General features: G+C 67.4%; 54 protein-coding genes (2 of these 54 cut by a window edge). 23 read left to right on the top strand and 31 right to left on the bottom strand.

The features are described from left to right. Positions 1-918: the 5' portion of a bifunctional riboflavin kinase/FAD synthetase gene (locus tag JL101_RS19505; RefSeq protein WP_203097732.1), read on the bottom strand. 27 nt of this gene lie to the left of the window's left edge; the window shows 918 of its 945 coding nt (coding positions 1-918); the start codon lies at positions 916-918; its stop codon lies beyond the left edge, outside the window. Between the two features lie 130 nt (positions 919-1,048). Next, entirely contained in the window at positions 1,049-1,498 is a 450-nt protein-coding gene (locus JL101_RS19510) for a MaoC family dehydratase (protein ID WP_203097731.1), read from the bottom strand. Between the two features lie 251 nt (positions 1,499-1,749). On the opposite strand from JL101_RS19510, the gene JL101_RS19515 reads away from it, so the two are divergent. Next, entirely contained in the window at positions 1,750-2,553 is an 804-nt protein-coding gene (locus JL101_RS19515) for an SDR family NAD(P)-dependent oxidoreductase (RefSeq protein WP_203097730.1), read from the top strand. A 7-nt stretch (positions 2,554-2,560) separates the two neighbouring features. Here JL101_RS19515 and JL101_RS19520 read toward each other — a convergent pair whose 3' ends face one another. Beyond that, the gene (locus JL101_RS19520) at positions 2,561-3,184 is read right to left on the bottom strand and encodes a LysE family translocator (protein ID WP_203097729.1); all 624 of its coding nucleotides are present in this window, start codon (positions 3,182-3,184) and stop codon (positions 2,561-2,563) included. Positions 3,185-3,354: 170 nt separating this feature from the next. Between JL101_RS19520 and JL101_RS19525 the strand changes: the two genes are divergently transcribed. Further along, on the top strand, positions 3,355-4,389 hold the full coding sequence (locus JL101_RS19525; protein ID WP_203097728.1) for an alpha/beta hydrolase: 1,035 nt from the start codon (positions 3,355-3,357) through the stop codon (positions 4,387-4,389). Here the strand turns inward: JL101_RS19525 and JL101_RS19530 are convergent. Both JL101_RS19530 and pyrC read right to left on the bottom strand, forming a co-directional pair. Continuing rightward, complete coding sequence (locus JL101_RS19530) at positions 4,348-5,061, bottom strand: orotate phosphoribosyltransferase (RefSeq protein ID WP_203097727.1); 714 nt, start codon at positions 5,059-5,061, stop codon at positions 4,348-4,350. The two genes, JL101_RS19525 and JL101_RS19530, sit on opposite strands and share 42 nt — an antisense overlap. Positions 5,062-5,091: 30 nt before the next feature. Beyond that, on the bottom strand, positions 5,092-6,150 hold the full coding sequence (gene pyrC, locus JL101_RS19535; protein WP_203097726.1) for a dihydroorotase: 1,059 nt from the start codon (positions 6,148-6,150) through the stop codon (positions 5,092-5,094). A 178-nt stretch (positions 6,151-6,328) separates the two neighbouring features. Here pyrC and hisS point away from each other — a divergent pair, with 178 nt between their 5' ends. Then, positions 6,329-7,678, top strand: a complete 1,350-nt coding sequence (gene hisS, locus JL101_RS19540; protein ID WP_203097725.1) for a histidine--tRNA ligase — start codon at positions 6,329-6,331, stop codon at positions 7,676-7,678. Between the two features lie 78 nt (positions 7,679-7,756). Here the strand turns inward: hisS and JL101_RS19545 are convergent, their stop codons facing one another. The 3 genes from JL101_RS19545 to JL101_RS19555 are packed head-to-tail and all read right to left on the bottom strand — an operon-like array spanning position 7,757 to position 10,713. Continuing rightward, complete coding sequence (locus tag JL101_RS19545) at positions 7,757-8,437, bottom strand: ABC transporter ATP-binding protein (RefSeq protein WP_203097724.1); 681 nt, start codon at positions 8,435-8,437, stop codon at positions 7,757-7,759. Beyond that, entirely contained in the window at positions 8,434-9,684 is a 1,251-nt protein-coding gene (locus JL101_RS19550) for an ABC transporter permease (protein WP_203097723.1), read from the bottom strand. Before JL101_RS19550 ends, JL101_RS19545 begins: the two co-directional genes overlap by 4 nt. Positions 9,685-9,693: 9 nt before the next feature. Next, positions 9,694-10,713 (bottom strand): efflux RND transporter periplasmic adaptor subunit, encoded by a 1,020-nt coding sequence (locus tag JL101_RS19555; protein ID WP_203097722.1) that lies wholly within the window; start codon positions 10,711-10,713, stop codon positions 9,694-9,696. A gap of 100 nt (positions 10,714-10,813) precedes the next feature. Here JL101_RS19555 and JL101_RS19560 point away from each other — a divergent pair, with 100 nt between their 5' ends. The 3 genes from JL101_RS19560 to thiE all read left to right on the top strand — a co-directional run bounded on the left by JL101_RS19560 (position 10,814) and on the right by thiE (position 12,985). Then, the gene (locus tag JL101_RS19560) at positions 10,814-11,251 is read left to right on the top strand and encodes a hypothetical protein (protein ID WP_203097721.1); all 438 of its coding nucleotides are present in this window, start codon (positions 10,814-10,816) and stop codon (positions 11,249-11,251) included. Between the two features lie 87 nt (positions 11,252-11,338). Beyond that, positions 11,339-12,268: a class I fructose-bisphosphate aldolase gene (locus JL101_RS19565; RefSeq protein ID WP_203097720.1), complete on the top strand. Its 930-nt coding sequence runs from the start codon at positions 11,339-11,341 to the stop codon at positions 12,266-12,268. Between the two features lie 84 nt (positions 12,269-12,352). Further along, positions 12,353-12,985, top strand: a complete 633-nt coding sequence (gene thiE / locus JL101_RS19570) for a thiamine phosphate synthase (protein ID WP_203097719.1) — start codon at positions 12,353-12,355, stop codon at positions 12,983-12,985. A 19-nt stretch (positions 12,986-13,004) separates the two neighbouring features. Here the strand turns inward: thiE and JL101_RS19575 are convergent, their stop codons facing one another. After that, entirely contained in the window at positions 13,005-14,207 is a 1,203-nt protein-coding gene (locus tag JL101_RS19575) for an aspartate transaminase (protein ID WP_203097718.1), read from the bottom strand. 223 nt (positions 14,208-14,430) lie between these two features. Here JL101_RS19575 and JL101_RS19580 point away from each other — a divergent pair, with 223 nt between their 5' ends. The 3 genes from JL101_RS19580 (at position 14,431) to JL101_RS19590 (ending at position 18,132) form a co-directional block, all read left to right on the top strand. Continuing rightward, the gene (locus JL101_RS19580; protein ID WP_203097717.1) at positions 14,431-15,144 is read left to right on the top strand and encodes a hypothetical protein; all 714 of its coding nucleotides are present in this window, start codon (positions 14,431-14,433) and stop codon (positions 15,142-15,144) included. Between the two features lie 80 nt (positions 15,145-15,224). Then, positions 15,225-17,414 (top strand): excinuclease ABC subunit UvrB, encoded by a 2,190-nt coding sequence (gene uvrB / locus JL101_RS19585; RefSeq protein ID WP_456115335.1) that lies wholly within the window; start codon positions 15,225-15,227, stop codon positions 17,412-17,414. Between the two features lie 115 nt (positions 17,415-17,529). Then, positions 17,530-18,132: an ATP-dependent Clp protease proteolytic subunit gene (locus tag JL101_RS19590; protein ID WP_202684682.1), complete on the top strand. Its 603-nt coding sequence runs from the start codon at positions 17,530-17,532 to the stop codon at positions 18,130-18,132. Positions 18,133-18,240: 108 nt separating this feature from the next. Here the strand turns inward: JL101_RS19590 and JL101_RS19595 are convergent, their stop codons facing one another. Continuing rightward, positions 18,241-18,852 carry a LysE family translocator gene (locus JL101_RS19595; protein ID WP_203097716.1) on the bottom strand — a complete coding sequence of 204 codons (612 nt, stop codon included), beginning with the start codon at positions 18,850-18,852 and terminating at the stop codon, positions 18,241-18,243. Positions 18,853-19,117: 265 nt separating this feature from the next. Here JL101_RS19595 and JL101_RS19600 point away from each other — a divergent pair, with 265 nt between their 5' ends. Continuing rightward, on the top strand, positions 19,118-19,627 hold the full coding sequence (locus JL101_RS19600) for a DUF1003 domain-containing protein (protein WP_228434982.1): 510 nt from the start codon (positions 19,118-19,120) through the stop codon (positions 19,625-19,627). A gap of 8 nt (positions 19,628-19,635) precedes the next feature. On the opposite strand, the gene JL101_RS19605 is transcribed toward JL101_RS19600, so the two are convergent. From JL101_RS19605 to JL101_RS19630, 6 genes are all read right to left on the bottom strand, one after another. After that, positions 19,636-19,932 carry a hypothetical protein gene (locus JL101_RS19605; protein WP_203097714.1) on the bottom strand — a complete coding sequence of 99 codons (297 nt, stop codon included), beginning with the start codon at positions 19,930-19,932 and terminating at the stop codon, positions 19,636-19,638. A 99-nt stretch (positions 19,933-20,031) separates the two neighbouring features. Further along, entirely contained in the window at positions 20,032-21,045 is a 1,014-nt protein-coding gene (aguA, locus tag JL101_RS19610) for an agmatine deiminase (RefSeq protein ID WP_203097713.1), read from the bottom strand. A 432-nt stretch (positions 21,046-21,477) separates the two neighbouring features. Next, positions 21,478-22,314: an ABC transporter permease subunit gene (locus JL101_RS19615; RefSeq protein ID WP_203097843.1), complete on the bottom strand. Its 837-nt coding sequence runs from the start codon at positions 22,312-22,314 to the stop codon at positions 21,478-21,480. Next, the gene (locus JL101_RS19620; RefSeq protein WP_228435508.1) at positions 22,314-23,195 is read right to left on the bottom strand and encodes an ABC transporter permease subunit; all 882 of its coding nucleotides are present in this window, start codon (positions 23,193-23,195) and stop codon (positions 22,314-22,316) included. Before JL101_RS19620 ends, JL101_RS19615 begins: the two co-directional genes overlap by 1 nt. A 136-nt stretch (positions 23,196-23,331) precedes the next feature. Next, complete coding sequence (locus JL101_RS19625; RefSeq protein WP_203097711.1) at positions 23,332-24,477, bottom strand: ABC transporter ATP-binding protein; 1,146 nt, start codon at positions 24,475-24,477, stop codon at positions 23,332-23,334. A 95-nt stretch (positions 24,478-24,572) separates the two neighbouring features. Continuing rightward, a complete protein-coding gene (locus JL101_RS19630; RefSeq protein ID WP_203097710.1) occupies positions 24,573-25,673 on the bottom strand; it encodes a polyamine ABC transporter substrate-binding protein in 1,101 nt (366 codons plus the stop codon). Positions 25,674-26,268: 595 nt separating this feature from the next. Here JL101_RS19630 and JL101_RS19635 point away from each other — a divergent pair. Next, entirely contained in the window at positions 26,269-26,748 is a 480-nt protein-coding gene (locus JL101_RS19635; RefSeq protein WP_203097709.1) for a hypothetical protein, read from the top strand. Between the two features lie 55 nt (positions 26,749-26,803). Here the strand turns inward: JL101_RS19635 and JL101_RS19640 are convergent, their stop codons facing one another. Continuing rightward, complete coding sequence (locus JL101_RS19640) at positions 26,804-28,147, bottom strand: glutamine synthetase family protein (RefSeq protein ID WP_203097708.1); 1,344 nt, start codon at positions 28,145-28,147, stop codon at positions 26,804-26,806. A 198-nt stretch (positions 28,148-28,345) separates the two neighbouring features. Between JL101_RS19640 and JL101_RS19645 the strand changes: the two genes are divergently transcribed. The 5 genes from JL101_RS19645 (at position 28,346) to JL101_RS19665 (ending at position 32,978) form a co-directional block, all read left to right on the top strand. Next, positions 28,346-28,657 (top strand): hypothetical protein, encoded by a 312-nt coding sequence (locus JL101_RS19645; protein WP_203097707.1) that lies wholly within the window; start codon positions 28,346-28,348, stop codon positions 28,655-28,657. 154 nt (positions 28,658-28,811) lie between these two features. After that, positions 28,812-29,909: a TRAP transporter substrate-binding protein gene (locus JL101_RS19650; RefSeq protein WP_203097706.1), complete on the top strand. Its 1,098-nt coding sequence runs from the start codon at positions 28,812-28,814 to the stop codon at positions 29,907-29,909. 132 nt (positions 29,910-30,041) lie between these two features. Further along, positions 30,042-30,854 (top strand): phosphatase PAP2 family protein, encoded by an 813-nt coding sequence (locus JL101_RS19655; RefSeq protein ID WP_203097705.1) that lies wholly within the window; start codon positions 30,042-30,044, stop codon positions 30,852-30,854. Continuing rightward, the gene (locus tag JL101_RS19660; RefSeq protein ID WP_203097842.1) at positions 30,854-32,131 is read left to right on the top strand and encodes an NAD(P)/FAD-dependent oxidoreductase; all 1,278 of its coding nucleotides are present in this window, start codon (positions 30,854-30,856) and stop codon (positions 32,129-32,131) included. Before JL101_RS19655 ends, JL101_RS19660 begins: the two co-directional genes overlap by 1 nt. A gap of 115 nt (positions 32,132-32,246) precedes the next feature. Next, positions 32,247-32,978 (top strand): hypothetical protein, encoded by a 732-nt coding sequence (locus tag JL101_RS19665; RefSeq protein ID WP_203097704.1) that lies wholly within the window; start codon positions 32,247-32,249, stop codon positions 32,976-32,978. 15 nt (positions 32,979-32,993) lie between these two features. Here JL101_RS19665 and JL101_RS19670 read toward each other — a convergent pair whose 3' ends face one another. Beyond that, a complete protein-coding gene (locus JL101_RS19670) occupies positions 32,994-34,325 on the bottom strand; it encodes an aspartate aminotransferase family protein (RefSeq protein ID WP_203097703.1) in 1,332 nt (443 codons plus the stop codon). A 195-nt stretch (positions 34,326-34,520) separates the two neighbouring features. On the opposite strand from JL101_RS19670, the gene JL101_RS19675 reads away from it, so the two are divergent. After that, positions 34,521-35,069, top strand: a complete 549-nt coding sequence (locus JL101_RS19675) for a cupin domain-containing protein (RefSeq protein WP_201078295.1) — start codon at positions 34,521-34,523, stop codon at positions 35,067-35,069. On the opposite strand, the gene JL101_RS19680 is transcribed toward JL101_RS19675, so the two are convergent. Next, positions 35,066-36,178, bottom strand: coding sequence for a DUF2336 domain-containing protein (locus JL101_RS19680; RefSeq protein ID WP_203097702.1), 1,113 nt, complete (start codon positions 36,176-36,178; stop codon positions 35,066-35,068). The two genes, JL101_RS19675 and JL101_RS19680, sit on opposite strands and share 4 nt — an antisense overlap. A 295-nt stretch (positions 36,179-36,473) precedes the next feature. Next, positions 36,474-37,223: a DUF6969 family protein gene (locus JL101_RS19685; protein WP_203097701.1), complete on the bottom strand. Its 750-nt coding sequence runs from the start codon at positions 37,221-37,223 to the stop codon at positions 36,474-36,476. Positions 37,224-37,466: 243 nt separating this feature from the next. Here JL101_RS19685 and JL101_RS19690 point away from each other — a divergent pair, with 243 nt between their 5' ends. Then, positions 37,467-38,195 (top strand): DUF2927 domain-containing protein, encoded by a 729-nt coding sequence (locus JL101_RS19690; RefSeq protein WP_228435509.1) that lies wholly within the window; start codon positions 37,467-37,469, stop codon positions 38,193-38,195. 23 nt (positions 38,196-38,218) lie between these two features. Here JL101_RS19690 and JL101_RS19695 read toward each other — a convergent pair whose 3' ends face one another. Genes JL101_RS19695 through JL101_RS19715 form a run of 5 tightly spaced genes read right to left on the bottom strand, consistent with a single transcriptional unit; the run spans position 38,219 to position 42,821 of the window. Further along, the gene (locus JL101_RS19695) at positions 38,219-39,190 is read right to left on the bottom strand and encodes a TAXI family TRAP transporter solute-binding subunit (protein ID WP_203097699.1); all 972 of its coding nucleotides are present in this window, start codon (positions 39,188-39,190) and stop codon (positions 38,219-38,221) included. A 6-nt stretch (positions 39,191-39,196) separates the two neighbouring features. After that, complete coding sequence (locus JL101_RS19700; protein WP_228434984.1) at positions 39,197-39,865, bottom strand: ABC-type transport auxiliary lipoprotein family protein; 669 nt, start codon at positions 39,863-39,865, stop codon at positions 39,197-39,199. A gap of 4 nt (positions 39,866-39,869) precedes the next feature. Beyond that, a complete protein-coding gene (locus JL101_RS19705) occupies positions 39,870-40,877 on the bottom strand; it encodes an MlaD family protein (protein ID WP_203097698.1) in 1,008 nt (335 codons plus the stop codon). A 2-nt stretch (positions 40,878-40,879) separates the two neighbouring features. Next, on the bottom strand, positions 40,880-41,719 hold the full coding sequence (locus JL101_RS19710; RefSeq protein WP_203097697.1) for an ABC transporter ATP-binding protein: 840 nt from the start codon (positions 41,717-41,719) through the stop codon (positions 40,880-40,882). Next, positions 41,679-42,821: an MlaE family ABC transporter permease gene (locus JL101_RS19715; protein ID WP_203097696.1), complete on the bottom strand. Its 1,143-nt coding sequence runs from the start codon at positions 42,819-42,821 to the stop codon at positions 41,679-41,681. Before JL101_RS19715 ends, JL101_RS19710 begins: the two co-directional genes overlap by 41 nt. Before the next feature lie 107 nt (positions 42,822-42,928). Between JL101_RS19715 and JL101_RS19720 the strand changes: the two genes are divergently transcribed. Continuing rightward, a complete protein-coding gene (locus JL101_RS19720; protein WP_203097695.1) occupies positions 42,929-43,444 on the top strand; it encodes an adenine phosphoribosyltransferase in 516 nt (171 codons plus the stop codon). Here the strand turns inward: JL101_RS19720 and JL101_RS19725 are convergent. Together JL101_RS19725 and JL101_RS19730 are read right to left on the bottom strand one after the other, a co-directional pair. After that, complete coding sequence (locus JL101_RS19725; protein WP_203097694.1) at positions 43,432-44,412, bottom strand: Rpn family recombination-promoting nuclease/putative transposase; 981 nt, start codon at positions 44,410-44,412, stop codon at positions 43,432-43,434. The two genes, JL101_RS19720 and JL101_RS19725, sit on opposite strands and share 13 nt — an antisense overlap. 106 nt (positions 44,413-44,518) lie before the next feature. Next, positions 44,519-45,724, bottom strand: a complete 1,206-nt coding sequence (locus tag JL101_RS19730) for an amidase (protein WP_203097693.1) — start codon at positions 45,722-45,724, stop codon at positions 44,519-44,521. A gap of 291 nt (positions 45,725-46,015) precedes the next feature. Between JL101_RS19730 and JL101_RS19735 the strand changes: the two genes are divergently transcribed. The 4 genes from JL101_RS19735 (at position 46,016) to JL101_RS19750 (ending at position 49,539) form a co-directional block, all read left to right on the top strand. Beyond that, the gene (locus JL101_RS19735; RefSeq protein WP_228434986.1) at positions 46,016-46,741 is read left to right on the top strand and encodes a cysteine hydrolase family protein; all 726 of its coding nucleotides are present in this window, start codon (positions 46,016-46,018) and stop codon (positions 46,739-46,741) included. A 58-nt stretch (positions 46,742-46,799) separates the two neighbouring features. Continuing rightward, positions 46,800-48,470 (top strand): CocE/NonD family hydrolase, encoded by a 1,671-nt coding sequence (locus tag JL101_RS19740; RefSeq protein WP_228434987.1) that lies wholly within the window; start codon positions 46,800-46,802, stop codon positions 48,468-48,470. Then, complete coding sequence (locus JL101_RS19745) at positions 48,467-49,057, top strand: NAD(P)H-dependent oxidoreductase (protein ID WP_203097692.1); 591 nt, start codon at positions 48,467-48,469, stop codon at positions 49,055-49,057. The genes JL101_RS19740 and JL101_RS19745 overlap by 4 nt, the downstream gene beginning before the upstream one ends. 107 nt (positions 49,058-49,164) lie before the next feature. Next, positions 49,165-49,539, top strand: a complete 375-nt coding sequence (locus tag JL101_RS19750) for a response regulator (RefSeq protein WP_201078281.1) — start codon at positions 49,165-49,167, stop codon at positions 49,537-49,539. A gap of 6 nt (positions 49,540-49,545) precedes the next feature. On the opposite strand, the gene JL101_RS19755 is transcribed toward JL101_RS19750, so the two are convergent. The 4 genes from JL101_RS19755 to JL101_RS19770 form a co-directional block, all read right to left on the bottom strand. Next, positions 49,546-52,617: an efflux RND transporter permease subunit gene (locus JL101_RS19755; protein ID WP_203097691.1), complete on the bottom strand. Its 3,072-nt coding sequence runs from the start codon at positions 52,615-52,617 to the stop codon at positions 49,546-49,548. A 4-nt stretch (positions 52,618-52,621) separates the two neighbouring features. Beyond that, a complete protein-coding gene (locus tag JL101_RS19760) occupies positions 52,622-53,710 on the bottom strand; it encodes an efflux RND transporter periplasmic adaptor subunit (protein ID WP_203097690.1) in 1,089 nt (362 codons plus the stop codon). Positions 53,711-53,891: 181 nt separating this feature from the next. Next, the gene (locus JL101_RS19765) at positions 53,892-55,226 is read right to left on the bottom strand and encodes a cytosine deaminase (protein WP_203097689.1); all 1,335 of its coding nucleotides are present in this window, start codon (positions 55,224-55,226) and stop codon (positions 53,892-53,894) included. 479 nt (positions 55,227-55,705) lie between these two features. Beyond that, positions 55,706-55,904: the 3' end of a creatininase family protein gene (locus JL101_RS19770; RefSeq protein ID WP_203097688.1), read on the bottom strand. Its footprint extends 608 nt past the window's final position; 199 of the gene's 807 nt are visible here — the last part of the coding sequence; the start codon falls outside the window, past its right edge; the stop codon is at positions 55,706-55,708.

Consider the following 55,904-nt stretch of genomic DNA (forward strand, 5'->3'; position numbering starts at 1 on the left):
CGCGGTTTCCGCGTCGGCCAGGATCTGCTGCTTCAGCGCGTCGAAGTTCTCAAACTTCCGTTCCGGCCGGATGAAATCGATCATCTGCACCCGCAGGTGCCTTCCGTAGAGATCGCCGGCGAAGTCGAACAGGTGGACCTCAAGCAGTTCCTTCAGTCCGTCGACCGTCGGCCGCCGGCCCAGGTTGGCGACGCCGTCCGTCCAGACCGTCTGCGCGCCCTGGTCGATGCCGGCGCGCACGGCATAGACGCCGTAACGGGGGCGCAGATACTCCCCCAGTTCCAGGTTGGCGGTCGGGAAGCCGATGGTGCGGCCCCGCTGGTCGCCATGCTCCACTCGGCCCTCCAGTTCCCACGGGCGGCCCAGGACCGCGGCGGCATCCCGGGGATTGCCCGCGGCCAGGAGGTCGCGCACGCGGGTGGAGGAAAAAACCCCGCCGGTTGCGTCGGCGGCGGGCTTCACTTCGGTCACGCCGAAGCCCGCGGTCCGCGCCGCCTGATAGAGGAAGCCGACGTCCCCGCCGCGCTTGTGGCCGAACACGAAATCATAGCCGGCCACCACGTGGCTGGCGCCCAGTCCGGCGACCAGCACCTCGTCCACGAACTGCTGAGCCGTCTTGTGGGAGAACGCCTGGTCGAAATGGATCACGAACAGCAGGTCGACGCCGAGATCCTCGATGTGGCGGGCCTTGATGCGGAAGGGCGTGAGGCGGAACGGCTCGTCGGCCGGCCGGAACAGACTGCGGGGGTGGGGTTCGAAGGTGAGCACGGCGAGCGGCTTGCCGGTGGCACTGGCAATGTCGGCGGCGGTGCCGATGACGATCCGGTGACCGCTATGGACGCCATCGAAATTGCCCAGCGCCACCACGGCGCCGCGCGCGTCTTCCGGCAGGTCTGTATAGTGTCTGAATAGTCTCATACCGGGCACCCCCTTGCCGCCCGGACCTCGATTAGCTCAAAAAAACAAGGATGTATATAGGCGGCGATCGGCGCGTGGTAAGCGCGCCGATCGTGATGGCCCGAGGTGCCGGGGAAACGGACCCCGTCCGTCACATGCGGGAGGGGACCATCAGCAGGGCGTCGCCGTCGATCACCACGTTGCCGGCCACGGTGCAGACCGTCTTCACCGCCACGCGGCGCTTCTCGGGGAAGACCTCGGTCACGGTGACGCGCGCCTGCACGGTGTCGCCCGGCCGCACCGGCGCCCTGAACTTCAGGTTCTGGCTCAGATAGATGCAGCCCGGACCGGGCAGCTTGGTCCCGAGCACGGTCGAGATCAGGCTGGCGGTCAGCATGCCGTGGGCGATGCGCCCCTGGAACATGGTGGTGGTGGCGAATTCCTGATTGAGATGCACCGGATTGGTGTCGCCCGAAACGCCGGCATAGAGCACGATGTCGGCGTCGGTCACGGTCCGCGCGTATACGGCGGACTGGCCGACGAAGAGGTCCTCGAGAAAAAATCCGGTCAGGCCATCGTTGGCGCTGCGCACGTCATCCATAATCCGACCTCTTCCAATTCCGATTGCACACGGATTGTGCATCAGGAAGCTATTTTACTGCAATGCGGCATAACCGCGCCCATGCCACCATCCCATAAGACTTATGAAGGAGAGGTTAGTTCCCGACGCCTGTTGAATCGTCCCCGTGAGTTTGACTTTCCGGACACCCGAGCAACCGTCTATCGGACCCGCCGGAATTCTCGCTACGGATTCTCGGCACGGGTTTTCGGCACTTCAAAGGATGGTACGGCATGAGTCACGGCTTCGCTCTCATCACCGGCGGCACCACCGGCATCGGCGCCGCCTTCGCAAGGCTGCTTCCGGAAAGCACCAACCTGCTGCTCGTCGCGCGCAACGAGGAGAGGCTCTCCGAACGGCGTGCCGAACTGGAGCGGCCGGGACGCACGGTGGAAACGGTCGCCGCCGACCTGTCCACGCGCGAAGGCCGCGACAGGCTGCTGGACAAGGCGTCCGAATGCGAGATCGACCTGCTGATCAACAATGCCGGGGCCGGCCGCTTCGCCCGAGTCCTGGACAACGACCCGGACGACGAGTTGGCGACGGTGGAACTGAACGTCGTCGCCCCCACCGTGCTGACCCGCGCGCTGCTGCCGGGCATGATCGAGCGCGCCCGGCGCGACCGCCGGCGGTGCGGGCTGATCCTGGTGTCGAGCACGACCGCCTTCCAGCCGATCCCGCTGCTGACGACCTATTCGGCGACCAAGTCCTTCGTGCTGGCCTATGGCGAGGGGTTGAGGGAGGAGACCCGGCGCGACCCGCTGGACCTACTGGTGCTCTGCCCCGGTGCCACCCGGACCGAGTTCAGCGAGCGCTCCGGCTTCGACCTGGGGAGCATCCCCGGCGCCGACGACCCCATGAAGGTCGCGCGCGAGGGGCTGGAGAACCTGGGCCATCGCACTGTCCATGTGGTCGGCGTGGGCACGCGGGCGGCGCTGACGCCTTTCCTGATCCCGCGGCGCATCGCCACCACCGGGGCCGGGGCGATCATGTCCATCCTGGGCAAGGCCAACCGGCTGAAGCCGCGCCAGATGTGACGCCGGATCATCCGGCGCGCAGGGCTTGCCACAGGGTGCTGACGGCGAAGCCGATGAACATCACCCCGGTCGCGCGGATGATCCAGATCTCGCCCGACCGGTACAGGCGGCGCAGCGGCGGCGTTCCCACCAGCCAGATCAGAATGGCATCCGCGACCAGGAATCCCGCGAACACCGCGCCTAGCAGGAGCGGTGCGTTGGCCGCGGTCAGGGACTCCAGGTCCTGGGCCAGCAGCGCAGTGAAGACGGACAGGGTGACCGGATAGCTCTTGGGATTAGTGACCCCGAACATCAGGCCACGGGCCAGGGGCCGCCGGACGGAGGTGGAGACCTGCCCAGAGGCATCGCGCCGGACCAGGACGGCGCGAGTTCCCAGGTAGAGCAGGTATGCCCCGCAGGCCAGCGCCAGTACCTGGAACACGACCGGCGCTATGACCTTGGCGCCGATCAGCGCGGTCAGCGCCAGCATGGCCCACAGGGTATCGCCGACCAGATGCCCGGCCAGGAACCCCGCCCCGGCCCGCCGCCCCTGGGCAGCGCCGATCCCGAGCAGGGCCAGCACGGCCGGGCCGGGCGTCAGGACGACGATGGCTCCCGCCATCGCGGCCGCCAGCAGGATCGAGACTTCCATCGTTCTCCACCTGTCCGTTCAGGGTATCGGTCTTCGAGGGTGGCGGCATCCTGGAGCGGCGGAGGCTAACGGGCAAGTGTCCAAGACGCCCGGCGCCGGTCTTTTTAGCCTGTTGCCTGCACCTGCCGATGATGGCATTCAAGGCGTCTAGTCTTCATCGGAGTTCCCCCGTGCCGGACTTGGCCACATCAGCCGCATCACCTGCCGAACTGGCGGCGGCTGCGCCCGCTCGCCCGGAGCCGCCGCCGGCTATCGGCTCGCTGACGTTGCCCGACGGGGCGGTGGTCCGCCATGCCTGCTGGGAGCCCGATGGAGCCCCCCGGGCGACGCTCCTGATGCTGAACGGCCGGTCGGAGTTCATCGAGAAGTATGACGAGCTGGCACGGGACTGGAACGCCCGCGGGTTCCGCGTCTTCAGCCTGGACTGGCGCGGCCAGGGTCTTTCAACCCGGCCGCTGCCGCCGCCCCGCCAGCAACGGCACTACCTGACCGACTTCGCGACCTTGGAGGAAGACCTGCAGGTCTTCCTGGAACGGGTCGTGGTGCCGCGGCAGGCGGGGCCGCTGGTGCTCTATGCCCACTCCATGGGCGGGCATGTCGCGGCGCGGTACCTTACGTCCGGCTGGCACCATTTCGCCGCCGCCGTGCTGTCGGCGCCCATGGCGGACATCGGCACGCAGGGGATCCCCCGCCCTCTGGTCCGCGCGCTGGCGGCGCTGATGAGCTTCGCCGGGTTCGGCACCGCCTATGCCCTGGGGCAGGGCGACTATGATCCGGACCGGCAGGATTTCGCGACCAATCCCGTCACCCATGACGCGAGGCGCTGGGCGATCCATCACCAGTGGTTCCGCGCCCATCCGGAACTGCGGGTCGGCGGCGTCACCTGGGCCTGGCTGCGCGCGACCTTCCGCTCGGTGGACCTGCTGGCCAGGCCGGAGACGTCGGCGGCCGTCGATTTGCCCATGCTGGTGCTGAGCCCGGTGCAGGACCCGCTGATCCCGCCCGAGGCGCACCAGGACCTGTGCCGGCGCTATCACAAGTGCCGGCTGGTGCGCTACCCCGAGGCCCGGCACGAGATCATGATGGAGACCGACGATCTGCGCGCGCGGGCCTGGGCCGATATCGACGGCTTCCTGGCCGAGGTGCTGCCGGAAGCGCCCGCCCTACGAGGAGGGATACTCGGCGATGCCGCCATGGGCGCCTGACCAGTCCACCGGGTTGTTCAGGAACTTCTCGACCTCGCCCAGGGTGTGCGTGTCGAAATAATTGTTGTCCTTGGCGACCCGCAGCACGTCCCACCAAGTCGCCAGCGCGTGCAGCCGCACGCCCATGTTGGCCATGTTGGTGCGGCTCTGCGGGAAGATGCCGTAGTGGAAGACCACGAAGGTGTCGGATACCCGGGCGCCGGCGTCGCGCAGCGCCTGGACGAAGTTGATCTTGCTCTTGCCGTCGGTGGTCAGGTCCTCGACCAGCAGGGTGCGGGCCCCTTCCACCACGTCACCCTCGATCTGGGCGTTGCGGCCGAAACCCTTGGGCTTCTTCCGGATATACTGCATCGGCAGGGCCAGCCGGTCGGCGATCCAGGCGGCGAACGGGATGCCCGCGGTCTCGCCGCCGGCGACGATGTCGATCGACTCGAACCCGACTTCCCGGGCCAGGGTCGCCGTCGCGAAATCGACCACCGCGTTGCGGGCGCGCGGATAGGAGATGATCTTGCGGCAGTCGATATAGACGGGGCTGGCCCAGCCGGAGGTGAAGATGAACGGCTTGTCGCCGTTGAAATGCACCGCCTTGATCTCGATCAGCATCTTGGCGGTGAGCGTGGCGATGAAGTCCGGATCGTATGACGTGCTGAGCGAGGTGTGAGGCGAGGTCATGGGCGCGGGTCCGTATGAGGAGTTCAGGGATCAGGATTCGGGGACGAGGCGCCAGTCCAGGCGCTCGCCGCTCTGGAAGGGCAGCACGGCGTCGCCGTCGGCGGACAGGACGATGTCCGGGACGGTCTGGCCGGTCCGGTCCAGCGTGATCGTGTCCGGATTGGGATCCAGCCCGTAGAAGCGGGGACCGTTGAGGCTGGCGAACGCCTCGAACCGGTCGAGCGCCCCCTCCTCCGCGAAGACCTGGGCATAGACCTCGACCGCGGTCGGAGCCGTGAAGACGCCGGCGCAGCCGCAGGCGCTTTCCTTGGCGGTGACGGGATGCGGGGCGCTGTCGGTGCCGAGGAAGAACGGCGCCGCCCCCGAGGTGGCGGCGCGGCGCAGGGCCAGCCGGTGGCGCTCGCGCTTGGCGATCGGCAGGCAATAGAGATGCGGGCGAATGCCGCCGGCAAAGATATGGCTTCGGTTGATCACCAGGTGGTGGGCGGTGATGGTGGCGCCCAGCCGGCCGCTGGCGTCGGCGGAGACGAAGTCCGCCGCCTCCTCCGTCGTGATATGCTCGAACACCACCTTCAGCTCCGGATAGCGCTTCAGCAGCGGCGCCAGCACGCGGTCGATGAAGACGGCCTCGCGGTCGAAGATGTCCACGTCCTGGTCGGTCACCTCGCCATGGACCAGCAGCGGCATACCGATGCGCTGCATCCGCTCCAGCACGGCGGAGACCTTGTCCAGGTCGGTCACGCCGTGGGCCGAGTTGGTGGTGGCGTGCGCCGGGTAGAGCTTGACCGCGGTGAAGACGCCTTCCTCGTGGCCGCGGGCGATCTCGTCCGGATCGGCGCCGTCGGTCAGGTAGCAGGTCATCAGCGGCTGGAAGTCCGAGCCCTCCGGAATGGCGTCGCGGATCTCCGCGGCGTAGCGCTTCGCCTGATCCACCGTGGTGACCGGCGGCTTCAGGTTGGGCATGATGATGGCGCGGCCGAACTGCCGGGCGGTGAAGGGCAGCACCGCCTTCAGCATGGCGCCGTCGCGGAGATGCAGGTGCCAGTCGTCGGGACGGCGTATGGTGAGGCTGTTCGGCGTGTCTGACATCGCATGCGGTCCGCTGACGGGGGGATCTTCCGGCGTTCGCCTCAGCGGGTTTTAGAGGCTTTGCGCGCCTGGCTCAACCGGCATGGGCGGTGGTCTGGTTTGCGCGAGCGCACGGAAGCCGCTAGATTGCCGGCCCTGTTGAAGCTCCCCGAAAAACCGGCCCCCGAAGAAAACCGACATGAGCCTGATCCAAGCCAAGACCCCGCCGGGCGTGATGGAACTGCTGCCCAAGGACCAGATCGCTTTCCAGCGATTCCTGGACACCATCCGGCGCGGATACGAGCGCTTCGGCTTCCTGCCGGTGGAAACCCCGGTGTTCGAGACGGTGGACGTGCTGCTGACCAAGACCGGTGGCGAGACCGAGAAGCAGGTCTATTTCGTCCAGTCCACCGGCGCGCGCCAGCAGGGCAAGGACGCCGAGCTGGCGCTGCGCTTCGACCTGACCGTGCCGCTGGCCCGCTATGTGGCCGAGCACGAGCACGACCTGGCCTTCCCGTTCCGCCGGTACCAGATGCAGCGGGTCTATCGCGGAGAGCGGGCCCAGAAGGGGCGGTTCCGCGAATTCTACCAGTGCGACATCGACGTGATCGGCAAGGACAGCTTGCCCGTCGCCTACGACGCCGAGATGCCGGCGGTGATCTACCACGTCTTCCGCGAGCTGAACGTCGGCGGCTTCACCATCAACTTCAACAATCGCAAGATGCTGGCCGGTCTGTTCGAGACCTTCTCGATCGAGGACGGCGAGCGGCGCAAGCTGGCGCTCCGCGAGATCGACAAGCTGGACAAGATCGGCCGGGACAAGGTGATCGAGAGCCTGTCCGGCGAAGGGATCGGGCTGGACCGAGAGCTTGCGACGCGGCTGCTGGACGCCATCGGCCTGACCGGCACCAATGCCGAGATCATGGCGGCCCTGGGCGCCATGGGGGGCAGGAGCGAGCTGTTCGCCCAGGGGCTGGCGGAGCTGGAAGCCGTGCTGGCCGGCCTGAAGGCGCTGAAGGTGCCGGAGGAGTTCTACCGGATCAACCCGGCCATCGCGCGCGGGCTGGACTATTACACCGGCACGGTCTACGAGACCTTCCTGAACGACTTCCCCGGGATCGGCAGCGTCTGCTCGGGCGGGCGCTACGACAATCTGGCCAGCCACTACACCAAGTCGAGGCTGCCGGGCGTCGGCATCTCGATCGGCGCCACCCGGCTGTTCTACCAGCTGAAGGAAGCCGGCGTCATCAAGGGCGACGGCAGCACCAGCGCCGTCCTGGTGACCCAGCTGGACCCGGCGCTGTCCGCCGACTATCTCGCGATCGCCGCCGAGCTGCGCGACGCCGGGATCAACACGGAGGTGCAGTTCGAGGCCTCCAAGATCGCCAAGCAGCTCAAATACGCCGACCGTGCCGGCATCCGCTTCGCCGTCCTGATGGGTACCGACGAGCAGGCGCGCGGCACGGTGACGCTGAAGGACCTGGGCAAGGGCGAGCAGCACGACGTGCCGCGGGCGGAGCTGGCGGAGCGGGTGCGCGGACTGATCTAGGGCCACAGATTACGGCGATGCCCGGAGATGATCCCGGGGGTATCTTCCTCCATAGCGGTTCATCTGTGGCAAACCCCCTTAACCCCGGCCCACCAGCCGCCCGTCCACCAGATTGACCCGCCGGCTGGTCTGCGCTGCCAGTCCCTCGTCGTGGGTTACCGTGATCACCGTCGTCCCCGTCTCCCGCGCCAGCCGGGCGAAGATGTCGAAGACCGTCTGGGCGCTCTTCGTGTCCAGGTTGCCGGTCGGCTCGTCGGCCAGGATCACGCGCGGGCGGTTGGCGAGAGCGCGGGCGATGGCGACCCGCTGGCGCTGCCCGCCGGACAACTGCGACGGCAGCTTTGCCGCCTGATCGCCCAGCCCCAGATCCTCCAGCAAACCTTCGGCACGCTTCCGCAACTCCGCCTCCGGGCTGCCGCCGAGCTTCCGCATGGGGATCATCACGTTGCCCAGCACCGTGAATTCCGGCAGCAGGAAATGGAACTGGAACACGAAGCCCAGCTTGGACAGCCGCAGCGCGGCCAGTTCGGCCGCGCCCGCCTCGGACGTGTCGCGCCCTTCCAGGAGGATCGAGCCGGAGGTCGGCCGGTCGAGCAGGCCCAGCAGGTAGAGCAGCGACGACTTGCCGGAGCCCGAGGGACCGGTGATCGCGACGAACTCCCCCTCCCCGATGCTGAGGTCGATGCCGTCGACCAGCGTCACCGGGACCGTGCCGGGCAGCACACGCCCGACGCCCCTCGCCTCGACCACCGGCTTCATGCGGCACCGCGGATGATGTCCACCGGGTTCGCCCCCGCCGCCCGGCGCGCCGGTATCCAGGCGGCCACTCCCGAAGCCGCCAGGGAGAACAGCCCGCCGATCCAGTAATGGGTCAGCGACCATTCCAGGAAGAAGCGGTCGTTCCGGACCATGCCGCCGACATCGAATCGGATGCTGGCGAGCAGAGATGTCAGCCCGAAGCCGATCAGCCAGCCCAGCACCGCGCCGATCATCCCGATCATCAGCCCCTGCATCAGGAAGGTCCGGCGGATATCGGACTCGGTCAGGCCGATGCTCTTCAGGATCGCGATGTCCCGCGACTTCTCGTACACCACGGTCGAGATGATGTTGAAGATGCCGAAGGCGGCGACCACCATGATGGCGCCGACGGTGGAATACATGATGGCGTTCTGGATCCTGAAGACGCCGAAGACGCCCTCGTTCGCCTCCTGCCAGCTTTCGGCACGGTAGCCGTAGAGCGACTCGATCCGGGCCGCCACCTCGCGGGCGTCGTCCACGCGGTCCAGGCGGATCCGGATCTGGTTGATCACGTTGGCCCTGGATTGCAGGATCTGGGACTTCTTCAGCAGGATATAGGCCTGCCCCTCGTCGAGGTTGACGATGCCGGTACGGAACAGCCCGACCAGCTTGACCCGCAGGATCACCCCGGCCGGCGAGATGGCGTTCAGGCTGTCGCCCATCTTGGCACCCAGCTTGTCCGCCAGCCCCACGCCCATCACGATGCCGTTGGCGGCGCTGGACAGGTCGGCCAGCCGGCCCTCGACCATGTCCTGTTCCAACTGGGTGACGCGCACCTCGCGCTCCGGCACGATGCCGATCAGGCTGGCGCTCTGGTCGGCGCTGCCGTAGCGCAGGATCACCTGCCCGGTCAGCGACGGGGCCACCGACAGGCCCGGCCACTCCGACAGGGCCGCGACGAGGGTGCCGGCCTTGCGGATGCCGCGGATCTCGTTCCGCGGCTTCAGCCCGTGCAGGACCACGGCGCCGTCGGGGAAGGCCGCGGCGACCGGCTGGACCGCCGGCTCCCGGAACTGGTCGCGCACGGTGATGTGGGGCGAGGCGTTGATCACGGTATCGACGAAGTAGCTCTGGAAGCCCTGCATCAGCGCCGCCATGGCGATGAAGAACCCCACGCCCAGCGCCACGCCCATGACCGACACGACCGTCTGCCGCTTGCGGCCCAGGATATGGGTCAGGGCGAGATCGAGAAGGAGCGGGCGCGGCATGGCGGCACCTCAGGATCGCTGCTGCTTCGGCCGGACCGATGAACCGTCGGCCAGCTCCGGCGGCGGGTCCAGCACCACGGTTTCCCCTTCCGCCAAGCCCTCCCGGATCTCCACGACGCCCTGCCCGACCACGCCCATGACGACGGGCCGCCGCTCCGCGCGTCCGTCCCGCACCACGAAGACATGGCCGGCGGACAGGGCGGACTGGGGCACCAGCAGGGCGGCATCCTCCCGGCGCACCACGATGTTGGTCTCCACCGTCATGCCGATCATCAGCGGCGTGTCCGGCGGCAGGGCGATCCGGACCCGATAGCTCTTGTTGACCGGGTCGCCCTTCGGCGTGATGTCGGCCACCGTGCCGTCCAGGACGCGGCCGGCGAAAGCGTCGGCCTTGATCAGGGCCGGCTGGCCGGGGGATATCTGGGGAATGTCCTCCTCGTCCACTTCCGCCTCGATTCGCAAGGGGCTGGGCTGGCCGATCCAGAACAGGACGTCCTCGGGCCGGGCGATCTCCCCGATCTCGCCGTCGCGGCGCAGGACCATGCCGTCCATGGGCGCCCTCAGCCGATGGTCCTCGACCCGCTGGCGGGCCGCGTTGAGGGTGGCGGCGGCCTGGTCCAGCTGGCTGCGGGCGCGCTCCTCCACCTGCGTCGTGGTGACACCCCGCCGCGCCAGTTCTGACACCCGGTCGAGTTCGGACCGCAGGAAGCGCAGTTCGGCTTCGAGCTGCGCGACCGCGGCCCGGTGCTCGCGGTCGTCCAAGCGCATCAGGATCTGGCCGGTCTTGACCGCGTCGCCCTCGAACGCCTCGACCGAGGCGATCCGGCCGGTGCCGAGCGGCTGGACCTTGGCCCAGGAGACAGGCTCCACCGTGCCGCTGGCATAGACCGCCTCGACCGCCGGCCCGCGGCCGACCGTCGCCGTCGCGACCGCGGGAACCCCGTAAAGATACTGGAACAGACCCAGGGCGAGGATGGAGCAGGCCAGGAGGAAGGTGGTTATGAGGAATCCGCGCCTGATCCTGTGCATCTATCCGCCGACATGATCGTTCAAGCCTCCGGCATCCTCCTATATAGGAAGGGTAAGTGCCAACCGTCCCTTGCTTCGGGCCGAACCGGCGAGCAGCGTCTTGATCCTTTCTTCCCTTCCACCTCCCACCGCTCCCCCGGCCGTCCTCGTCCACGGCATCGACGGCCTGCGCGCCGCCCTCGCCGCGGCGGCGGACCTCGGGCGTCCGCTGACGGTGCTGAGCTTTCCCGGGGCTGCCGGGTCCGCCGGGGCATCCTGGTTCCATGCCCTGGTCCGGGCGGGTTCGGCGGACTATCCGGACGTGCCGGTGACGGCGGTGCTGGACTGCGCCGGACAGCCCGGCCACGCCCTGGCCGCGCTGCGGGTCGGGGTTCGCCATCTGCTTCTGGCCGACTCGGTGCCGGCTTGGCCGCGGGTCAGGGCCATCGCGGAAACGGCGGGAGGCACGCTGTATGGTTCCGCCGGTCCGGTCTTCGATCCGCGCTTCTTCCGCGACCCCGTCAGGGGATGCCGCGAATGGCTCGCGGTAAACCCATAGGGCGAACCGACGCAGCGTTGCAAACGCCGCACCGAACGGCTATGCAAAGCCGCATTTTCCGACAGAAAACAAATCGGGACCTGGACCATGAAGATCACGCGCCGCGTCAAAGAGATCCTCGCCAATTACGAGAGCGACAATCCGGGAACCAAGGGCAACCTCGCCCGCATCCTGATGGAAGGCCGTCTCGGCGGTACCGGCAAGCTGATCATCCTGCCGGTGGACCAGGGGTTCGAGCATGGCCCGGCGCGCAGCTTCGCGCCCAATCCCGCCGGCTATGACCCGCACTATCACTATCAGATGGCGATCGACGCCGGCCTGAGCGCCTATGCGGCGCCCCTGGGCCCGCTCGAGGCCGGTGCCGACACCTTCGCGGGCGCCATCCCGACCATCCTGAAGATGAACAGCGCCAACAGCCTGTCGCGCCAGAAGGAAGCCGCCGACCAGGCCGTGACCGCCAGCGTCAAGGACGCGCTGCGGCTGGGCTGCACGGCCATCGGCTTCACCATCTATCCCGGCTCCGACGCGATGTACCAGCAGTACGAGGAGATCCGGGAGCTGAGCGCCGAGGCCAAGAGCTACGGCATCCCCACGGTCCTGTGGTCCTATCCCCGCGGCGGCCCCGTGACCAAGGACGGCGAGCTGGCGGTCGACGTGATCGCCTATGCCGCCCACATGGCGGCCCTGCTCGGCGCCCACGTCATCAAGGTCAAGCTGCCGACCGACTATCTTGAGAACGCCGACGCCAAGAAGGTCTACCAGCAGCGCGAGATCCCGATCGGCACCCTGCCCGAGCGGGTGCGCCACGTGATGCAGTCCTGCTTCAACGGCCGCCGCATCGTCGTCTTCTCGGGCGGCGCCCACAAGGACGAGAATGCCATCTTCGACGACGCGCGGGCGATCCGCGACGGCGGCGGCAACGGCTCGATCATCGGCCGCAACAGCTTCCAGCGGTCCCGCGAGGACGCGCTGGCCCTGCTCGACCGGCTGGTGAAGATCTATCTCGGGAAGGAATAACTCCCGGGCTTTCCGCTCCTCCGGGCCGGGCTCCCGTCTCCCGGATCCGGGGGAGCGTTTTCATTTCTGGCGGAGTTTTCTCCCATGGCGGACTGCCGCCTCTATCTCTGCACGCCGCCGGCGCTCGACCCGGCCGAGTTCGCCGACCAGCTGGCGCAAGCCCTGGACGGCGGCGACGTCGCCTGCGTCCAGCTCAGGCTGAAGGACGTGGACGACGACACGGTGCGCCGCGCCGTCGACGCGCTGCGGCCGATCTCCCAGTCGCGCGGCGTCGCCTTCATCCTGAACGACCGGCCCGACCTTGCGGCGGAGACGGGATGCGACGGCGTCCATGTCGGACAGAGCGACTGGCCCTATGCCAAGGCGCGGAAGGCCGTGGGGGCAGACGCCATCGTCGGCGTGACCTGCCACGACAGCCGGCACCTCGCGATGGAAGCGGCGGAGGCCGGCGCCGATTATGTCGCGTTCGGCGCGTTCTATCCGACCACGACCAAGCCGTCCCACTACCGGCCGGAGCCCGACCTGCTGCAATGGTGGTCGGAGATGATGGAAGTCCCCTGCGTCGCCATCGGCGGCATCACGCCGGAGAACTGCACGCCGCTGGTCAAGGCCGGCGCCGATTTCATCTGCGTCGTCACGGCGGTGTGGAACCACCCGGAGGGTCCGGGCGCCGGGGTCAAGGCGTTCAACTCGGCAATCGGGGCGGCGGCAGGCTGAGCCTGCCGCCGTATCAGTCTCAGCGCAACGCGGCACAGGCCCGCTGGATGCGCTGGCAGGCCTCTTCCAGCTCCGCGGTCGAGGTCGCGTAGGAGATGCGGAAGAAGGGCGCCAAGCCGAAGGCCGAGCCCTGGACCACCGCGACGCCTTCGGACTCCAGCAGGTAGGTGACGAAGTCCTCGTCCGTCTCGATCACCTTGCCGTCCGGGGTCGTCTTGCCGATCGTGCCCTCGCACGAGGGATAGACGTAGAAGGCGCCTTCCGGCTTGTGGCACTTGATGCCGCTCGCCTGGTTCAGCATCGAGACCACCAGGTCGCGGCGCTCCTTGAAGGCTTCCGCCCGCTCCTTGATGAAGTCCTGCGGGCCGTTCAGCGCCTCGACGGCGGCCGCCTGGCTGACCGACGACGGGTTGCTGGTGCTCTGGCTCTGGATCACGCCCATCGCCTTGATCAGCTCCTTCGGACCGGCCGCGTAGCCGATCCGCCAGCCGGTCATGGCATAGGCCTTGGACACGCCGTTGACCGTCAGGGTGCGGTCGTACAGCGACGGCTCGACCTGGGCCGGGGTCGTGAACTCGAACCCGTCATAGTTCAGGTGCTCGTACATGTCGTCGGTCATCACCCAGACATGGGGATGGCGGACCAGCACGTCGGTCAGCGCCTTCAGCTCCGCCCGGGTGTAGGCGGCGCCGGTCGGGTTGTTGGGGCTGTTCAGGATCAGCCACTTGGTCTTCGGCGTGATCGCCTTCTCCAGGTCCGCGGGCTGGAGCTTGAAGCCGGTGTCGGCCGGGCACTCGACCGGGACGGGCACGCCGTCGGCCAGCAGCACCATGTCCGGATAGCTGACCCAGTAGGGCGCCGGCACGATCACCTCGTCGCCGGGGTTCAGCGTCGCCATCAGGGCGTTGTACAGGACCTGCTTGCCGCCGGTGCCGACCGTCACCTGCTCCGGCGTGTAGTCCAGGCCGTTCTCGCGCTTGAACTTGGCGCAGATCGCCTTCTTCAGCGCCGGGGTGCCGTCCACCGCGGTGTACTTCGTATCGCCCGAGCGGATCGCCGCGATCGCGGCTTCCTTGATGTTCTCGGGGGTGTCGAAGTCGGGCTCGCCGGCGCCGAGGCCGATGATGTTGCGGCCGGCGGCCTTCAGCTCACGGGCCTTCTGGGTGACGGCGATGGTCGGCGAGGGCTTGATGTTGCTCAAGCGGGTGGCGATGAACGGCATGGCATGGGACCCGGTGCGGATTTCGATCTGGGCGAAGTCTGTTGAATCTACGCGGCGGAGACCCTACGCCCGCCGCCTCCCCCGTGCAAGCGGCACGGCCGATGGATACGGTGCGTCCGGGCACCCTCGTCGCGCGCAGGATCCGCACGAGAGTCGACTGTCGCGTGCCGCCTATGCTAAAGTTCTTACCCTTCTCCACTTTAGTAGATGGAAGCATACGGCGGTGCACGCCCCAGGCCTCACCCAACTGCTGGTCTACAGCGCATTCATCGTGCTGGGCATGGCTGTGCTGTACGCTTTCAGGCCACCACCTCCGCCGAAGGTCAAAGGCCAGCGGATCACTCTGCGCAGGACCATCGACAACCTGAACCATCCCTCCCTGCACGACGTCCGAATCATCGACAAACAGGGCCGCATCGTCTGCATCGAGCACATCATCCGCCTGCCATCCAGCATCGTGCTGATCGGGACGGTGGCCGCCTCCGCCAAGGGGGAGGTGACCGGCAGCGAGTTCTCCCGGACCTGGAAGATCTCCAACCGGGGCGGCACGACGACCTGCGTCAACCCGCTGCTGGAACTGCAACCCCTGAACCTCGCCTTCAAGCGCCGCTTCCCCCTGCTGCGGATCCGCGGCCTGGTGGTTTTTCCGGATACGATCAGCTTTCCGAACGGTGCGCCCAAGGGAGCGGTCTGCGCCTCCGACTTCGAGCGGTGGATCGGGGAGGTCCTGAAGATGGACGGCACCGTCAGTTCCGCGACCGAACAGGCCTGGCCGGCGATCGCCGCCATGGTGGCGTCGGCCCAGGCCCGCATCGAGCAGGCACGGGCCAAGGGCCTGCTGGGCGGGCAGGACGCGGGCGGCGGCAAGGCGAAGCCCGGCAAGAAGTCCCTCGGCCCGGTGCCCGTGCGCGCGGCGGCGGCTTCCCGCGGACGCTGATGCAGGACGCGATCCTTTCGTGAACGGATTCGCTCCGGGGGGACTGGCAGCGGGTGTCCGCGTTGAATATCTTACCAGCCATGACAATGCCCCCATCCATGCCCATGCTGATGCCGAAAGCCGCCGCCCTGCCGAAGCTGGAGGGGGGCAAGCGGCTTGAAATCGTGTCCGATTACAAGCCGGCCGGCGACCAGCCGCGCGCGATCGAGGAACTGCTGAACGGTATCCAGCAGGGCGAGCGCGAGCAGGTGCTGCTGGGCGTCACCGGGTCGGGCAAGACCTTCACCATGGCCCACGTGATCCAGGAGATCCAGCGCCCCGCCCTGGTGCTGGCGCCGAACAAGACCCTGGCCGCCCAGCTCTACGGCGAGATGAAGAGCTTCTTCCCGAACAACGCGGTGGAGTATTTCGTCTCCTACTACGACTACTACACGCCGGAAGCCTACGTCCCGCGCACCGACACCTATATCGAGAAGGAAAGCTCGATCAACGAGCAGATCGAGCGGATGCGCCACTCGGCCACCCGGTCGCTGCTGGAGCGCGACGACGTGATCATCGTGGCGTCGGTGTCGTGCATCTATGGTATCGGCTCGGTCGAGACCTACTCCGAGATGACGCTGGGCCTCCAGACCGGGATGATGGTCAACCGGTCGGAGCTGCTGTCCCGCCTGATCGACCTGCAATACAAGCGCAACGACCTTGGTTTCGGCCGTGGAACGTTCCGGGTGCGGGGCGACACCGTCGAGCTGTTCCCGGCCCACATGGAGGACCGCGCCTGGCGGTTCTCGCTGTTCGGCGACGAGTTGGAGGGGATCTTCGAGATCGACCCGCTGACCGGCGAGAAGCTGATGGCGCTCCAGGCGGTCAAGATCTACCCCAACAGCCACTACGTGACGCCCAAGCCGACGCTGCACCAAGCGATCAAGCAGATCCAGCACGACCTGAAGGTCCGGCTGGCCGAGTTCGAGGCCGAAGGCAAGCTGCTGGAGGCCCAGCGGCTGGAGCAGCGGACCCAATTCGACATCGAGATGATGCTGGCGACCGGAAGCTGCGCCGGCATCGAGAACTATTCCCGCTACCTCTCCGGCCGCCAGCCCGGCGAGCCGCCGCCGACGCTGTTCGAGTACCTGCCGAAGAACGCGCTGCTGATCGTGGACGAGAGCCACGTGATGGTGCCGCAGGTCGGCGGCATGTACCGCGGCGACTTCATGCGGAAATCGACGCTGTCCGACTTCGGCTTCCGCCTGCCGTCCTGCAAGGACAACCGGCCGCTGAAGTTCGAGGAATGGGACGAGATGCGGCCGCAGAGCGTGTTCGTCTCGGCCACTCCCGGCCCGTGGGAGATGGAGCGGACCGGCGGCGTCTTCGTCGAGCAGGTCGTCCGCCCGACCGGCCTGACCGACCCGCCGGTGATCATCCGCCCGACCGAGACCCAGGTGGACGACCTGATCGCCGAGTGCAAGGAGTGCGCGGCCAAGGGCCAGCGGGTGCTGGTCACCACCCTGACCAAGAAGATGGCCGAGGCGTTGACCGAATACATGCACGAAGCCGGCATCAAGGTCCGCTACATCCACTCCGACGTGGAGACTCTGGAGCGGATCGAGATCATCCGCGACCTGCGGCTGGGCGCCTACGACGTGCTGATCGGCATCAACCTGCTGCGCGAGGGCCTGGACATCCCGGAATGCGGGCTGGTGGCGATCCTGGACGCCGACAAGGAAGGCTATCTGCGGTCCCGCACCTCGCTGATCCAGACCATCGGCCGGGCGGCGCGGAACGTGGACGGACGGGCGATCCTGTACGCCGACCGGATGACCAACAGCCTCCAGGCGGCGATCGAGGAGACCAACCGGCGCCGGGAGAAGCAGAAGGCCTACAACGAGGCCAACGGCATCACGCCGGAGTCGGTGCGAAAGCAGATCTCCGACATCATGGAGAGCGTCTACGAGCGCGGCGACCGGGTGACGGTGAAGACCGGAGACGCCGACCGCAACAACATGATCGGCCACAACCTCAAGTCCTACATGGCCGACCTGGAACGCCGCATGAAGACCGCCGCCGCCGACCTGGAGTTCGAGGAGGCCGCCCGCCTGCGCGACGAGCTGCGCCGGCTGGAGGCCATGGACCTGGGGATCGACGGCGGCGACGCCCCCGCGATCGGCCTGGGCACCAACCGCGCCGTTCCCGACGGGAGCGGCCGGGCGTCACCCGCGCGCGGCGCCGCCGACGGGCGGGGCAAGCCGAGGGGGCGGCGGCGCAAGGGGCCGTGATAGGCCGAACCGCCAACCGGTGCCGGTTGAACCCGCCGGCAAATCCGGCTATGCAAGTCATGCGAACGAAATTCGCCGTGCGCCTCTGCGCGGTGTGAGGTCCGAGGAGAATTTGATGTTTTGGGTCATGGACGAAGAGCCGAAGGAAGAGACGCCCAAGCCGACCCCGGCACCGTTCAGCACGGTTCTTCAAAACCTGTTCAAGTCGCGCACGGTCATGATCTTCGGCGAGATCAACCAGAAGGTCGCCGAAAGCACCTGCGCCCAGCTTCTGGCCCTGGCGGTGGAGAATGACGATCCGATCCGGATCATCATCAACTCGCCGGGCGGCCACGTGGAGTCGGGCGACAGCATCCACGACATGATCCGGTTCATCACCCCACAGGTGAAGATGATCGGCACCGGCTGGGTCGCCAGCGCCGGCGCCCACATCTATCTGGCCGCGAAGAAGGAAAACCGGCTCTGCCTGCCGAACACCCGCTTCCTGATCCACCAGCCGCTGGGCGGCGCCGGCGGTCGGGCGACGGACATCGCGATCGAGGCGAAGGAGATCATCAAGATGCGCCGCCGCATCAACGAGATCATCGCCCGCGAAACCGGCCAGCCGCTGGAGCGGGTCGAGAAGGACACCGACCGGAACTACTGGATGTCCGCCGAAGAGGCGAAGGATTACGGCATCGTCAGCCGGATCGTCCAGGGCGCCCAGGAAGTCGAGTGAGGGGCGGGGCTGGCGCTTCGAACAAGATGGCGAGATGAAAATGCGGGCTTCGGCCCGCATTTTTTGTGTTTCGATGGAGGGGCGACTCCCCGCCGCCCGGGTTGGCAATCACCGATCCGCCAGCGCAAGCTTGGCCCCCAATGCGGCGAACGCACCGGCGAAGGTCCTCCGCATCCAGACCAGCACGCGGGGCCGCGAGATCACTTGGCTCCGGATCGACGCGGCGAAGATCCCGTAGCCGACGAAGACGGCGAAGGTCAGCAGCATGAAGACGGCGCTCAGTTCGAGCATGCGCGGGAGCGGATGCGGTTCGGTGGCGCTGACGAACTGCGGCAAGAAGGCGAGGAAGAATATTGACAGCTTCGGGTTGAGGATGTTGACCAGGACAGCGGAGACGATCACCTGGACCGCCGACTGGGGAGTGACGTCCTCCTCCACGCGGAGCGCACTCTGCTCCCTCAGCGTGTTCCAGGCCATATAGAGAAGGTAGGCCACGCCCAGATATTTGAGGATCTGGAACGCCAGCGCGCTGGTATGCAGCAGCGCCGCCAAGCCCATGATCGCCGCGGCCATGTGCGGGATGATGCCCAGGGTGCATCCGAACGCTGCGATCAGGCTCGCCCGAAACCCTCGTGAAAGGCCCGCCGCAAGCGTGAGCAGGACCCCGGTGCCGGGTGACGCGACGACGATGAGGGACGTTATCAGGAAGTCGATGCTCACGGCGGTCCCCGCCAGACGGTGATGACGGGCGATGCTATCACTGACCGCCGGCCGCGCCAAATCGCTGCGCATGCGATCGCAGCTATGTGTCGGGAACGCCGCGCGACATGGTCGGTTTTCAGGCCGGTGCTCCCGGGGGCAAGCCCCGGTCGGGTGAAACGGCTTGAGGAAGGAATGAATGAGCGGACAGGGCCGGAACGGAAAAGCCTACTTCAAAGAAGATACGGGAGGCGGCCCGACCTATCCGCCGCCGCAGCCTCCCGGAATGAGTTCAGCGCTGGAGCGGAACATCCAGGCGTTGCAGCGGCGGCGGCGGAAGGAAGAGGTGGAAGCGACCCTGGAGGAGCGGATCGCCGAAGGCATCACCCACTTCACAGGCAGCATGCGGTTCGTCTATCTGCACCTGACCTTCTTCGGGTTCTGGATCGTCGCGAACCTGGGCTGGGTTCCCGGCATTCCCCAGTGGGACCCTTCCTTCGTCGTACTGGCGATGATCGCATCGGTGGAAGCCATCTTCCTTTCCACCTTCGTGCTGATCAGTCAGAACCGTATGGCGGCGGCGGCTGACAAGCGGGCCGACCTCGACCTTCAGATCAGTCTCCTGTCCGAGCATGAGGTCACCAAGTTCACAGTCCTGGTGTCGCAGATCGCCGATCGCCTGGACGTCAGGACGAAGGCCGATGCCGAGCTTGACGAAATCACCCGGGATGTCGCTCCCGAGGCCGTGTTGGATGAAATCGAGGCGGTGAATTCGGGGACGCCCTCTTCCCGATAAAGCGGGACCTACGCCCGGATGTCCACCAGGCTGCCCCGTCCCTTCGCCGCCCCGCCCCCGGAGGTTCGCGACGAGATGGCCTGGGCCGTCGTATCGACGGACTGGCCGGTCTCGGTCGAACTCATCGCGCGCCGGGGCGCCTCGGCCTTGTAGACCGGAGCGGGTGCCTGGACCGTCTGGGTCCGTGTGACGGTCGCGGTCTGCATGGCCGCCGCCATGGCCGGGTTGACCGTATAGGCCGCCGAAGCCGCATTGTACGGCTTGGAGACGATCGGCGGCTGTACCGGCGGTATGTTGACGTTCATGACCCGCACCTGAAGGCTGGTTGAGGGGTGCTTAACGGTCGTCCAGCCTCATGATGACACAACTTTTCCGCCGAGTCACGCAGCTTCCCATAATCCAACTCAGCCGGCCGGCTGCTGCTGGGTGATGCAGTGGATGCCGCCTCCGCCCTTCACGATGTCCAGCGCCGGCACCTGGAGCACTTCCCGGTCCGGAAATACCTTGCGCAGCGTGCGGAAGGCCTCGTCGTCGGCGGTGTCCTCGTAGGCCGGCATCACGATGCCGCCGTTGGCGATGTAGAAATTGGTGTAGGACAGGGTCAGGCGGACGCCGTTATGGTCGCGGCGGTGGGGTTGGCGCAGCGGCACCACCTCGATCTCGCGGCCATGGGCGTCGCGGGCGGCCTTCAGTCGGTCCAGGTTGTCCTGGAAGATCTTGAAGTTGGGATCGCCGGTGTCGTCGGTGGTCAGAGCCAGGACCACGCCCGGCCGGGCGAAGCAGGCGATCTCGTCGATGTGGCCGTCGGTCTCGTCCTGCTCATAGCCGCGGCCCAGCCAGATCACCTGGCGGACGCCGAGATAATCCTTCAGGTGCTGCTCGATCTCCGCCTTGCCCAGGTTGGGATTGCGGTTGGGGTTGAGCAGGCATTCCTCGGTCGTGATCAGGGTGCCCTCCCCGTCCACGTGGAACGAGCCGCCTTCCAGGATCAGCGGCGCCTGATAGCGCGGCAGTCCCAGATGCCCCAGCATGTGCTTCGCCAGTTCGGCGTCCACCTGATGGTCCGGATAGTTGTTGCCCCAGGCGTTGAAGCCCCAATCCACGCCGGCGACCCGGCCCGCGTCGTTGACGACGAAGGAAGGCCCGGTATCCCGGATCCAGCTGTCGCTGATCGGCATGGGCAGCACCTCGATCCCCGGGCCGCAGGCCAGGGACACCTCGGCCACGTCGGCCTGGTTGCACACCATGGCGACGGGTTCGAACTGGGCGATGCTCTGGGCGACCTCGGCATAGGCGGCGCAGGCGGCATCGATGCCGCCGGCGAAAGTCTCGGGGCGGCAGGGCCACGCCATCCAGCAGCGGCTGTGGCGCTCCCATTCCGCCGGCATGCGGAAACCGTCCGCGGCTGGAGTGGACATGGTCTGATACCCCCTCAATGAATACGCCCCGGTGACACTAACCACCGGGGCGCGATCTTGGCAACCTCCCGGAACGGGAGCGAACCCGGCCGGGATAATCGGAAAATTTTCTTTGAAAAAAGAAACGAGGCCGAAGCGCTCTAATCGCGGCGCCTGGTCGGAGGATGCTGGGCCGGGAACCACTCGGACGATGTGGCCGGACGTTGGAAGCGGGTCTGGGCGGCGGGGCCGAGACGGAGCAGGCCAAGGAACACGAGGAAATTCACGATACGCCTCTTCAGCAGTTTCACCTGATGAAGAAGTTATTCCCCTGCCCGGAGAAAGACAACCCCCCGCCCCGCTCCGCCGGGGCCGCCATGCGCGCCGCGCATGAGATAGTGCAGCCCCGCGCATGAAGACGAATCCCGCCCCGGCGAAGAAAAGCCGAAAAACTCAGGCGTTCGACGCAGCCGCCATCTGTTCGTCCTGCTTCCTGATTCTTTCCTGGCGGGCCATGAAAACTCCGGCCACGATGATGCCGGTCGTCACCAGGGCGACGATGATCGTCGCCAGCGCGTTGATCTCCGGCGTCACGCCGAGGCGCACGCTGGAGAAGATCACCATGGGCAGCGTGGTCGAGGCCGGGCCGGACACGAAGCTGGCGATGACGAGGTCGTCCAGCGACAGCGTGAAGGCCAGCAGCCAGCCCGACACGATGGCCGGCGAGATGATCGGCAGGGTGATGACGAAGAAGATCTTGGCCGGCCGGGCGCCCAGGTCCATTGCCGCCTCCTCGATCGATTCATCCAGGCTGACCAGCCTGGACTGCACGATGACCGCGACGAAGGCCATGGTGAAAGTGATGTGGGCGATGGTGATGGTGGTCATGCCGCGCCCCTCGGGCCAGCCGATGAACTGTTCCAGGGAGACGAACAGCAGCAGCAGCGACAGGCCGGTGATCACCTCCGGCATGACCAGCGGCGCCGTGATCATGCCGCCGAACAGGGTCCTGCCGCGGAACCGGCCGAACCGGGCCATCGCCATCCCGGCCAGCGTGCCCAGCACGACCGAGAAGGTGGCGCTGAGCGCCGCGATGCGCAGCGACAGCCAGGCCGCCGCCAGCATCTGGTCGTTGTGCAGCAGTCCCGCATACCATTTGGTGGACCAACCGCCCCAGACGGTGACGAGGCGGCTCTCGTTGAAGGAATAGATGATCAGCAGGATGATCGGCACGTAGAGGAACGCGTAGCCGAACGCCATCATGGTGAGCACGAAGCTGGAACGTCGCATCATTGTCTTGCCACCTCCTGCTGTCTGCCTTGGTAATACTGGAACAGCATGATCGGGACCACGAGGAACAGGAGAAGCGCTATCGCCACGGCCGAGGCGACCGGCCAATCGCGGTTGGCGAAGAACTCGTTCCACAGCACGGCGCCGATCATCAGCGTGTTGGGCCCGCCCAGCAGGGACGGAATCACGAACTCGCCGACGGCGGGGATGAAGACCAGCAGCGAGCCGGCGACGATGCCGGGCACCGACAGCGGCAGCGTGACGCTGAGAAACGCCGTGAAAGGCTTGGCGCCGAGGTCCGCCGCCGCCTCCAGCAGGGTGTCGTCCAGCTTCTCCAGGGTCGCGTAGAGCGGCAGGATCATGAACGGCAGGTAGGAATAGACGATGCCGATATAGATCGACGTGTCGGTGTAGAGGATCTGGAGCGGCGCGTCGATCACGCCCAGCCAGAGCAGGAAATTGTTGAGCAGCCCCTCCTGCTTCAGGATGCCGATCCAGGCATAGACCCGGATCAGGAACGAGGTCCAGAACGGCAGGATGATCAGCATCAGCAGCGGCCCGCGCCAGGCCTGGGGCGCCTTGGCGATGCCGTAGGCCATGGGATAGCCCAGCAGCAGGCACAGCACGGTGGAGACGAAGGCGATCTTCAGCGAATTGAGATAGGCCACCGCGTACAGGCTGTCGGTCAGCAGGAACAGGTAGCTGCCGAAATTCAGCCGGATGGTCAGGTACGTCTCCTCCGCCCATTCGATGAGGGCGGTATAGGGCGGGATCGCGATCGCCGCTTCGGAGAAGCTGATCTTCAGCACGATCGCGAAGGGGATCAGGAAGAACAGCAGCAGCCACACATACGGGACCATGATGACCAGCCCGCGCCCCATCAGGCCCAGCCGGCGCAGCAGGTCCAGCACCAGGCGGACGGGAAGGAACTGGCCGAGATCGAAGCCCGGCGACGGCGCGTCCTTGCTCATGCGGTCTCCCAGCGGAACGAAACCCTGCCTGCTCATCGGAGCCCCCTCATTGGGTCAGCACGACGCCCGCGAAGGGCTGCCAAGTGACGTACACGCGGTCCTCCCAGGTGATCGGCATCTCGGTCAGCCGGCTGAAGTTCGGCTGGGTGACGCGGACCATCTTACCGGACTCCAGTTCGATCAGATAGATCGACAGGTTGCCCAGGTAGGCGATCTCCCGCACCGTCCCGCGGGTCGCGTTGCGGCCGCCGCCCGTCGCCGGGGGCTCCTTGGAGAGCGCCATCTTCTCCGGCCGGACGGCGACCGACACCGGAGTGCCCAGCGGAACGGGGACGCCGTGGTTGATGTAGAGGTCGCAACCCGCCTCCTCCGACTGGATCAGCACATGGTCGGGCTCGTCCTCCAGGATGCGGCCGGCGAACATGTTGACCGAGCCGACGAACTCGGCCACGTGTTTCGAGTTCGGGTACTCGTAGACTTCCGCCGGCGTGCCGACCTGGGCGATCCAGCCACTGTTCATCACGGCGATCCTGGACGACATGGTCATGGCCTCCTCCTGGTCGTGGGTCACGATCACGAAGGTGATGCCGACCTGCTCCTGGATATTGACCAGCTCGAATTGGGTCTGCTCGCGCAGGCGCCGGTCGAGCGCGCCCAGCGGTTCGTCCAGCAGCAGCAGCTTGGGCCGCTTGACGAGGCTTCGGGCCAGCGCCACGCGCTGCCGCTGGCCGCCGGAAAGCTGGTGCGGCCGGCGCTTGGCGAAGCGGCCGAGCTGGACGAGGTCCAGCACCTCGGCGACGCGCTGGCGGATCTGGTCGCGGGGCACGCGGTCCTGCTTCAGGCCGAAGGCGATGTTCTGCTCGACCGTCATGTGCGGGAACAGGGCGTAGCTCTGGAACATCATGTTGACCGGGCGGTCGTACGGCGGAATGTTCGACATGTCGACGCCGTCGATGAAGATCTTGCCCGAGGTCGGCATCTCGAAGCCGGCCAGCATGCGCAGGAGCGTGGTCTTGCCGCTGCCCGACCCGCCCAGCAGCGAGAACAGTTCCCCCCGGTAGATCGACAGGGACACGTCGTCCACGGCCGTGAAGTCGCCGAACTTCTTCGTGACCTTCTCGATCCTCACATAGGGCTGTTCCTTGGGATCCTGCCAGGGTTCCAGCTTTATCTTGCGGTTGGGCTGAGCCATTTCCGGGTTCTCCCTGCGATCACGGCATCCGGCAAACAGAAGCCCCGGCCGTCGCGACCGGCCGGGGCTTGATTCCTTTGGACGGCGATACCCGCTTACTGGCCGGTCTTGACCCGGGTCCAGGAACGGGTACGCAGCCGTTCGGCCGCCGGCGACACGGCCGAGACGGTGAACATGTTCTGCTTCGCCTCCTCCGACGGGAAGACCGCCGGGTTGGTCTTGACCGCCTCGTCCACCTGCTCCAGCGACGCCGGGACGGCGTTGGCGTAGTTGGTGAAGTTGGTGATGCCGGCCATCACCTCGGGCTTCAGGACGAAGTTGATGAATTTGTGGGCCGCGTCGGCGTTGGGCGAGTCGGCGGTAACCGTCATCATGTCGAACCAGAGCTGGACGCCCTCCTTCGGAACGACGTAGTCGACGGTCACGCCGGCATTCGCCTCGGCGGCACGGGCCTGGGCCTGGATCACGTCGCCCGAATAGGCCAGCGCCACGCAGGCGTCGCCGGCCGCGAGGTTGTTGATGTTCTGCCCCGTGACGAAGTTCTTCACGTAGGGGCGGATCTTCATCAGCGTCTCCTCGGCCTTCTTCAGGTCGTCCGCCTTGTCCGAGTTGGGATCGAGGCCGAGATAGTGAAGCACGGTCGGGAAGGTGTCGGTCGCCGAATCAAGGATCGTGATGCCGCACGGGGCGATCTTCTTGGCGACTTCCGGATCGAAGATCAGGTCGAAGCTGTCGAGCGGCGCGTCGGGCATCAGGGCCTTGATCTTCTCGGCGTTGATGCCGATCCCGATAGTGCCCCACTGGTAGATGACGCCGTACTGGTTGCCGGGATCGGAACGCTCGACCTGCTTCATCAGCACGGGGTCGAGGTTCTTCAGGTTCGGGATCTTCGACTTGTCGAGCTTCTGGAGCGCCCCGGCCTTGATCAGCCGGCTCATGGTCGGCTCGGCGGTGGGCACCACGATGTCGTAGCCGGACCGGCCGACCAGCAGCTTCTGCTCCAGGATCTCGAGGTTGTCGTAGATGTCGTAGTTGTAGGAGATACCGGTTTCCGCCTTGAAGTCCTCAAGGGTCGTCTCGCCGATATAATCGTTCCAGTTGTAGATGTTGACCGTCTGTGCAGACGCCAAGCCCGGCGCCGCGATGGCGACGGCGGCAACGGCGCCGATCAGGCTGCTTACGATCCTCTGCTTCATCCCGCTGAACCCCGACATTCTTGGAAATTTCATCACTCCGGCCAAGCGGACGCGTCCCCATTACGCCGACCGGTTTGGGCATCGCCGCGTCGGCGGCTATTGCACTCATGGGCAGGGGGGTTGTCAACGCCGCAACGCGACATTCGCATCGAAGTTTTGGCGGGTCGGCCGGAGACGACGAGGATGGGGCGGAGGCAGCTTGACGCAGCCCATCACCGATTTTCTGAATTAAATTGCATATGCGCGAAAAAGAGGTAAATTCACGTCGTCATAGCTCCTTGGAGAATCGCGCGGCAGCCCGGCTCGGATTTCTTCCGAGGACGGTAGGCGTGCCCCGCCGGCTTCCCACAACGCGAGCACCACGCCATCCTGTCAGAGGCCATCCCATGCCCAACCTTGCCGTCATAGCTGACGATCCGGAAGAGTTCCGGCAATCGATGGAGCGTATGAACAACTCTGACTATCAGCGTAGCGCCGTCAGCTTCAATCACGGACTTCGAACCGCGCGGGAGTTGGAGGATCTGGTATGCCAGGCGCCTTTCGTACCGACCAACCTGGATGCCGTCGCCGACCTCTTGAAGGAATCGAATGACGAATGGGCAAAGGCGTTCTGGAAGGCGAGGTACTTTCTCATCGCACACGCGAAAAGCTGCTTGAGGCTTACGCACGCTCCTTGATCAATGCATGCAGGACAGTCCGTCTCGAGTTCAGCCTCGTATCCTATTCCGAGCGGGAGCTGAGACTCGCGCTCGATGAAGCCGATATCGACTTGACCGCGTTGTTCCGGCGCAGGCAACCGGCCGACGGCCTGTCTCCCGGCAAGATCGCGGGAATCATCGCCTTCAGGCTTGGCCGGTTCAAGATCGTGCATGTGGCCGAGCAGGGCCAGGGCCATGCCCTGATCCACCTGATCCAGGATCTCGCGGCGATCTACGCCGTTCAGTCCGTGCTCCTTCGTGCGGACATTCCCGGCCGGAAAGTCCTGGAAACCGCCTATCAGATGTCGAGACGCCACGCCAATCAGGAGACCTTGGGCATCGTTTTCGACGCGATCGCGCCGAGCATGGCGGCCTGATACCGGTAAAGGGCGGCGCGCCTGCGGAAGTACCGCCCCGCCCCTTCCTAAAGCCTCACACGTTCAGCAGCAGGTTCTCCCGCTCCCAGGAGCTGATCACCCGCTGATAGGCGTCATACTCCGCCTGCTTGACATGGGTCACGGCGGCGACGAAGCGTTCGCCGAAGATCTCGCGGAGCGGCTTGCAGGCATTGAACTTGGTGATCGCGTCGGACTGGTGGCGCGGCAGGGTATAGGCCAGGCGATGGGCGCTGCCCTTGACCGGGTCGGTCGGCTCCAGCGACTGGACCATTCCGATATAGCCGCAGGCGAGCGAGGCGGCCAGCGCCAGGTAGGGGTTGGCGTCGGCTCCGGCGACGCGGTTCTCGACCCGCCGCGACTCCGGCGGGGAGACCGGGACGCGGAAGCCGGTGGTGCGGTTGTCCCGGCCCCAATGGACATTGATCGGGGCATCGGACCCGGCGATCAGGCGGCGGTACGAGTTGACGTTGGGGGCGAGCAGCGGCATCGCCGACGGCAGGTATTTCTGGAGGCCGGCGATATGGCTGAGGAACAACGGGGTGTCCTCCCCGTCGGCGTTGGAGAATAGATTTTCCCCCGTGTTCTTGTCGACCACGCTCTGGTGGACATGCATGGCGCTGCCCGGCTCGCCCTGCATCGGCTTCGCCATGAACGTGGCATAGACGTTGTGCCGGATCGCGGTTTCCCGAACCGTCCGCTTGAACAGGAAGACCTGGTCGGCCAGTTCCAGCGCGTCGCCATGGTTGAAGTTGATCTCGATCTGCGCGGCACCGGCCTCGTGGGTCAGGGTGTCGATGTCGATTCGCTGCGCCTCGCAGTAGTCGTAGACGTCCTCGAAGATCGGGTCGAACTCGTTGACCGCATCGATGCCGTAGGCCTGCCGGCCGCTCTCGGTCCGGCCCGACCGGCCGACCGGCGGAACCAGCGGATAATCCGGGTCCTTGTTGATCTGGACCAGGAAGAACTCCAGCTCGGGAGCCACGATCGGCTGCCAGCCGCGCTCGTCGTACAGTTCCAGCACCCGCTTGAGCACCCAGCGCGGCGAGATGTCCACCGGGCTGCCGTCGGCATAGTCGCAGTCGCTGATCACCTGGGCGGTCGCCTCGGTGTACCAGGGCACCATGCGGATCGTGTTCTCGTCGGGACGCATGTAGATGTCCGAATTGGCCGGGCTGGTGACGTCCTCGTCATCCGGGTACTCGCCGGTCACCGTCTGGATGAAGATCGCTTCCGGCATGCGCAAGCCGCGCTCGCGCAGGATGCGGAGGAACTTCTCGGCCGGCAGGATCTTGCCGCGCGCGATCCCGGACATGTCCGGAACGAGACACTCGACCTCGGTGATCTGGCGGCCCTGGATGAAATCGCTGAGGAGGTTCATACATCTGACGGCTCGGGCGCACCCCGGCCGGCTCCGCGTTGTTGCGCCTGACACCGGTCATTATGGGTCGATGCCGCGGCACGCGCCAGAGGGGCCGTTGCGGGCTGGGCAAAATTCGCTTGGCCAACCCCGATTTGGTGCTTGCACCCGGAGCGCCGTGGCCTTAGCGCATCGGGAGTACGAAGTGAAGGATCCTCCATGCGCATTGCTTTCCTGGCCTTGCCGCTGCTGCTGTCCGGCTGCGGAGTCATCGAAATGGTCGCCAGCGGTGTCGCCGACGGCACCAAGTTCGTCATCAACCGGGTCGAGAACGACCCACAGGTCCAGGAGACCCGACGCCAGCAGGGCTATGCCCCGGCGCGGGGCCAGGACCTGACTGCGCCGGAAGCGGTCCCGGCCCAACCTTATCCAGACCAGACCCGGCCGTCGTACCAGTCCGGCGGAGCGACGGCAGCACCGGCTCCGCTGGCCGCTCCGGTGACCCCGGTGACCCGCGGCGAACCCCTCTGAACTGACGAAGCCCTTTTGGACGGGGCATCGCCGGCCCGGGTATCGCCGCCCGCGGGTATCTCCGCCCGCGGGTATCTCCGTTGTGCGGAAGGATCGAAGGAGGCACTATGCGGCCCCCAAGGGTGCCGAACAGGCTTCCACCAAGAGAGGCGACATGAAAAGACGTCAATTCCTCACCACGGGCGCGGCCGGTGGCGCCGCAGCGCTGGGTGCCGCCGCAAGCTTTCCGGCTCCCGCCATTTCCCAGGGCCGCCAGCAGTGGACGATGGTCACGTCCTGGCCCAAGAACGCTCCCGGCGTCGGCGTCAACGCCCAGCGGGCCGCCGACATGATCGGGGCGCTGAGCGGCGGCCGGCTCACGGTCAAGCTCTATGCCGCCGGCGAGCTGGTCCCGCCGTTCGAGGCGTTCGACGCCGTCGCCAGCGGCACCGCCGACATGCTGCACGCCACGCCCTATTACTGGCAGGGCAAGAATCCGGTGTTCCACTGGTTCACCGGCGTGCCGTTCGGCCTGACGGCGGCCGAGTTCAGCGGCTGGATCTATTACGGCGGCGGCCAGCAGCTGTGGGACGAAGCCTACGCGCCCTTCGGCGTCAAGCCGTTCTACGCCGGCAACAGCGGCGTCCAGGCGGGCGGATGGTTCGTGCGCGAGGTCACCGGCCTGGCCGACCTGCGCGGCCGGAAGTTCCGGATCGCCGGCCTGGGCGGCGCCGTGATGCAGAAGATGGGCGTCAACGTCGTGCTGACGCCGCCGGGCGAGATCTTCGCCGCCCTTCAGTCGGGCGCGGTCGACGCGGCGGAGTGGGTCGGCCCCTGGAACGACCTTGCGTTCGGCCTGTACCAGATCGCCAAGTTCTACTACCTGCCCGCCTTCCACGAGGCCGGGCCGGCGCTCGAGATCAGCGTCAACAAGCAGAAATACGACGCCCTGCCGAAGGATCTCCAGCAGATCGTCGCGGCCGCGGCCCAGGCGACGGCGACCACCACGCTGGCCGACTTCACCTATCACAATGCCCAGTCTCTGGAACCGCTGGTCCGCGACCACGGCGTGCAGCTCCGGGAATGGCCGGAGGAGGTGGCGGTCGAGATGGGCCGGGCGACCCGCGAGGTCATGGCCGAGATTTCCGCCTCGAACGACATGACCCGGAAGGTCCATGCCTCCTTCTCCGCCGCCCTGGAGAAATCCCGCGCCTGGAGCCGGTGGAGCGACCTCGCCTACCTGAACCTGCGCGAGAAGGCGCTCGGCGCCTGAGCCGTCCCGTCCCTCGCCCGGGGCCGCGCTGTTAGGGCGCGGCCCCCGACCGCGCCGTCGAGGTAGACACGGGATCGCCCGCCACCCATAAAGTCTCCCCGTTCGTTCCTGGGCACAAGGCGGAATGCGACGATGGACCTCGACGAGCCGATGCGGATCGACGGCGACATGGCCGTGCTCCGGTCCCGCCGGACGCGCTGGATCACCCGGGTGGGGCTCGCGGTCCTGATCCTGCTGGTTCTGGTTCCGGCCATCGATCTCGGCATCTCCCGCCTGTTCTATGACACTGCCGGGGGCTTCGTCTGGCGTAACCGGCCGATGCCGGAGGCGATCCATGCCGCGATCCAGGTCCTCGCGCGGATCATCGGCGCGGCGACCCTCCTGGCCTTCCTCTATACCGCCGGACGCTCGCTGTGGAACCTGCTGCGGACCTGCGAGGGCACGCCGGCGGTCCTCCTCGGGCTCGGGCCTCGAAGCTGGGCCTTCCTGTTCCTGGGCCTGGTGCTCGGACCCGGGCTGGTCGCCAACGTCGTGCTGAAGGACATGTGGAACCGCGCCCGGCCGGTACAGGTGGCGGAGTTCGGCGGCGACCAGTATTTCAGCCCCCCGATGGTGATCAGCAACCAGTGCGAAAAGAACTGTTCGTTCGTCGCCGGCGACGCGGCCATGGGGTTCTACCTGCACATCTTCGCCTATGTGGCGTTGCGGCGCTTCGCCGGACCGTTGCTCGTCGCGGGCATGGCAGCCGGGCTCGCCGCGGGGCTCCTCAGGATCGGCATGGGAGCCCATTTCTTCAGTGACGTGATCTATGCCGGAGTTTTCATGACCTTGACCATCGCCGGGCTGCACGCCGCCATGTTCTCGCCCAGGCAGACCCTGGACCTGTGGCGCCGCTGGACGCCCTGGTGCGACAGCCGCTGGCCGTCGCGCGAAGGGCGGTCCTGATGGCCGGCCGCGGCCATCCCCGTTCCTGGTATTCCGAGACCGCCCTGCCCCAACCCGATCATCCGCCGCTGGCGGGCGATCTGCGGTGCGACGTCTGCGTCGTGGGCGGCGGCTATACCGGGCTTTCCGCGGCCCTGCACCTGGCGGAGCGGGGCTATGACGTCGTGCTGCTGGAGGCGGAGCGGATCGGCTGGGGCGCCTCGGGACGGAACGGCGGGCAGATCGTCACGGCGTACAATCCCTCCATGGGGACCATGGAGGGATGGGTCGGCAAGGACGACTCGCGCCTGCTGTGGGAACTCGGCGAGGAATCGAAACGGATCCTGGCGGACCGTGTGGAGCGCCACGCCATCGACTGCGACCTGCGCTGGGGCTACGTCCTGGCGGCGCTGAAGCAGCGGCAGCTTGCCGGGCTGCGCGAGATGGAAGCGGAATGGAGCGGCGACTACGGCTACCACGAGGCACGCCTGCTGGACCGGGACGAGATACGCTCGATGGTCGCGTCCGATGCCTATGTCGGCGGGCTGTTCGACGGCGGCAGCGGGCAGCTCCATCCGCTGAACTATGCGATCGGACTGGGCCGCGCCGCGACCGGGGCGGGCGTCCGGATCTTCGAGGGTTCCCGGGTCGAACGGCTCGACACCGGCACGATGCCTGCCGCCCACGCCGCAGCGGGCACGGTCCGGGCGGACTACCTTGTCCTGGCGGGCAACGCCTATCTGGGCGGGCTGGTGCCGGAACTGGCGGCGAAGATCATGCCGGTCGCGACATACATGATCGCGACGGAGCCGCTGGGCGAGGAACGCGCGACGTCCCTGATCCCGTGCGGACACGCGGTCGCCGACGTCAATTTCGTTCTGAACTACTACCGGCGCTCGCCCGACCACCGGCTGCTGTTCGGCGGCGGCGTCAGCTATTCGGGGCTCGACCGGCCGGACCTGAAGCGTATCCTGCGCCGCACGATGCTGCGCTATTTCCCGCAGCTGGCCGATGCCGGGATCGACCATTGCTGGGGCGGCCATGTGGCGATCACGCTGAACCGCACGCCCCATTTCGGGCGGATCGGCTCCAACACCTTTTTCGCCCAGGGCTATTCGGGCCACGGCGTGGCGCTCACCGGCCTTGCCGGGAAGCTGATCGCCGAGGCGGTCGGCGGGACCGCGGAACGGTTCGACGTCTTCGCCCGCCTGCCGCACCAGCGTTTCCCCGGCGGCCCCGCCCGGATGCCCCTGCTGGTGCTCGCCATGGCCTGGTTCCGCCTGCGCGACCTATTGTGAAAGGGGTATGGCCGGCGCGCGGACAGTGCTCTGATCGATTGCAAAAAAGTCGTAATCTTGGGGACGAATGGTCTTCCCGTTCCGAGATTCCGTGCCAACAGCCAAGCGTCGATCCGTGCCCCTCAGAATCCTGATCCTGATGCTCGCCCTGCCCTTGTTCTGTGCCGTGGGGCCGGTCCAGGCCGCGGCGCAATCCTGCTCCGCCCGGCCGCCGCCCCCGACGGTGACGGTCAGGACCGCCCAGACCGACGTTCTCGCCAATGAGGATCTCGGTTTCAGCGAACTGACCCGCCTGTTCCGCAAGCCCGGCGCCCACCCCGCCGGGCTGTACACCGGAGCGATCGCAGTCGGCCAGTCGGCCCGGTACCGCTGGGTCGACGACGGCAGGGAGATCTGCGTATCCCTGGACACGATCGAGGTGACGCTGACCCTGACCGAGCCGAAGATCTATATCGGGCGCGAACTGGCGGAGGACGCGTGCGCCCGCGAGTCGGTCTGGCGCCACGAGATCGTCCATTACCGGATCGACCAGGACGTGCTGCAGCGCTTCGCCCCGGTCATGCAGCGCGCCGTCGAGTTCGCGGCGAAGCAGGCCGGCGGTCAGGTCGCCAGGCGGGAAGCCGATGTCACCCGCATCGGCGAGCGGATGGCGCGGTCGGTCCGCCAGCATGTGGACCGGGTCTCGCGCGACATGCAGAGCGACCGCGACAGCCTGCACGACCGCCTCGACTCCCGCGAGGAATACGCCCGCACCTCGACCATGTGCTCCCGCGGCGACCTCGGCAACTCCCGGCCCGTGCTGTGCGCGTCCGAGCCGCACCTTTGCACGAACCTGGAGAAGCCGTGAAGCAGGCCGGGAGTCCTACTCGATGGTTTCCAGCACCTCGCGCACGGTGGTGAACAGCCGGTCGATCTCGGCCTTCTCGATGATCAGCGGCGGGGACATGGCGATGATGTCGCCGGTGGTCCGAATCATCACGCCGCGCTCGTAGCACTTCAGGAAGGCTTCGAAGGCCCGCTTGGTCGGCTGGCCGGGCAGCGGTTCCAGCTCGATGCCGGCGATCAGGCCCAGGTTGCGCAGGTCGATGACGTGGCGTGCCCCCTTCAGGCTGTGGACCGCCGCCTCCCAGTAGGGCGCCAAGTCGGCCGCGCGCTGGAACAGCCCGTCCTCCTGGTAGGTGTCCAGGGTCGCGAGACCTGCGGCGCAGGCGACGGGATGGCCCGAATAGGTGTAGCCGTGGAACAGCTCGATGGCGCCTTCCGGGCCGGTCATGAAGGCGTCGTAGATGTGCTTGCGCACGAACACGGCCCCCATGGGGATGGTGCCGTTGGTGATGCCCTTCGCGGTGCAGACGATGTCGGGCATGACGCCGAAATATTCGGTGGCGAAGCTGGCCCCCAGGCGGCCGAACCCGGTGATGACCTCGTCGAAGATCAGCAGGATGCCGTGCTTGTCGCAGATCTCGCGGAGCCGCTGGAGATAGCCCTGCGGCGGGATCAGCACGCCGGTCGAGCCGGCGACCGGCTCCACGATGACGGCGGCGATGTTCGACGCGTCGTGCAGGGTGACGATGCGCTCCAGCTCGTCGGCCAGATGGCCGCCCCATTCCGGCTGCCCGCGGCTGAACGCCTGGTGCGACTTGTCGTGGGTGTGCGGCATATGGTCGACGCCGTTGAGCAGGCTGCCGAAGAACTTTCGGTTGGAGACGATGCCGCCGACCGAGATCCCGCCGAAGCCGACGCCATGGTAGCCGCGCTCGCGCCCGATCAGCCGCTGCCGGGTGCCCTCGCCCCGGGCCCGCTGGTAGGCCAGCGCGATCTTCAGCGCGGTATCGACCGATTCGGAGCCGGAGTTGGTGAAGAAGACATGGTCCAGGTCGCCCGGCATCAGGGTGGTCAGCCGCGACGCCAGCTCGAACGCCAGCGGATGCCCCATCTGGAACGCGGGCGCGTAGTCGAGTTCCGAGATCTGGCGCTGGACCGCCTCGACGATCCTGGGGCGGCGGTGCCCCGCGTTGACGCACCACAGCCCGGCGGCGCCGTCGAGGATCTGACGGCCGTCCTGGGACGTGTAATACATGCCCTCCGCCGACACCAGCATGCGCGGCGCTTTCTTGAATTGCCGGTTCATGGTGAACGGCATCCAGAAAGCTTCGAGATTGTTCGGCTGGCTGGGCGTCGTGATGCCGTCCATGACGGGTTCTCCTTGAAGAATGAGGGAACTGCGAAGGGTTGGACAAAACGGTCCATCCGCCCCGGTAGTCAGCGTAAGCCACGCTCAAGAAAATCGACAAGCGCTTTCCAACCCGAAGTCGGGGCATTATGAGGCCTTGCCAGCCCGCAATGTTCCTGTTGAATATACTCAACAGGTTTAACAGGGACGGCGGCGATGGACTTCGATGTGGGCGCCCGGTTGCGGGCAATCCGCGAGATGCACGGCCTGTCGCAGCGGGAACTGGCGAAACGCGCCGGGGTCAGCAACGCATCGGTCTCGCTGATCGAGCAGAACCGGTCGAGCCCCTCGGTCGGGTCGCTGAAGAAGGTGCTCGACGGCATCCCGATGAGCTTGGCGGACTTCTTCTCGATGGAGCAGGCCCCGCGCGAGCAGGTGTTCTTCCGGGCCGAGGAACTGGCGGTGATCAGCGACGGGCCGATCCGCTATGCCCAGGTCGGGCGCGACCTGGGTTCAAGGGCGCTGCAGATCATCCACGAGCGTTACGAGCCGGGTGCCGATACCGGGCAGAGCATGCTGCGCCACGCCTCCGAGGAGGGAGGCGTCGTACTGCGGGGCAAGCTGGAAGTCACCGTCGGCGACCAGCGCCGGGTGCTGGGTCCCGGCGACGCCTACTACTTCAACAGCAGGCTGCCGCACCGTTTCCGGACGGTCGGGGACGAGGTCTGCGAAGTCGTCAGCGCCTGCACGCCGCCGAGTTTCTAGGCCGCCGGTTCGACCAGGTCGCCCAGCTTGTTGAGCAGGTAGTCGAGATCGTCCGACGCAAGATCCTCGTACTGGGTCAGGATGCGTTCGATCATGCGGCGGCGATGGCGGTCCAGGTCCCCCGGCTCGCCGTCGAACAGGGTCTCGTGGGAGACATCGACCGCGACGCGGAAGGCCGGCAGCAGCCGGGCGGGCAGCCCCGCCCGCTCGTAGAGCGACTTCAGGCCAAGCCGCCCGGCATCGTGGATCAACAGGCGGGCATTGGTCAGCGGCACCTTGCCCAGGAGGGACAGGCTCGCCTCCAGGAAGGCGACGTCGCCCATGCACAGCGCCCGAAGCATGAGCGACGGGGTCAGGCGCCCGTTGAGGTGAAGCTGCTCGACCAGCCGTTCGACGTCGGCATCGTCCTTGCCGTCGGTGAACAGCGAAACCGTCGCCCGCTCCCGGCTTTGCAGGACGAGGTCGCTGGCGATCCCGGCGGGGAGTTCGTGATGGGTGACGAGATAGTCGCGGAGCGTATCGGAGACCAGGACGACCAGCCGTTCGGCAACGGTCACCGGCAACTGGTCGCGGTGGACCAGCGGTTCCTGGACGGCGGGGCTGTCGCCGAAACGGTCCAGCACCCGGCCCAGGCTCTCCTCGGGGATCGTGGCACCCGGGTTGGCGACCAGCCGAGCCACGGCCTGCTCAGGGGCCGACTCGACAAGGACGTCGGCCACTTCGGCGCTCACTTCCGGCCGGCCGGCGATCGCGGTCTGCTTGGCGGCCGTGCCGGTGCGGACGAGCTCGATCAGGTCGTCGTCGGTCAGGACGGAGGAAGCCCCCAGGACCGGCAACGCCACCGCCTCCACGTCGCGCGCCAGCGTCAAGGCCACGTCCCGCGGCAGGCTCGTGGACGATTTGAGGTTCTCCGCGAGCGCTTGGCGCACGCGTTCGGCGGCATCGCGCGCCATCACCCGGACGATGCCCTCGGCCAGCTTCCGCTCGCCGTCGGTCAGTCTCACGCTTTCGAGGCTTGCGGCCACTTTGGCAGCCATTTCGGCCCTGGTCTGCGGAGAAGGATCCGCCAGCAGCCGTTCGACATCCCGTTGGGTCAGGTGTTCGGTCATGTTTCCAGTCGCGTTCAGGCGCCGCGGGACAGGACGGCGCAAAGCCGGCTCCACCTTTTCTAGCCTAACCATGATCCGGAAAAATGCTTAACCGATGCTTAAAATAGTTCGGTACGGATCAAAGCAGTCATTTGGAGCAAAAAGCCACGTCACGTGGATATTACCAGACAAGCCAAGCGGTGCCACTCCAGCCCATCGCACAACCTTGAACATTCGATTCGCTGCCGGCAACCTGTAATGCGGGCATCCACAACCATGTCGGAAGTCATGAGACGCAGACCACGCCGCGCCCCCTTCAGCACGACTCCCGGGCGGCGGCGCTCTCCCGGCGGCGGGCCTTGGCCAGGGCAAGCTCGATCCGCGCGATCTGATCCTCGATGGAGACCCAATGCTCCGAAACGACCTCCAGGTCGCGGTCCTCGTAGACGTCGGAGCCGGGTCGCCTTTCCTGCCAGCGGGCGATCTCGGCGTCGCGGGCCTCCAGCAGCCCCACGATCTGGGGCCTGAACAGGCGGATCAAAGCGGTGATCCAGCGGTTCACGGCCCAGGACGGCCGGGCATGGTCGATCACGAAGCAGTCCAGCATCCGCACCACGTCCGGAGCCTCGTACCAGGTTTCGCCGGTGACCCACCGGTTGGTGGTGAACAGCCGGATGGGCAGGCCGGCGCGGTCCATCGAAATGCCGACGATATGGCACAGCGCGTCGTTTTCGCCGCCCAGGTCCCTGGAATCCGGGATCCGCGCCGCGGTGACGCCGGACGGCATGCCGAGCGGCCGCAGGAAGGTATGGAAATGGCCATGCTCGCCGGAGACCCGTTCGTCCTCCGGGTGGGCATGATAATAGTACTGGGCGTGGAATTCCGCGTCGTAGACGTCGCCGGGAGGATAATGGCGCCATTCGTAGAAGGTGCCGGCCCCGCGCAGAACCTCCCCGACGATGTTGTCGCCGGTCTTCGCCAGCACGCGCTGACAATTCATCACCTCGCGCGCCGCCTCGGCCATTGCCTGCAGCTCGCCGCGCGACAGCGATCCGAAATCGGTCATCGCCGAAAAATCCCGTCTCCGAAGCCCGGGCTCCCGCCGGGTCACGTCATCAGTTTAACCCACAAACTTTGAACGGGCATTCGAGATTTTCGGCCTATTCCCGCATGGCGTGGACGAGCGCACCATCGTCCTGGAACAGCGCGGCCGGCAAATCGGTTACGATTACCGTCGCCGCTGAAGGCCGCCCACAGGATCATAGCCATGCATGCGCGCTGCTACGGGATACCTTGTGCCGTGCTTCTGATGACGGCCTGGAGCCACGGTGCCGTGGCTGCGGGCGAGGCGCATGCCATGGCATCCGGCCTGCCGGCCCTTGCCATGGCGGCTCCGCCCGATCCGGCGGGATCGCGCCCGCAGTGGCTGGCGCGGGCCGTCGGGCTGTTCGACCGGGGGGCGCTCGCCAACGAGATGAATGTCAGACGCCCCCTGACCAAGTGGACCCGGCCGATCGACATCGCGGTGCGGGGCGACGCGGGCGGCGACTGGCTGCCGAGGATCGAGGAGATCGCCATCGAACTGGCGGAACTCACCGGCGAGGGCGTCACGGTCCATGACAATCCCCTCTGGGCCGGCGACATCGACGTCTATCTGACCAACCGTGCCGGCTACTGGCCCTTCTTCGTCGATCCGATCGACGGCAGGCGAGACCAGCCCTTCACCTGCATCGCCCTGCCCTCCGCAGTCGGCGGAGAGATGCGCAGTTCCAAGATCCACATCAATGCCGGTGCGCTGCCGCCCCGGGCGGTCGGCGCCTGCCTGCTCGAGGAGATCTTCCAGAGCATGGGCTTCTTCGGGGAGACTCCGGACGATCCGACATCGCTGCTGGACGACGAGGTCGGCTACCAGGAACTGGGATCCATGGACCGGCTGCTGCTGCGGACCCTCTACGACCCCCGCCTGGCAGCCGGGATGGAACGGGCCGAGGCGCTGAGCCTCGCGCGGGAGATCCTGGAGGAGCATCTGTCCCGGTAAAGACGACGGGCCGCCGCTGCCTGCTATCTTATGCCGGCTTCCTCGAAGTAGCGCATGGCGCCGTCATGCAGCGGAACCGCCAGGCCTTCGGTCGCGACGGAGGGCTTTTCCAGTGCCTGGAGCGCCGGATGCAGGCGCTTGAAGGCATCGAAATCGTCGAACACCGTCTTGACGATTTCGTAGACCAGGCCGGCATCCACCGCGGCGGTGGTGGCCAGGACGGCCCTGACGCCGAAGGTTTCCACATCGTCCGGGTTGCCGGTATACATGCCGCCCGGAATGACCACCCGCGCGTAATAGGCACCGTCGCCGAGCAGCTTCCGGACCGGCCGGCCGTCTATGCCGACCAGCTTGACCGAACAGGCCGACGCGGCCTGCTGGACCAGGCCGTTGGGATGGCCGCCCGCATAGACCACGGCATCCACGCGGTTGTCGCACAGCGCCTCCGCCTGTTCCGACGCGGGCAGTTCCGATGCCAGGCTGAAATCGCGCGCCGTCCAGCCCCAGGCCTTCATGACCGTATCCATCATCGCCCGGTTGCCCGAACCGGGTTCGCCGACATTGACCCGCTTGCCCTTCAGGTCGTCGAACGCATCGATGCCGGCCCCGGCGCGCGCGACCACCGTGAAGGGCTCGCCGTGAAGCGCGAAGACGGAGCGCAGTTCCTTGTGGGGTCCCTGGTCATGGAAGCGGCCGCTGCCCTTATGGGCGTGGAAAAGCCAGTCCGACTGGGTCACGGCCATGTCCAGTTCGCCGGTGCGCAGGGCGCCGAGGTTGGACAGCGATCCTTCGGTGGCCTCCACCGCGCACCGGATGCTGTGCTGGGTGCGGGCCCGGTTGACCATACGGCAGACGGCACCGCCGGCGGGATAGTAGAGGCCGGTGACCGCGCCGGTGCCGATGGTCAGGTATTGCGGCTCCTGGGCATGAGCCGGGACGGACAGGGCAGGCACGGTGACGGCGGCCATGAAAAGGGCCAGGATGGTTCTGAACATCGCTCCTCAGGAATTCCGGCGTGTACTGTCACGGTCGAGCCTCGCCGTCTCGGCCAGCGACCACTCGATCAGGCGCCGCAGCACCTTTCCCAGCGCCTCGTCATAGGCGGTGATGATGTCCTCGAAGCCCGCGCTGCGGGCGGGCTCGAAGGCCTCGAAGGTCCTGCTGGCCTCGATGCTCCGGCGCGGCATCGCGACCAGCTTGGCGTTGATGCGAACATGGACGCGCGGAGGCGCATTTTCCACCGCCGGGTCGTACTCGGCCTGGAACTCGCGCAATTCGCTCTTCAGGATGACGTCGGAGCGCAGGCCGATGGTGTCGCGCCCGACGGAGAGCGCCTTGCCGGAGTTCTCGAAGCTCTCGACCATCAGGGTCTGGACCATGGCGGGCGCCCGGTCGGTCCAGCTGACGCCGGCATAGTAGTCGAGGCTGGTGGGGGCACGACTGAGCGCGATCCGCCCGGTATCGATCCCGGCCGCAGCGACCGGCGGTTCGATCAGGATCTGGGAGCGGACCACCGGCAACCCGTCCGAGAAGGTGTTCTTGGGCGTCAGGGTGAAGAGCTTGGGCGGCGGCGAGAATCCCGGCAGGGAGCAGGCGGCGAGCAGCCCGAAGGCCACGCAGCAGGCAGGCAGGAGCCGCGCGAGGAGCGGAACCGGGACGGGCATTCTCATGGGCTCACTCCACGCTCACGCCCTGGCGGGTTCCGCCGAACAGGAAATCGCCGGGATCGCGCTCCAGCCGGGTCGTCACCCGGCCCAGATTATTGACCAGGCCCCTCAGTTCGGCGATCAGCAGGGTGAATTCGTAAAGGCCGGTGCCGGTGAAGTCGGCGATCGGCTCGCGGTTCTCCTTGACCAGCGCCTCGGCCTCCAGCGTCGCCCGGTTGAGCGACGCCGCAAGCGTCCTCAGTTCGCCGGTCACCCGCGAGACATCGGCCGTCACCCGGCCGGCGTCCTTGCCGACTCCCCCCAGAGTGGCACGCGCCTGGCCGAGCGTCGCGTCGGCGCCGTCCGTCAGACGCCCGGCATGGTCGCGCAGGTCCAGGACCAGGCCGTTCACCATGCCGAGGGTGGCCCCCAGTTCCGCTACCGTCCCCTCCGCCCCGGCGGCGGCCCTGGCCAGATGGTCGGTCATGGTCCGCACATTGACGAGGATCCGGGAAACCTCGGCCTGGTTCTGCGCCGTCAGGAATCCGGTGAGCTGGCCGGACAGGCCGACCAGCCGGTTCAGCAACTCGGGGGTCGTCTCGACCAGCGCCGCGAGGGACGAGGGGCGGCTCTGGATGATCGGCAGATCGCCGTCCTCCGCCTTCAGGAGCGCGCTCTCCTGGGTGCCGCCGGAGATCTCCACATAGACGGCGCCGGACAGCCCCTCCAGGGCCAGGTAGGCGACCGCGTCCTCCTTGATGGGCGTGTTAGCCGCGACCTCGATGACGACGCGGACCCGGCCGATGTTCTTCGGGTCCAGGCGGATGTCGCGGACGGTGCCCAGCGCGATGCCGCGGTAGCGGACCGGGCTGCCCTCCTGCAGTCCCGCGACCGAACCGGTGAACAGGATCTGGTAGCGCGAGGAGCCCGCCTCCTCGAAGCCGGACTTGGCCAGCCAGACGGTGAAGGCGAACAGGCAGCCCATCAGGAACAGCGTGAACACCCCGACCAGAAGATAGCTCGCCCGCGTCTCCATCCTCAGGCTCCGTTCCCGGAAGGTCCAGCCCCGGCATCCAGCGCCGCCCGGCCCCGAGGACCATGGAAATAGTCGCGGATCCAGGGGTGATCCAGCAGCCGGAGGGCATCCAGCGTATCGACCACGATCCGCCGGTCGATCAGGACGGCGATGCGGTCGCAGATCGCCCGCAGGCTGTCCAGGTCGTGGGTCACCATGAAGACGGTCAGGCCGAGGCTGCGCTGGAGGTTGCCGATCAGCGCGTCGAACGCGGCGGCGCCGATCGGATCGAGGCCGGCGGTCGGCTCGTCCAGGAACAGGATCTCGGGATCGAGCGCCAGCGCCCGCGCCAGGCCGGCGCGCTTCCGCATGCCGCCCGACAGCTCCGAAGGGTACTTGGACCCGGCCGACGGCGGCAGGCCGGTCATGGCGATCTTGATGCGGGCGACCTCGGCGATGGTGAGCGGGTCGAGGCCGGTGTGCTCCTTCAGGGGCACCATGATGTTCTCGGCGACGGTCATGGAGCTGAACAGCGCGCCGTCCTGGAACAGCACGCCCCAGCGTGCCTGAAGCCGGATTCGGCCGGCATCGTCCAGTCCGGCGGTGTCGTCGCCCAGCACCTCGATCCGTCCGGCGGCCGGGCGGTTCAGCCCGATGATCGTCTTCAGCAGCACCGACTTCCCCGTTCCGGACCCGCCGACGACGCCCAGAACCTCTCCCCGGCGCACGTCCAGGTCCAGGCCGTCATGGACGGTCTGGCTGCCGAACCGGGTGACGAGGCCGCGCACCCTGATCACCGGCTGGGACGCCGGGATCACCGGCTCAGACGCCGAGATAGGAGAAGAGGATCGAGAAGAGAGCATCGAGCACGATCACCAGGAAGATCCCCACCACCACCGACCGGGTCGTCAAGCGGCCGACGCTTTCGGCGCTGCCGCTCACCTTCAGCCCCTCGTAGCAGCCGACCAGCGCGATCACGAAGGCGAACACCGGCGCCTTGGACAGGCCCACCATCAGGGTGGACAGGGTGATCGCGCCGTGGAGCTGCTGCACGAACTGGCCGAAACTGATATCCAGTACGAAATAGCACATAACGGCGCCCCCCACGAGGCCGACGACGTCGGCGTAGAAGGCGAGCAGCGGCAGGGTGACCATCAGCGCCAGGGCGCGCGGCAGGACCAGCAGCTCCATCGGATCGAGCCCCAGCGTGCGCAGGGCGTCGACCTCCAGGTTGACCTTCATGGTGCCGATCTGGGCGGTGAAGGCCGACCCGGACCGGCCGGCGATGATGATGGACGTTATCAGGATGCCGATCTCGCGCAGGATCGATATCCCCAGCAGGTTGACCACGAACAGCTCGGCGCCGAACTGTCGGAGCTGGTCCGCCCCCTGGTAGGCCAGCACGACGCCGATCAGGAACGACAGCAGCCCGACGATCGGCAGGGCGTTCAAGCCGGTCTGCTCCATGTGGTGGACGAGCGCGGTCAGCCGCAGACGGCGCGGATCTACCGCGGCGCGGCCCAGCGCCGCCACCATCATGCCGAGGAAGCTCAGCAGGTTCGCCAGCTCCCGCGCCGCCTGCACCGTGGCGCGGCCGGTCCGCTCGACCATCGCCACGATCGGATGGGCCCGCGTCAGCCGCGAGGGCTCGCAGCTCCGGTCGGCCCGGTGGACGGCTTCGATCAGGGCGGCGTGCTCGGGCCGGGCGCCGGTCATCTCGACCTCGATCCCGTCGCCCTCCAATCGATCCACCAGCCGGAGCAGCAGGAGCGCTCCGACCGTGTCCACAGCGGCGAGGCCGGAGAGATCCAGGCTGAGGCGCGCGCCCGGCCGGGAGCGCACCGCCTCGATTTCGGGGGCAAGGCGGTTGGCGGTCGCGATCACCCAGGGTCCCGTCGCGGCGAGCACGCCTCCCGCATCCTCACCATCCCCGGCCCACGCCAGCCCGGCCCGATGATCCGTCAAGAGGGGTCTCCCGTTTGCAAGTGGGGCGCGGGGCGACTAGGATGCGGGCTCTTCAGCCTTCGACGGCGTCAGGCCCAGGGCAAGTCACGGGAACGCGCAGGACAGCGATGAGCATCAAGGACCATATCCGAAGCATCCCGGATTTTCCCAAGCCGGGCATCCTGTTCTACGATATTTCGACCCTGCTCGCCCATGCCGATGCCTGGCAGGAAACCGTCCGCCAGCTTTCCGACGCGGTGAGGCCGCACAAGCCCGACCTGCTGGTCGGCATCGAGTCCCGGGGTTTCCTGGTCGCAGCCCCGCTGGCGCTCTCGCTCGGGCTGGGATTCGTGATGATCCGGAAGCGCGGCAAGCTGCCGGGCGACATCATCACCCACAGCTACGACCTGGAATACGGGACCGACACCATCGAGATCCAGGCCGACGCCATCAAGCCCGGCGCCCGCGTGGTCGTGCTCGATGACCTGCTGGCGACGGGAGGGACCATGGCGGCCGCGGTCAGCCTGCTGCGCCGGATGGGTGCCGAAGTGGCCGCCGCGCAGTTCATCATCGAACTGGGCTTCCTGAACGGCGCCGCGAAGCTCGACGTGCCGGCCCAGTCGCTGGTGACCTACGAGTCCTGACGCCGTTCCTCGTCCGCGAAGACGTCTTCGGGCGACGCCGCGGTCAGCGAACGCCTCAGAAGCGTGTCGAGCCGATCGGGCGAGGCCTGGAGCAGGCGGGCCTCGACCTCGGGCGGCACAAGGCCGAACCGAGTCTCCAGGGCCAGCCGGATGCTCTCCAGCTTTCCTTCCGCCCGGCCTTCCGCCTTGCCGCCGACCCATCCCTCGGCGCGACCCTCGTCCAGCCATTGCTGTGCAGCGAGCGATACCATGTCCTTCTCCCGGTTCGGCCTGACCCTGCCGTTCACCGTCCGCATCATGTCGACGGAGATCCGCGGGTACATCTCGAGCATATAGTACAGCACTTTCTGCGCCAGGGGCGAGCCGTCGCGCAGGCCCGACAGCACCGCCTCCAGCAGCATTTCCGGATCGGGCTGGCGGTAGACGTATTTCAGCGGCAGGAGCGCCGCCCGGACCTCCGGGTCGGAGGACAGCTGGTCGTCGGGAATGGGGACGATGTTGCAGACGACGTAGCGGAAGTCACGCAGCAGGTCGCGCAGGCCCTCGTCGGCACCGATGAGGTCGATGACGGAGGTCGGCACCGTCCACGGTCCCCGCCCATGATAGAACACCAGCGGGATGACCGGGGGCAGCCGGCGCATCCTGGAGGCGTCGTCGCCGACGAAGCTCTCCCAGATGTCGACCAGGTAGCCCAGCACCTGGAGCGGGGTCCGAGGATCGGGGTGGCTCTTGTGCTCCAGCAGCACGTAGATCAGCAGGGTGCCGCCGTCGCGCAGGCGGACCGAGAAAAGCCGGTCGACCCAGCTGGGCGTCAGCGTCCGGTCGACGAAGCTGCCGTCCAGCGGCACCGGCGGTTCGTCGCCCAGGCGGGCGGCGATATCGGCCGGCAGGTAGTCGCGGATCAGGATGCCGGCCCGGACCGGATCGTCCAGCAGGGCCCGGAACAGAAGGTCGTGCTGCTGGCCCATCGGGAGGCGACCGTCCGCATGCGGTGGAATGACGGGAGCACAAGAACCCGGCGCCCCATTTCCGGCAATGCGGCATCTCGCCCCGACGTCCGGCTCGGGCCGTTCCCTACAGCGCCGCCGCGGCCCGTTTCGCCGCGGCCAGCAGCATTGCGTCCTCGCCCCGGCGGGCGACCAGGGAGAGGCCGACCGGGCAGCCGTCGACCTCGGCCGCCGGGATGCTGACCTGGGGAAGGCGCGCCAATCCGGCGATGCAGGTCATGCTGATGACGCGGGCACGGAACTGGTCCAGGTCGGCCTGCGGTGTGTCCCTCAGCGGCGCCACGGTGGGCGAGGTCGGCATCAGCAGCAGGTCGCCGGTGCCGAGCAGGCTGTCCATCTGCTCGGTCACGCGGCGCCGGAAATTGTCGGCCTTCGCCGCCGCCTCCCCGGTGACGGTGGACGCGGCCTTGAACCGCTCCGCCACTCCCGGCCCGAAATGCGGCCTGTGCCCGGTGATCCAGGCGCCGTGGGTGCTCCAGACCTCGTGCATCTGGAGTGTCCTGAAAGCGTCCAGCCAGCCGTCGGCCAGGCCCTTGCGGCTGAGGGTGACGTCGCGCGGCGATCCCAGCGCCGCGGTCACCGCGTCAATCGCGGGCCCGAGCGCCTGCCGCACCGGGCCGTCGGTGAGCGCGAAGGCGTCCTCGACAAGCAGGATGTTGCGCGACCGGACGCCTTCTTCGCGCAGTCCCAGCAGCACCTGCCCGAGCCGTTCCAGCAGGTCGGCATCCGGCGCGAACCAGCCGACCGTGTCGAAGCTGGGCGCCAGGGGCGTCACGCCGTCCAGCGCGATGCGGCCATGGGTCGGGCGGAAGCCGTAGATGCCGCAGAAAGAGGCCGGAACCCTGACGGACCCTCCCGTGTCGGTGCCGAGCGCCAGCGGAACGGCGCCGCCCGCGACCGCGGAGGCCGATCCGCTGGAGGAGCCGCCGGGGATGCGTTGCGGAGCCCTGGGGTTCAGCGGCGTGCCGTAATGGGCGTTCTCGCCGTTGATGCTGAAGGCCAGCTCGTCGGTGACGGTCTTGCCCACCAGCCGTGCGCCGGCGTCGAGCACCGCCTGCACCGCGGGCGCGGTCCGTGCCGGCACGGGATGGGAAGCGAGCCAGGTGGGATTGCCGGCGCAGGTCGCGTGGCCGGCGACGTCATAGAGATCCTTGGCCGCGAAAGTCAGCCCGGCCAGGGGACCCTCCGCGGTGCCGGCGATGTCCAGATCGACATGGCGGCAGAAGGCTCCGAGCTTCTCCCAGGCTGGCCGTCCCCAATCGGCAGATCCCATTTCTTCCCGACCCATCTTCCGCCTATGACACCTTTCATACGATAGCCCGCTTCACCCGCGCATCAAGCCCATAAGACGGGCAAGGGCCCGCACAAATCCTGTGCAGGAGAGCGCCCTCCGGCGCGGCAGCCATGGCCCTGCGCCGGTACGTCCGGCTCCGCTCCCTTTGGCACGGCATATGCGACTCGGGGCTACCACGGCGACCCGCGACATGGGAGGAAGAACTTGACGATGACTCCGCTCGGCTCCGCACCGGCCAACCGGTGGCGCGTATCCAGGGAAACCGTCGACATGGTTCGGCCACCGGCGACGCCGCGCCCGCTCGCCGCTAGGGCCGAGCCGCAGAACCTGGTGATCGACCTGGCGCGGACCGCCATCGTCGTGATCGACATGCAGAACGACTTCTGCTCGCCCCAGGGCTGGCTCGCCCAAGTCGGGGTGGACGTCACGCCCGCCCGCACGCCGATCGCCCCGCTCGCCGCGCTGCTGCCCTGGCTGCGGTCGGAGGGGGTGCCGGTGCTGTGGGTGAACTGGGGCAACCGGCCGGACCGGATGAACCTGAGCCCGTCGCTGCTCCATGCCTGCGACCCGACCGGCGAAGGCCCGGGGCTGGGCCATCCCCTGCCCGGTCCCGCCGGCCCCGCCGCCGGAGCGAAGGTGCTGGAACGCGACAGCTGGCCCGCGGCGATCGTCGACGGGCTGCAGGTGGCGCCGACCGACATCCATGTGGCGAAATACCGGATGAGCGGCTTCTGGGATACCGAACTGGACAGCATCCTGCGCAATCTCCGCATCACGACGCTGCTGTTCGCCGGCGTCAACCTGGACCAGTGCGTGATGTGCACGCTGCAGGACGCCAATTTCCTGGGCTACGATTGCATCCTGGTCAACGACTGCTGCGCCACCACGTCGCCGAGCTATTGCCTCGAAGCAACGCTGTACAATGTCAAGCAGTGCTTCGGCTTCGTGACGAACTCCGACCACCTGCTGAACGGCCTGAAGGACCGAGCGACATGAACCCCATGGTCAAGACCGTCGCCGACGACAGGGCCAACCCGCCGGGGCAACGGTCGCCGTGACCTCGGCTCGGGCCGCCCAGGACCTCACGACGCCGCCGCTGCCGGTACGGCGGCCCCGCACCGTTTCCATGACCACGCGCGACGGGGTCCGGCTCGACGCCGACATCCACGAACCCGACGCCGCCGGTCCCTTCCCCGTGTTGTTGATGCGGCAGCCCTACGGCAGGGCGATCGCCTCGACGGTCGTCTACGCGCATCCCGCCTGGTACGCGGCGCACGGCTATATCGTGGTGATCCAGGATGTCCGGGGCTGTGGCACATCGGAGGGTGACTTCCGGCTGTTCGAGCACGAGGCGGAGGACGGCGCCGACGCGGTCGCCTGGGCCGCGGGACTGCCGGGGTCGACCGGGGCCGTCGGCATGTACGGCTTCTCCTACCAGGGGAATGCGCAGCTGCTGGCCCTGGCCGGCGGCTCCCCGGCGCTGAAGGCGCTGTGCCCGGCAATGGTCGGCTGGGACATGCATGGCGACTGGGCCTACGAGGGCGGTGCCTTCCGGTTGGCCGACAACCTGGCCTGGGGAATCCAGATGGCTGCCGAAGCCGCCCGGCGCCGCCACGACTTCATCGCCCACCAGGCGCTCTATGCCGCCTCTCGCAATCTGCCGCTGGACGAGGAGTTGCCGACCCATCCGCGGGTGCTGCGGGGCTATGCCCGCTACACCCACTACGACGACTGGCTGGGCAATCCCCTGCCCTGCGCCTACTGGGACGCAATTTCGCCGCGCACCGCGCTGGAGGGCAGGCAGGTGGACGTGCCGATGCTCCATATCGGCGGCTGGTTCGACCAGATGCTGACCGGCACGCTGGCGGCCTTCCGGGAAATCAGCGCCCGGACGGAGGCGCCGCAACGCCTCATCGTCGGCCCCTGGTGCCATCTGCCCTGGGGGCGCCGGGCCGGCACGGTCGATTTCGGTCCGGAGGCGGCGCGCTCGATCGACCGGGAGCAGCTCACCTGGTTCGACCGGTTCCTCAAAGGGGCTGCTGCGTCGGAAGCCCCCGCGGTCGAGCTGTTCGATCTGTGCGCCGGGTGTTGGCGCAGCTTCGACGCCGTTCCGGATCCGGAGCCGTCCCCGATCCACATCTCCAGCACGGGCCTGGCGGCCGCCACGACCGAGGACGGCATCCTGGCCGAACGGCCCGGCATTCCCGCGACGGACCGGATCGTTCACGATCCCTGGCGGCCGGTGCAGACCGTCGGCGGCCACGCCTCCGGCCTCGGCGGCATGCGCGACCGTGCCGACGTGGACCAGCGGGCCGACGTCGCCTGCTATACCTCCGAACCGCTGTCGGCGCCGGTGCTGCTGGCCGGGACGGTCGTCCTTGAACTGACGGTGGAGGCCGACGCGCCCAGCTTCGACGTTTCCGCCGTGCTGTCCGAGGTGGAGCCCGACGGGCGCGCGCTGAACCTGACGCAGGGCCATGCCCGGGTCGAGGAAGGTGCTCCGACCCGGCCGCTGCGGATCCCCATGCGGGCGCTGTGCGCCACGGTGCCGGCCGGCAGCCGGCTGCGCCTCAGCCTCGCCGGCGCCTGCTTCCCCGCGTTTCCGGTCAATCCCGGCACCGGGGCGGAGCCGGCCGAAACCCGGCTGGTCGATTGCCGGACGATCACGCTGGCCTTCCATGCCGCTGGAACCCGCCTGCTCGTTCCGCTAATCAGGCCGGCATGAAAATCAACGTCATCTATGCCCACCCTTCCGACGGCAGCTTCAACGCCGCGATCCACCGCACCGTGGTCGATACCCTGGCCAGGGCCGGCCACGAGGTCCGCGACTTCGACCTCTATGCCCGCGGGTTCGAGCCCCGGCTGAGCGCCGCCGAACATGGAGCCCACTACGCTCAAGGCGAGAACGAGGCGCCGGTCCAGGAATATGTCGACGCCCTGCGCTGGGCCGAGGCGCTGGTCTTCGTCTTTCCGACCTGGTGGTACGGCGTGCCGGCGATTCTGAAGGGCTACCTGGACCGCGTCTGGCTTCCGGGCGTGGCCTTCCACCTGCCGGCGGACGGCGGGCGGATCCAGCCCGGTCTGACCAATATCCGGAAGCTCGCGGTGGTGACCACCCACGGAGCGCCGTGGTGGTTCATGAAGCTCTGGATGCGGGAGCCGGGCAAGGCGGTATTCATGCGCGGACTGAAGCCGCTGCTGGCGCGCGGCTGCCGGACCGTCCACATGGCCCACCCGTCGATGGACAAATCGACCCCGGACAGCCGGGGCCGGTTCCTGCGCAAGGTGGAGAAGACCTTTTCAGGCTTCTGATCTATCGCTCAGGACGAGGCCGACAAATTCGACACATTCGGATTGAAAATTTTCATAAAGGGCCAGTAAATTCGAATTTCGGTCCACTCGGTTCAAGCGGTGTCCCAATGCAGATCCTGATCGCCGAGGACAACATCATCAATCAGAAGTTGGTGGACCTGATCTGCCGGAAAGCCGGCTACCAGACCCGCATCGTCCCGGACGGCGAAGCGGCGGTCGAGGCGATGAAGGACGGCGGCATCCAGCTGGTCCTGATGGACGTGATGATGCCCCGGATGGACGGCATCCAGGCGACGCGCCTGATACGGGCCATGCCGGGCGATACCGGCCGGATCCCCATCGTCGCGGTCACCGCCCATACCGACGGCGACAACCGGGAGGCCTGCCAGTCCGCCGGGATGGATGCCTTCGTCGGCAAGCCGGTGCGCCCGGCGGAACTGCTGACCGTCATGGCCGATCTGCTGACCCGGGGATCGGCCTGAGGGCCGCTACTCCGCCGGATGCGGCTGGGCGCCGGCCGGCACCGAATCCTCGAACGGCTTCTTGCGCGCGATGTAGGTATAGACCGTCGGCACGACGAACAGCGTCAGCAAGGTTCCCAGCAGCATGCCGCCGACGATCACCGCGCCGATCGCCTGCCGGCTTTCCGCCCCGGCGCCGGTGGCCAGGGCCAGCGGCACCGCGCCCAGCACCATGGCGCCCGTCGTCATCAGGATCGGGCGCAGGCGCAGCACGGCGGAGCGGACGACGGCGTCGCGCACCTCCACCCCCTGGCGCTGGAGCTGGTTGGCGAACTCCACGATCAGGATGCCGTGCTTGGTGATCAGGCCGACCAGGGTCACCAGCCCGATCTGGCTGTAGACGTTCATGGTGGCGCCGGTCAGCTTCAGCGCCAGCAAGGCGCCGGTCATGGACAGCGGCACCGTCAGCATGATCACGAAGGGATCGACGAAGCTCTCGAACTGGGCCGCCAGCACGAGGTAGATGAAGGCCAGCGCCAGCACGAAGGTGACGTAGAGGCTGCTGCTCGACTCGCGAAACTCCCGGCTCTGCCCGGCATAGTCGACCTGGGCCGCCGCCGGCAGCGAGCGTTCGGCGGCCGCGGTCAGGAAGGCCAGCCCCTCCCCCAGAGTATAGTTCGGCCCCAGGGTCGCGGTGATCGTGGCCGAGCGCAGCTTGTTGAAATGGTTCAGCTCCTTCGGCGAGACCCGTTCCTCGACCTTGAGCAGGTTGGCGAGGCTGACCATCTCCCCCTGCTTGCCGCGCACATAGATGCGGGCGATGTCGTCCGGGTTGGTCCGGTCCACGTCGGCGACCTGGACCACCACGTCGTACTGCTTGCCGTTCTGCTTGAACCGGGTGACCTGCCGGCCGCCCAGCAGGGTTTCCAGCGTGCGGCCGATGGTATCGATCTCCAGCCCCAGGTCGGCCGCCTTGTCGCGGTCGAGCGAGATCTTGAGTTCCGGCTTGTTCAGCTTCAGATCGGTATCGACGTTGACCAGGCCCGGGTTGGTCCGCGCCTCCGCCAGCATCCTGTCCACCATGCCCTGGAGCTCGGAATAGGGAAGCGAGGTCTGGATGACGAACTGGATCGGCTTCTCGGTCGGGCTCTGCCCCAGCGACGGCGGATTTGCCGGGAACGCCAGGGTGCCGGGAACGCCGAAGAATTTCGGCGCGAGCTGCTGGACGACCTGCTGCTGCTTGATCTCGCGGTCGTCCCAGTCGGTCAGCCGGACGAAGGTGATGCCCTGGTTGACCACCGGGAAACCCACGACCATGAAGAATTTCTCGACCACCGGGACCTGCTTGATGAAGCCCTCGATCGCGCGGGCATAGCGGTCGGTGTACTGGATGGTCGACCCTTCCGGGGCGATGATGATCCCGACGATCGTGCCGCGGTCCTCGGTCGGGGCCAGCTCCGACTTTATCTGCCCGAACAGGACGTAGCTGGCCGCGGCGACGCCGATCCCGACCAGCAGGATCACCGGCCGGGCCTTCAGCGAGACGCGGAGCAGCCAGCGGTAGCCGTTGGTCAGGCCGTTCAGCAGCGCCTCGATCGCGTTGTAGAAGAAGCCGTGGCGCGTCTGGTGCTTCAGCAGCTTGGAGCACATCATCGGCGACAGGGTCAGCGCCACGAAGCCCGAGACCAGCACCGCACCCGCCAGGGTCAGCGCGAATTCGGTGAAGAGCCGTCCCGTACGCCCGGTCTGGAAGCCGATCGGCGCGTACACCGCCGCCAGCGTGACGGTCATCGCGACGACGGCGAACCCGATCTCCCGCGAGCCCTGGATCGCCGCGCGGAACGGCGGCATCCCTTCTTCCACGTGGCGGTAGATGTTCTCCAGCATGACGATCGCGTCGTCCACCACCAGCCCGATCGCCAGCACCATGGCCAGCAGGGTCAGCGTGTTGATGCTGAAATCGAACACGTACATGATCGCGAAGGCGCCGATCAGGGACACCGGGATCGTGACCAGCGGGATCAGGGTCGCGCGCAGCGAGCGCAGGAAGAAGAAGATCACCAGGACGACCAGCACGATCGCCTCCAGGATCGTGTGGAACACGGCGTCGATCGATTCCGCGATGAAAACGGAGCTGTCGTAGCCGATATCGACGCTCATACCTTCCGGCAGGCCGGCGCGGATCACCGGCAGCGTCCGCTCCACCGCCCCGGAGACCTCGAGCGGGTTCGCGGTGGACTGCTTGACGACGCCCATGGCGACGGCGTTGCGCCCGTTGAACCGGGCGTTGACCCGCTCGTCCCGGGCGCCCAGCTCCGCCCGGCCGACGTCGCGCAACCGGACCAGATAGCCCGACTCGTCCCGCAGGATGACGTTCTCGAACTCGGCCGGCGTCCGCATGTCGGTCTCGGACACGACGGTGAATTCGCGCTGGACGCTCTCCACCCGGCCCGCCGGGATCTCGATGTTCTGCCGCCGCAACGCCGTCTCGACGTCCTGGGGCGTGACCTTGTAGGCGGCCATGCGGGTCGGGTCGAGCCAGATCCGCATGGCGTACTTGCGCTCGCCGAAGATCCGGACGTCGGCGACGCCGGGCAGGTTCTGAAGCCGGTCCTTGACGAACCGGTCGGCATAGTCGGTCACCTCCAGCGGCGTGTTCCGGTCGCTGGAGAAGGCCAGGTAGATGATCGGCTGGGCGTCCGCCTCGACCTTGGCGATCACCGGCTCGTCGATCTCGTCCGGCAGCGAGCCGCGCACCCGGCCGACCCGGTCGCGCACGTCGTTGGCCGCCACGTCGGGGTCGCGGGTGATCCGGAAGCGGACGGTGATCTGGCTGGTTTCCGACCGGCTGATGGAGGACATCACGTCGATGCCCTCGATGCCGGACAGGCTCTCCTCCAGCGGCTGGGTGACCTGGCTCTCGACGATCTCCGCGCTGGCGCCTTGGTACTTGGTGGTCACGGTGACCACCGGCTCGTCGATCTTGGGATATTCGCGCACCGCAAGCCGCTGGTAGGCGACGATGCCGATCAGCAGCACGGTCAGGCTCATGACCGTGGCGAGCACCGGGCGGCGGACGCTGAGTTCGGAGATCTGCATGGCCTCAGCTCCCGACCGGGGGGACCACGGTGACCGGCGCGCCGTCTCGGATCTTCAGATGCCCGGCGGTCACCACCAGGTCGCCCGGCAGGAGCCCGTCCAGGATCTCGACCTTGGCGGCGCGGCGCTCCCCGGTTCGGACCTTGACCCGCTGGACCTTGCCGTCCGACACCTTGAAGACGAACTGGTCGGCCCCGACCGCGACCAGGGACTGTTCCGGCACGAGGATCGAATCCTTGCGGGTCGTCAGGGTCAGGGTGACGCGGGCGAACAGGCCGGGCCGCAGCGCGTCGTCGCCGTTGGGGACGCGGGCGCGGACATTGATGCTCCGGCCATTGACGTCGACCAGCGGGTCGATCGCGTAGACTTTGCCGGCGAAGCTGCGTCCCGGCACCGCGTCGACCGTGACCGCCAGGGTCTGGCCGACCCGGACCGAGGGCAGGTAGAGCTCGGGCACGCGGAAATCCAGCTTAAGCGTGTCGATGGCTTCCAGGTTGACGATGTCCTTGCCGGCCTGGACCACGTCGCCGACGCTGACCCGGCGCAGGCCGAGCACGCCGTCGAACGGCGCCGTCAGGTCCAGCTTCGCGAGCTGGGCCTTCGCCAGCGACACGGAGGCCTCGTCCGCCAGCAGCTTGGCGCGCGCCTGGTCCCGGGCACGGGCGCTGCCCGACCCCTGGCGGTACAGCTCGTCGGCGCGGTCCGCCTCGGTCCTGCTGAGATTGAGGCTGGCCATGGCCTGCTCCAGCGTCGCCCGCGCGATGGCGTCGTCGAGCTTGAGCAGGACGGTGCCCTTGCGGACCCGCTCCCCCTCGTTGAACCGGATCTCCGTGATCCGTCCCGCGACCTCCGGCCGGATCACGACCGACTCGTCGGAAAAAAGCGTTCCGACCGAGGTCACGGTGCGCGACACGTCACCGACCTCGACCTGCTCCGCCTCCACCGGGATGCCGCCGGGCGGCCCACCGCCGCCGGCCGGCGCCTGGGCGGCCGCCGGCATGTCGGCGCCCTGGTGGACGGTGAAGTACCACCAGGCCCCGCCACCGAGACCCAGCAGGGCAACAAGGATGAACAGGCGAGCAAGCAGCTTCATGGATCGTTCCGGCCGCGACCGGCCCGGCCTCTCTAGGGAGGAGCTTCGACAGGTGCATAAGAAACCATCCGCACCCCTTTACTAAAATGATCATGGCTTTGTCGGCACGCAAAGTCGAGCCTGCCGAACGGCGCGGCACGCATGCAAGCCATGCGGGCAAGGCTGTCCGGCCGAGGGCGACTTACGCGAACAGCTCGTCCAACTCCCGGTAATCCGGCACCTTCGCCTCCAGCGGAACGCCGGCGCGCAGGACCGTGCGGTCAGACTGGGGCCGCGACAGCAACTCGCTGTAAGTGCGCGACCGGAAAACCAGCAAGTCGGCCGTGCGGCCGGCGCCGATCAGGCCGGCGTCGGCCAACCGCATCACCCGGGCGGGAACCGGGGCCGTCGTGCGCGGCCAGTCGCCGACCGGGCGGTCCAGGTGCAGGATGCGGGTCGCCTCGCGGTAAACCTCCACCATGTCGTGGTCGCCGTAGCCATAGAACGGGTCGCGGCAATTGTCGGAGGCGACCGCCACCGGGATGCCGCGGGTCCGCATCTCGTGCAGCAGGGTGACGCCGCGCCAGCGCGGGGTCCGACCCGGCGTCCGGTCCTGGAGATAGAGGTTGCACATGGGCAGCGTCACCACGGAAAGTCCCGCCTCGGCCACCAGGTCCAGGGTGGCTAGCGCCCGCTCCGGCTCCTGGGTGGCGAGGCTGCAGCAGTGGCCGCACAGCACCCTGCCCTTGAAGCCCGCGCGCAGCACGGCCCGGGCGATATGGTGCAGGCTGTCGGCGGCGGGGTCGCCGGTTTCGTCCACGTGGAAATCCACGTCGAGTCCGCGCTCCGCCGCCAGCGCAAACAGCCGGTCCAGCGCCGCGTCCAGGTCGGGGATCATGTAACTGACGCAGCCCAGCACGCCGCCATGGCGCTGCACCAGGTCGGCGATCCGGACCCCCTCGTCGGTCAGGTAGGTCTCGATCATGATCAGCGAGACCGCCTGAAGGGTGATGCGGCCGGCCCAGCGCTCGCGCGCCTCGGCGAACACCGGCCAGGAGATCTCGGCCTGTTTCCCCAGCGAATCCAGGTGGGTGCGGACTGCGGCGGTGCCGTGGGCGTAGCTGCATTTCAGCCCGAACTCCATCCGGGCGGCCACGTCCCGGGCGCTCCAGTGGGCCTCGCGGTCCTGTTCGACAGCCCCGAGCGCGCCCATGAAGGTGCCGTCCGGGTTCTCCCGGCGCGGCCAGATGTGCCCCTTGTCCAGATGGGTATGCAGATCGACCGGACACGGCCAGACGATGCCGTTCTCCAGGTTGACGCCGGGGCCGCAGCAGGGCGCCGTGCCGCCGGGAAGGACCGCCGCGACCTTGCCGTGCTCGATCCGCAGATCGACCGCCGCGAGACCGTCGCCGTCGGCGCGGATCGCCACCTCGGGCGGCGGATCCTCGATCAGGGACAGGGGAACGGTAGCTTTCTTCAGCCAGAACTTCGCGCCCAGGGACGCGCCGGCGAAGGACTTCTGGAACGGAATCGGCATGATCTGAAACCGGTCTTTCGGCTGCGGATGCGGTTCTCTCGGATTGGTCGGTTTTCCCGTCTGACGGCGCTCTCGTGCCAGCGTCTCGGCCTGGAGCGCCGGAGCGCCCTCGGCACAATGAATAACACGATATCCGGAGCGGAGCGCATAATCAGCGCCGCGAACGGCTCTTCCCCCGGCGGCGGGCGTTGCCGTTGGCGCCGGCACGGCGGCGTCCGGGGGGTTCGGGAAAAGAGGGGGGCGGGGTCCAATGCGGAGGGGACCATGACCCCGCCCCCCTTGAGTGAACTGTGGACGGACGATCCGGCCGGCCGTCGGCGCCCGATCGAAACCGCCATTTGACAGGTTGAGCTTTCAGCAAAATCCATACCAGCATGGGAGTGTTGAAGCTCCGCCCGGTGCGGCATCTTCGTTGCCCGAAAAAGCGCCGCCGGAGCGGCAATTGTATGAAAATCAGGCAAACAACGGAGGCGCCGCGCTCACACCCGGTCGCGCAACGCGTCGAGCGGGAAGCGGTCCACCTCTCCCAGCAACTCGACGAGGCACCGGGCGGCGTGGTCGACCAGCTTGGCGCCCCGGTCCGCGTCGGCGTCCGTCGCGTCGCCGCAGGCGCCGAACAGGTTGAGATCCTGGGTCTGCCACCCGAAGCCGACCTTGCCTTCCGGGGTCAAGTACTTG

It is taken from the genome of Skermanella rosea, from assembly GCF_016806835.2.
GTDB lineage: Bacteria > Pseudomonadota > Alphaproteobacteria > Azospirillales > Azospirillaceae > Skermanella > Skermanella rosea.

Bases quoted from the DNA above. Each gene is read 5' to 3' on its own strand.
- uvrB (WP_456115335.1), top strand. From the start codon at position 15,225: ATGACAATGCCCCCATCCATGCCCATGCTGATGCCGAAAGCCGCCGCC.
- JL101_RS19550 (WP_203097723.1), bottom strand. From the start codon at position 9,684: ATGCCGCGCCCGCTCCTTCTCGATCTCGCCCTGACCCATATCCTGGGC.
- JL101_RS19635 (WP_203097709.1), top strand. From the start codon at position 26,269: ATGGGCAAAGGCGTTCTGGAAGGCGAGGTACTTTCTCATCGCACACGC.
- JL101_RS19660 (WP_203097842.1), top strand. From the start codon at position 30,854: ATGGCCGGCCGCGGCCATCCCCGTTCCTGGTATTCCGAGACCGCCCTG.
- thiE (WP_203097719.1), top strand. From the start codon at position 12,353: ATGGCGGACTGCCGCCTCTATCTCTGCACGCCGCCGGCGCTCGACCCG.
- JL101_RS19675 (WP_201078295.1), top strand. From the start codon at position 34,521: ATGGACTTCGATGTGGGCGCCCGGTTGCGGGCAATCCGCGAGATGCAC.
- JL101_RS19645 (WP_203097707.1), top strand. From the start codon at position 28,346: ATGCGCATTGCTTTCCTGGCCTTGCCGCTGCTGCTGTCCGGCTGCGGA.
- JL101_RS19725 (WP_203097694.1), bottom strand. From the start codon at position 44,412: ATGGGCCAGCAGCACGACCTTCTGTTCCGGGCCCTGCTGGACGATCCG.
- JL101_RS19565 (WP_203097720.1), top strand. From the start codon at position 11,339: ATGAAGATCACGCGCCGCGTCAAAGAGATCCTCGCCAATTACGAGAGC.
- JL101_RS19670 (WP_203097703.1), bottom strand. From the start codon at position 34,325: ATGGACGGCATCACGACGCCCAGCCAGCCGAACAATCTCGAAGCTTTC.
- JL101_RS19685 (WP_203097701.1), bottom strand. From the start codon at position 37,223: ATGACCGATTTCGGATCGCTGTCGCGCGGCGAGCTGCAGGCAATGGCC.
- JL101_RS19590 (WP_202684682.1), top strand. From the start codon at position 17,530: ATGTTTTGGGTCATGGACGAAGAGCCGAAGGAAGAGACGCCCAAGCCG.
- JL101_RS19690 (WP_228435509.1), top strand. From the start codon at position 37,467: ATGACGGCCTGGAGCCACGGTGCCGTGGCTGCGGGCGAGGCGCATGCC.
- JL101_RS19510 (WP_203097731.1), bottom strand. From the start codon at position 1,498: ATGGATGACGTGCGCAGCGCCAACGATGGCCTGACCGGATTTTTTCTC.
- JL101_RS19605 (WP_203097714.1), bottom strand. From the start codon at position 19,932: ATGAACGTCAACATACCGCCGGTACAGCCGCCGATCGTCTCCAAGCCG.
- JL101_RS19655 (WP_203097705.1), top strand. From the start codon at position 30,042: ATGGACCTCGACGAGCCGATGCGGATCGACGGCGACATGGCCGTGCTC.
- JL101_RS19765 (WP_203097689.1), bottom strand. From the start codon at position 55,226: ATGCCGATTCCGTTCCAGAAGTCCTTCGCCGGCGCGTCCCTGGGCGCG.
- JL101_RS19515 (WP_203097730.1), top strand. From the start codon at position 1,750: ATGAGTCACGGCTTCGCTCTCATCACCGGCGGCACCACCGGCATCGGC.
- JL101_RS19620 (WP_228435508.1), bottom strand. From the start codon at position 23,195: ATGGGGCGCGGGCTGGTCATCATGGTCCCGTATGTGTGGCTGCTGCTG.
- hisS (WP_203097725.1), top strand. From the start codon at position 6,329: ATGAGCCTGATCCAAGCCAAGACCCCGCCGGGCGTGATGGAACTGCTG.
- pyrC (WP_203097726.1), bottom strand. From the start codon at position 6,150: ATGTCAGACACGCCGAACAGCCTCACCATACGCCGTCCCGACGACTGG.
- JL101_RS19650 (WP_203097706.1), top strand. From the start codon at position 28,812: ATGAAAAGACGTCAATTCCTCACCACGGGCGCGGCCGGTGGCGCCGCA.
- JL101_RS19640 (WP_203097708.1), bottom strand. From the start codon at position 28,147: ATGAACCTCCTCAGCGATTTCATCCAGGGCCGCCAGATCACCGAGGTC.
- JL101_RS19530 (WP_203097727.1), bottom strand. From the start codon at position 5,061: ATGACCTCGCCTCACACCTCGCTCAGCACGTCATACGATCCGGACTTC.
- JL101_RS19520 (WP_203097729.1), bottom strand. From the start codon at position 3,184: ATGGAAGTCTCGATCCTGCTGGCGGCCGCGATGGCGGGAGCCATCGTC.
- JL101_RS19600 (WP_228434982.1), top strand. From the start codon at position 19,118: ATGAGTTCAGCGCTGGAGCGGAACATCCAGGCGTTGCAGCGGCGGCGG.
- JL101_RS19555 (WP_203097722.1), bottom strand. From the start codon at position 10,713: ATGCACAGGATCAGGCGCGGATTCCTCATAACCACCTTCCTCCTGGCC.
- JL101_RS19760 (WP_203097690.1), bottom strand. From the start codon at position 53,710: ATGAAGCTGCTTGCTCGCCTGTTCATCCTTGTTGCCCTGCTGGGTCTC.
- JL101_RS19680 (WP_203097702.1), bottom strand. From the start codon at position 36,178: ATGACCGAACACCTGACCCAACGGGATGTCGAACGGCTGCTGGCGGAT.
- JL101_RS19710 (WP_203097697.1), bottom strand. From the start codon at position 41,719: ATGCTCTCTTCTCGATCCTCTTCTCCTATCTCGGCGTCTGAGCCGGTG.
- JL101_RS19755 (WP_203097691.1), bottom strand. From the start codon at position 52,617: ATGCAGATCTCCGAACTCAGCGTCCGCCGCCCGGTGCTCGCCACGGTC.
- JL101_RS19730 (WP_203097693.1), bottom strand. From the start codon at position 45,724: ATGGGATCTGCCGATTGGGGACGGCCAGCCTGGGAGAAGCTCGGAGCC.
- JL101_RS19695 (WP_203097699.1), bottom strand. From the start codon at position 39,190: ATGTTCAGAACCATCCTGGCCCTTTTCATGGCCGCCGTCACCGTGCCT.
- aguA (WP_203097713.1), bottom strand. From the start codon at position 21,045: ATGTCCACTCCAGCCGCGGACGGTTTCCGCATGCCGGCGGAATGGGAG.
- JL101_RS19745 (WP_203097692.1), top strand. From the start codon at position 48,467: ATGAAAATCAACGTCATCTATGCCCACCCTTCCGACGGCAGCTTCAAC.
- JL101_RS19735 (WP_228434986.1), top strand. From the start codon at position 46,016: ATGGTTCGGCCACCGGCGACGCCGCGCCCGCTCGCCGCTAGGGCCGAG.
- JL101_RS19615 (WP_203097843.1), bottom strand. From the start codon at position 22,314: ATGCGACGTTCCAGCTTCGTGCTCACCATGATGGCGTTCGGCTACGCG.
- JL101_RS19720 (WP_203097695.1), top strand. From the start codon at position 42,929: ATGAGCATCAAGGACCATATCCGAAGCATCCCGGATTTTCCCAAGCCG.
- JL101_RS19575 (WP_203097718.1), bottom strand. From the start codon at position 14,207: ATGCCGTTCATCGCCACCCGCTTGAGCAACATCAAGCCCTCGCCGACC.
- JL101_RS19705 (WP_203097698.1), bottom strand. From the start codon at position 40,877: ATGGAGACGCGGGCGAGCTATCTTCTGGTCGGGGTGTTCACGCTGTTC.
- JL101_RS19625 (WP_203097711.1), bottom strand. From the start codon at position 24,477: ATGGCTCAGCCCAACCGCAAGATAAAGCTGGAACCCTGGCAGGATCCC.
- JL101_RS19630 (WP_203097710.1), bottom strand. From the start codon at position 25,673: ATGAAGCAGAGGATCGTAAGCAGCCTGATCGGCGCCGTTGCCGCCGTC.
- JL101_RS19700 (WP_228434984.1), bottom strand. From the start codon at position 39,865: ATGAGAATGCCCGTCCCGGTTCCGCTCCTCGCGCGGCTCCTGCCTGCC.
- JL101_RS19750 (WP_201078281.1), top strand. From the start codon at position 49,165: ATGCAGATCCTGATCGCCGAGGACAACATCATCAATCAGAAGTTGGTG.
- JL101_RS19545 (WP_203097724.1), bottom strand. From the start codon at position 8,437: ATGAAGCCGGTGGTCGAGGCGAGGGGCGTCGGGCGTGTGCTGCCCGGC.